General features: G+C 61.3%; 34 protein-coding genes, 1 tRNA gene and 1 pseudogene (2 of these 36 only partly in view). 12 read left to right on the top strand and 24 right to left on the bottom strand.

The features are described from left to right. From ACQRBT_RS25920 to ACQRBT_RS25935, 4 genes are all read right to left on the bottom strand, one after another. Positions 1-5,933, bottom strand: a 5,933-nt coding sequence (locus tag ACQRBT_RS25920) for an amino acid adenylation domain-containing protein (protein WP_427851690.1), incomplete at its 3' end; no start/stop codon positions are given. Next, positions 5,930-15,760 (bottom strand): amino acid adenylation domain-containing protein, encoded by a 9,831-nt coding sequence (locus tag ACQRBT_RS25925; protein WP_412046938.1) that lies wholly within the window; start codon positions 15,758-15,760, stop codon positions 5,930-5,932. The genes ACQRBT_RS25925 and ACQRBT_RS25920, both read right to left, overlap by 4 nt. Then, entirely contained in the window at positions 15,757-25,416 is a 9,660-nt protein-coding gene (locus ACQRBT_RS25930; protein ID WP_412046939.1) for a non-ribosomal peptide synthetase, read from the bottom strand. The genes ACQRBT_RS25925 and ACQRBT_RS25930 overlap by 4 nt, the downstream gene beginning before the upstream one ends. A gap of 461 nt (positions 25,417-25,877) precedes the next feature. After that, positions 25,878-27,575 carry a cyclic peptide export ABC transporter gene (locus ACQRBT_RS25935; protein ID WP_060756411.1) on the bottom strand — a complete coding sequence of 566 codons (1,698 nt, stop codon included), beginning with the start codon at positions 27,573-27,575 and terminating at the stop codon, positions 25,878-25,880. 319 nt (positions 27,576-27,894) lie between these two features. On the opposite strand from ACQRBT_RS25935, the gene ACQRBT_RS25940 reads away from it, so the two are divergent. The 4 genes from ACQRBT_RS25940 (at position 27,895) to ACQRBT_RS25955 (ending at position 31,972) form a co-directional block, all read left to right on the top strand. Continuing rightward, positions 27,895-28,710, top strand: coding sequence for a helix-turn-helix transcriptional regulator (locus ACQRBT_RS25940; protein WP_060756412.1), 816 nt, complete (start codon positions 27,895-27,897; stop codon positions 28,708-28,710). Between the two features lie 62 nt (positions 28,711-28,772). Then, positions 28,773-30,212, top strand: coding sequence for an efflux transporter outer membrane subunit (locus tag ACQRBT_RS25945; protein WP_412046940.1), 1,440 nt, complete (start codon positions 28,773-28,775; stop codon positions 30,210-30,212). Continuing rightward, complete coding sequence (locus ACQRBT_RS25950) at positions 30,209-30,415, top strand: hypothetical protein (RefSeq protein WP_104993277.1); 207 nt, start codon at positions 30,209-30,211, stop codon at positions 30,413-30,415. The genes ACQRBT_RS25945 and ACQRBT_RS25950 overlap by 4 nt, the downstream gene beginning before the upstream one ends. 93 nt (positions 30,416-30,508) lie before the next feature. Further along, positions 30,509-31,972 carry a carbohydrate-binding protein gene (locus ACQRBT_RS25955; RefSeq protein WP_412046941.1) on the top strand — a complete coding sequence of 488 codons (1,464 nt, stop codon included), beginning with the start codon at positions 30,509-30,511 and terminating at the stop codon, positions 31,970-31,972. A 102-nt stretch (positions 31,973-32,074) separates the two neighbouring features. Here the strand turns inward: ACQRBT_RS25955 and ACQRBT_RS25960 are convergent, their stop codons facing one another. The 3 genes from ACQRBT_RS25960 to ACQRBT_RS25970 all read right to left on the bottom strand — a co-directional run bounded on the left by ACQRBT_RS25960 (position 32,075) and on the right by ACQRBT_RS25970 (position 34,147). After that, positions 32,075-32,482: a DUF2000 family protein gene (locus ACQRBT_RS25960; protein WP_412046942.1), complete on the bottom strand. Its 408-nt coding sequence runs from the start codon at positions 32,480-32,482 to the stop codon at positions 32,075-32,077. A gap of 131 nt (positions 32,483-32,613) precedes the next feature. Then, on the bottom strand, positions 32,614-33,075 hold the full coding sequence (locus ACQRBT_RS25965; protein ID WP_104993274.1) for a transketolase: 462 nt from the start codon (positions 33,073-33,075) through the stop codon (positions 32,614-32,616). Between the two features lie 55 nt (positions 33,076-33,130). Beyond that, positions 33,131-34,147, bottom strand: coding sequence for a 1-aminocyclopropane-1-carboxylate deaminase (locus tag ACQRBT_RS25970; protein ID WP_090372028.1), 1,017 nt, complete (start codon positions 34,145-34,147; stop codon positions 33,131-33,133). 197 nt (positions 34,148-34,344) lie between these two features. On the opposite strand from ACQRBT_RS25970, the gene ACQRBT_RS25975 reads away from it, so the two are divergent. Next, on the top strand, positions 34,345-34,854 hold the full coding sequence (locus tag ACQRBT_RS25975; RefSeq protein ID WP_104993273.1) for an Lrp/AsnC family transcriptional regulator: 510 nt from the start codon (positions 34,345-34,347) through the stop codon (positions 34,852-34,854). Positions 34,855-34,985: 131 nt separating this feature from the next. Here the strand turns inward: ACQRBT_RS25975 and ACQRBT_RS25980 are convergent. The 6 genes from ACQRBT_RS25980 to ACQRBT_RS26005 all read right to left on the bottom strand — a co-directional run bounded on the left by ACQRBT_RS25980 (position 34,986) and on the right by ACQRBT_RS26005 (position 39,589). Next, positions 34,986-35,061: transfer RNA gene (locus tag ACQRBT_RS25980), tRNA-Gly, on the bottom strand. 59 nt (positions 35,062-35,120) lie between these two features. Continuing rightward, on the bottom strand, positions 35,121-35,681 hold the full coding sequence (gene pgsA / locus ACQRBT_RS25985; protein WP_060756420.1) for a CDP-diacylglycerol--glycerol-3-phosphate 3-phosphatidyltransferase: 561 nt from the start codon (positions 35,679-35,681) through the stop codon (positions 35,121-35,123). A gap of 32 nt (positions 35,682-35,713) precedes the next feature. Next, on the bottom strand, positions 35,714-37,537 hold the full coding sequence (gene uvrC, locus ACQRBT_RS25990; RefSeq protein WP_412046943.1) for an excinuclease ABC subunit UvrC: 1,824 nt from the start codon (positions 37,535-37,537) through the stop codon (positions 35,714-35,716). Between the two features lies 1 nt (position 37,538). Beyond that, positions 37,539-38,180: a response regulator transcription factor GacA gene (gene gacA / locus ACQRBT_RS25995; protein ID WP_003190387.1), complete on the bottom strand. Its 642-nt coding sequence runs from the start codon at positions 38,178-38,180 to the stop codon at positions 37,539-37,541. 205 nt (positions 38,181-38,385) lie between these two features. Further along, positions 38,386-38,820, bottom strand: coding sequence for a GNAT family N-acetyltransferase (locus ACQRBT_RS26000; protein ID WP_412046944.1), 435 nt, complete (start codon positions 38,818-38,820; stop codon positions 38,386-38,388). A 19-nt stretch (positions 38,821-38,839) separates the two neighbouring features. Next, on the bottom strand, positions 38,840-39,589 hold the full coding sequence (locus ACQRBT_RS26005; protein WP_412046945.1) for a carbon-nitrogen hydrolase family protein: 750 nt from the start codon (positions 39,587-39,589) through the stop codon (positions 38,840-38,842). 605 nt (positions 39,590-40,194) lie between these two features. On the opposite strand from ACQRBT_RS26005, the gene ACQRBT_RS26010 reads away from it, so the two are divergent. Together ACQRBT_RS26010 and dkgB are read left to right on the top strand one after the other, a co-directional pair. Further along, on the top strand, positions 40,195-41,274 hold the full coding sequence (locus ACQRBT_RS26010; RefSeq protein WP_104993270.1) for a 3-deoxy-7-phosphoheptulonate synthase: 1,080 nt from the start codon (positions 40,195-40,197) through the stop codon (positions 41,272-41,274). A gap of 169 nt (positions 41,275-41,443) precedes the next feature. Continuing rightward, positions 41,444-42,262, top strand: coding sequence for a 2,5-didehydrogluconate reductase DkgB (gene dkgB, locus ACQRBT_RS26015; protein WP_412046946.1), 819 nt, complete (start codon positions 41,444-41,446; stop codon positions 42,260-42,262). On the opposite strand, the gene ACQRBT_RS26020 is transcribed toward dkgB, so the two are convergent. The 7 genes from ACQRBT_RS26020 to ACQRBT_RS26050 form a co-directional block, all read right to left on the bottom strand. Next, a complete protein-coding gene (locus ACQRBT_RS26020) occupies positions 42,259-42,681 on the bottom strand; it encodes a hypothetical protein (protein WP_060756426.1) in 423 nt (140 codons plus the stop codon). The two genes, dkgB and ACQRBT_RS26020, sit on opposite strands and share 4 nt — an antisense overlap. Before the next feature lie 134 nt (positions 42,682-42,815). After that, positions 42,816-46,430, bottom strand: coding sequence for a transporter substrate-binding domain-containing protein (locus tag ACQRBT_RS26025; protein ID WP_412046947.1), 3,615 nt, complete (start codon positions 46,428-46,430; stop codon positions 42,816-42,818). A gap of 1 nt (position 46,431) precedes the next feature. Then, on the bottom strand, positions 46,432-47,058 hold the full coding sequence (locus tag ACQRBT_RS26030; protein ID WP_060756428.1) for a response regulator transcription factor: 627 nt from the start codon (positions 47,056-47,058) through the stop codon (positions 46,432-46,434). Positions 47,059-47,353: 295 nt separating this feature from the next. Then, positions 47,354-48,070 carry an MgtC/SapB family protein gene (locus tag ACQRBT_RS26035; protein ID WP_198762794.1) on the bottom strand — a complete coding sequence of 239 codons (717 nt, stop codon included), beginning with the start codon at positions 48,068-48,070 and terminating at the stop codon, positions 47,354-47,356. 32 nt (positions 48,071-48,102) lie between these two features. Next, complete coding sequence (locus ACQRBT_RS26040) at positions 48,103-48,231, bottom strand: hypothetical protein (RefSeq protein WP_275113256.1); 129 nt, start codon at positions 48,229-48,231, stop codon at positions 48,103-48,105. Between the two features lie 324 nt (positions 48,232-48,555). Further along, entirely contained in the window at positions 48,556-49,155 is a 600-nt protein-coding gene (locus ACQRBT_RS26045) for a GNAT family N-acetyltransferase (protein ID WP_104993267.1), read from the bottom strand. Positions 49,156-49,167: 12 nt separating this feature from the next. Beyond that, complete coding sequence (locus ACQRBT_RS26050; RefSeq protein WP_060756432.1) at positions 49,168-49,512, bottom strand: FKBP-type peptidyl-prolyl cis-trans isomerase; 345 nt, start codon at positions 49,510-49,512, stop codon at positions 49,168-49,170. 260 nt (positions 49,513-49,772) lie between these two features. On the opposite strand from ACQRBT_RS26050, the gene ACQRBT_RS26055 reads away from it, so the two are divergent. Then, complete coding sequence (locus ACQRBT_RS26055; protein WP_412046948.1) at positions 49,773-51,734, top strand: FAD-dependent oxidoreductase; 1,962 nt, start codon at positions 49,773-49,775, stop codon at positions 51,732-51,734. Between the two features lie 52 nt (positions 51,735-51,786). Here ACQRBT_RS26055 and ACQRBT_RS26060 read toward each other — a convergent pair whose 3' ends face one another. After that, positions 51,787-52,038, bottom strand: coding sequence for a hypothetical protein (locus tag ACQRBT_RS26060; RefSeq protein ID WP_411984744.1), 252 nt, complete (start codon positions 52,036-52,038; stop codon positions 51,787-51,789). On the opposite strand from ACQRBT_RS26060, the gene ACQRBT_RS26065 reads away from it, so the two are divergent. Together ACQRBT_RS26065 and ACQRBT_RS26070 are read left to right on the top strand one after the other, a co-directional pair. Further along, complete coding sequence (locus tag ACQRBT_RS26065; protein WP_411984740.1) at positions 51,919-52,725, top strand: nitrilase family protein; 807 nt, start codon at positions 51,919-51,921, stop codon at positions 52,723-52,725. The genes ACQRBT_RS26060 and ACQRBT_RS26065 overlap by 120 nt on opposite strands. Positions 52,726-52,739: 14 nt before the next feature. Further along, positions 52,740-53,906 (top strand): hypothetical protein, encoded by a 1,167-nt coding sequence (locus ACQRBT_RS26070; protein ID WP_412046949.1) that lies wholly within the window; start codon positions 52,740-52,742, stop codon positions 53,904-53,906. Positions 53,907-53,967: 61 nt separating this feature from the next. Here ACQRBT_RS26070 and ACQRBT_RS26075 read toward each other — a convergent pair. Both ACQRBT_RS26075 and ACQRBT_RS26080 read right to left on the bottom strand, forming a co-directional pair. Continuing rightward, positions 53,968-54,588: pseudogene (locus ACQRBT_RS26075) on the bottom strand (hypothetical protein). Between the two features lie 78 nt (positions 54,589-54,666). Then, positions 54,667-55,635, bottom strand: coding sequence for a hypothetical protein (locus tag ACQRBT_RS26080; RefSeq protein ID WP_412046950.1), 969 nt, complete (start codon positions 55,633-55,635; stop codon positions 54,667-54,669). Between the two features lie 175 nt (positions 55,636-55,810). On the opposite strand from ACQRBT_RS26080, the gene ACQRBT_RS26085 reads away from it, so the two are divergent. Next, on the top strand, positions 55,811-57,307 hold the full coding sequence (locus tag ACQRBT_RS26085) for a PAS domain S-box protein (protein WP_412046951.1): 1,497 nt from the start codon (positions 55,811-55,813) through the stop codon (positions 57,305-57,307). A 102-nt stretch (positions 57,308-57,409) separates the two neighbouring features. Continuing rightward, on the top strand, positions 57,410-57,671 hold the 5' portion of the coding sequence (locus ACQRBT_RS26090; RefSeq protein ID WP_090372055.1) for a DUF1652 domain-containing protein. 11 nt of this gene lie beyond the right edge of the window; only the first 262 of its 273 coding nucleotides appear in the window; its start codon is at positions 57,410-57,412; its stop codon lies off the right edge, out of view. After that, positions 57,645-57,671, bottom strand: the end of a protein-coding gene (locus tag ACQRBT_RS26095) for an MFS transporter (RefSeq protein ID WP_205345294.1). Its footprint extends 1,167 nt past the window's final position; only the last 27 of its 1,194 coding nucleotides appear in the window; its start codon lies beyond the right edge, outside the window — the gene reads right to left on this strand; the stop codon is at positions 57,645-57,647. The genes ACQRBT_RS26090 and ACQRBT_RS26095 overlap by 38 nt on opposite strands.

Here is a 57,671-nt window from a genome sequence, read left to right on the forward strand (position 1 = left end):
CGGTTCAGGTAGCCCAGGGCAACCCCCTGGCCACCGATGTACAACTCGCCGGTGACACCGACCGGCACCGGTTGTTGGCGAGCGTCGAGCACGTAGGCACGGCTGTTGCCCACCGGACGGCCAATCGGAATGCTGCCCTCGTCTGCACGAGTGATCTCATAGGTAGTCGAGAACGTCGTGGCTTCGGTCGGGCCGTAGCCGTTAAGCAGATGCTGGGGCGCGCCGTCCTTGAGGACCCGGGCAATCACGCTCGGATCGAGTACATCGCCACCGACAATCAGGTAACGCAGTTGCGGGAAAACCGGCAACAACCCTTCGGCGTACTGGTGGAACAAGCCGGCGGTCATCCACAACACGCTGACTGCTTGTTCCTGCAACAACGCCGCGAAATCAGTTTGGGACAACAATGTGTCCTGATCGACCACCACCACTGCCCCGCCATTGAGCAAAGGTGCCCAGACATCGAGGGTACTGGCGTCAAACGCCGGGTTCGAAGCAAACGCCACCCGATCCTGCTGATTGAAATCGGCATAGCCGTTGTTGATCACCAGGCGTGTGATCGCCCGATGCGGCACCAGCACGCCCTTCGGCGTACCGGTGGAGCCGGAGGTGTACATGATGTACGCCGCAGTCTCGGCGGATTGCTCCAGCGCCGGGTTGTGATCCGGCTCGAGAATCAGATCCAGGGTGTCCAGGTCCAGACGACGAGCCCCCTCCGGCACCTTGATCGAGGCTGCCGTCAGCAACAGAGCCGCCCCGCTGTCCGCAATCATGAAGCCTTGACGGTCCAACGGCGCGTTGACGTCCAACGGCACATACACCGCCGCACACTTGCTGATTGCCAGCTGGCTGACCAGCAGGTCCACGGAGCGTTCCAGCAGGATCGCCACGCTGGCACCCGGCGCCACACCCAGACCGATCAGGTGATGCGCCAGGCGGTTGGCCCGCAGATTCAGTTCGGCGTAGGTCGCCCGTTGCTCGGCATGCACGGCCGCCAATGCCGTCGGTTGTACGGCGGCAAGCGCTTCGAAAACCTCATGGACGGTGTGTGCCGCCGGGTATTCCCGTGCCGTGGTATTGAAGGTACTCAACACTTGCTCGCGTTCAGCCGCCGGCAGGATTGCCAGTGCCTGCAGCGCAGTCGTGGGGGCATGCTCCAGCGCGTGTACCAAGTGTTCCAGCGCCTGGTGCACAAAAGCGCACAGGCGTTGCGCACCGACTTGTGGCAGGGTCAACACCGTGAGACTGAAACCGTCGCCCCATTCATCAACGTTCAAAGTCAGCGGGTAGTTGGTGCGCTCCTCGCCGCCGAGCCCTACCATCCCTTGCCAGGCCTGGGCCTGCGCCACCCCGTCGCCGACACTGCTATGGCGATAGTTGAGCAGCGCACTGAACAACGGCAACGGCGCCAGCACCTGGCTGCAACGTTGCGCCAGGGCCAGCGCGGCATGTTCATGCCCCAACAGCGCGCTCAGGCGCGAGTGCGCCTGGCGCACACCGGCGCGAACGTCGCGACCATCCACATCGATGCGCAGCGGCAAGGTGTTGATGAAAATGCCCAGCGCCCGCTCCGCCCCTTCGCCACCGAGCATGCGCCCCATCAGCACCGTGCCGAAGACTACGTCTTGCTTACCGGTCACCCCGGCCAGCACTTGGGCCCAGGCCAGGTGAAACACGCTGGCGGCGCTGACCCCGAGGTGGCGCAACTGGCTACGCAGGCGCCGGTTCAACTCGGGGTCGATACGCAGGCTGGCCTCTTCGATCGCCTGGGCATCGCCTTGCACATCCTGCAAGCCGAAGGGCAACGTCGGCTCTTCGATGTCGCCCAACAGCTCGCGAAAGAACGCCTCATGCTCTTGTTCGCTGACACCCAGGCGGGCCTGGGCCACGTAATTACGATACGGCACCGGCACCGGCAGCTCGGCTGTCGGGTCCAGCAAGTAGGCCTGCATTTCCTGGCTGACGACCTCCAGCGCGGTATGGTCCAGGGCAATGTGGTGGAACAGCAAAATCGCCGCCACCCGCTGATTGAGCGGGTCTTGGGCATACACCAGTTGCATCAGTGGCGCGCGGGCCAGGTCCACGCGGTGGTGACGGGCACCAAAACGCTGCTCCAGCTGGGCCAGCACGTCCCCGTGGGCGGCGTCCACCGATACGCCTTGCACATCAAGCTCGGCCTTGCGCCAGACCACTTGCACCGGCGCTTGCAAACCCTCCAGCACGATGGCGGTACGCAGGATGTCATGACGATCGATCACCGCCTGCAGGGCCTGGACAAACGCTTGCAAACGCTGCGCGTCGGCAAAGCTGAAACGCGCCTGCAGCAAGTACGGGTCGCCCTGTTCGGCGCTGAGGTGATGGTAAAGGATGCCTTCCTGCAACGGTGCCAGCGGGTAGATATCCTGCACGTTGCCGACACCGCCCGGCACGCTGTCGACAATCCGATCAATGCTGCTCTGGTCCAACGTGATCAGCGGCAACAGGTCCGGGGTGATGCGTTGGCAATCCGCTTGAATACGGTTGGGCTCGACCGTCACTTCACGCCCCTGGCCAACGGCGGCGGCCAATGCCGCCAGGGTCGGCTGGCTGAACAGTACCCGTACATCGGCATTCAAACCGGCCTGGCGCATGCGACTGACCAAACCCACCGCGAGCAAAGAATGCCCGCCCAACTCGAAGAAGTGGTCATGCCGCCCCACGCGCTCGACCTTGAGCACCTCGGCCCAGATCTGCGCCAGGCTGCGTTCCACCTCGCCCTGCGGTGCCACATAGCTGCGGCTGAGCAGCGCGTCCTGGTCCGGTTCCGGCAGGGCCTTGCGGTCCAGCTTGCCGTTGGCGGTCAGCGGCATATGCTCCAGACGTACGTAGGCGGCCGGCACCATGTACTCCGGCAACTGCGCCTGCACAAAGCCGCGCAGGCTCTCGACGTCCAACGCGTCGTGCGCGGTGAAATAAGCGACCAGCCGTCCGTCACGGGCCAGCACCACCGCTTCACGGACCTGAGGATGGGTGGCCAGGCAGCTGTCGATCTCGCCCAGTTCGATACGTACACCGCGAATCTTCACCTGGTCGTCGTTACGCCCCAGGTATTCCAGGGTGCCGTCCGCCAGCCAACGCACCAGGTCGCCGGTGCGGTACATCCGCGCCTGCGGGTCGGCACTGAACGGGTCCTTGAGGAAGCGTTCGGCGGTCATTTGTGCACGGTTCAAGTAACCCCGCGCCACCCCGGCACCCCCCACGTACAGCTCACCGGTCACGCCCAGCGGCACCGGCTTGAGTTGTGCATCCAGCACGTACGCCTGGGCATTGGCCACCGGCTTGCCGATGTGCAACGCCTGTCCTGCCGTGATCACGCCGGAAGTCGCCACTACGGTGGCCTCGGTCGGGCCATAGTTGTTGACCAGGGTAAAGCGTTGCGCCTGGCTGAACTGACGCAGACGGTCGCCGCCGATCAGCAGGGTCTTGAGGGTCGGGTGTTGCAGGTTCTGGCTGAAGGCGTATTCGGCCACCGGCGTCGGCAGGAAGCTGACATCCAGCGGTTGCGCCTGCCACCAGGCCAGCAAGGCGTCGATGTCTTCGTTGCCCTGCGCCGCCGGCGGCAGATGCAGGGTCGCCCCTACGCACAGGGCCGGCCAGACTTCCCAGGCCATCGCATCGAAACCAAACCCGGCGACGCTGGAGGTATGGCTGCCGGCGTGCAGGTCGAACGCATCGCAATGCCAGTTGACCAGGTTTTCCACGGTCTGATGTTCGACCATTACGCCCTTGGGCAGACCGGTGGAACCGGAGGTATAAATCACATAGGCCAAGTGTGCCGGGGTCAGGCCGGCGACCTGTGGGTTGCCGCAGGCAGCACCGTGCAGCAGGCGGCTGTCGAGTTCCAGCACCGGCACCTGCAACGTCGGTAAACGCTGGGCCAGGTCCGGCTGCACCAGCACGGCAACCGGGGCACTGTCTTCGAGCAAGTAGCCGATGCGGTCCAGCGGGTGCGCCGGGTCGACGGGGACATACGCCGCACCGGCCTTGAGGATCGCCACCAGCCCGACCAGGGTGTCCAGGCTGCGCCGCGCGCAGATGGCCACACGGTCGTCAGGCTGCACGCCCAGTTCGATCAGTTGAAAAGCCAGGTGGTTGGCCTGCTGGTTCAGCTCGGCATAGGACAGCGCCTGTCCGTCATACACCGCGGCGATCGCCTGCGGGTTGCGCTGCACGTGCTGCTCAATACGCTGGTGGAGCGTCAACCCACGTGGGTACTCGACCTGGGTCTGGTTGAAGTCTTCAAGCACCTGTCGACGCTCAGCACTCGGCAGCACCGGCAGTTGATTGACCGCGAGCGTCGAGCCCTGCTCCAGCGCCTGCACCAGGTGTTCCAGGGCAACGTGCATGCGTTCGCAGAAACGTTGCGCGCCCAGCACCGGCAGCGCCTGCACGGTGAAAGAGAAGCCGTCCGCCAGTTCATCGACACTGAGCGTCAGCGGGTAATTGGTGCGCTTGCGCTCTTCAGTGTGGAAGAACTCGATGCCGCGCCAGGCCGTTTGGGCCTGTTCGGACGCGAGGTCATGCGCTTTGTGACGATAGTTGAGCAAGGCGCTGAACAACGGTTGCGGCGCGGCCACGCCGCTGCAGCGTTGGGCCAGCACCAGCGGCGCGTGCTCATGGCCAAGCAACGCCGTCAGCCGTGCATGGGTCGCCTTGAGCGCGGCCGGTGCGTCCTGCTCGCCGATGTCCACTCGCAGCGGCAAGGTATTGATCAGCATACCCAGCGCATGCTCGGCGCCTTCGCCGCTGTCCATACGCCCGAGGAATACCGTGCCGAAGACCACCCGCTCATTGCCGGTAACGGCCGCCAGCACCTGGCCCCACGCCAGATGACACAGGCTGGCCGTGCTGACCCCCTGCTGCCGCGCCTGGGCCCGCAGGCGCTGGCTCAACGTCGTCGGGATCGTCAGCGCGGCCTCTTGCAGCAAATGCCCATCACCTTGCACATCCGCCAGACCCAACGGCAGTGTCGGCGTGTCGACGTCGCCGAGCATCTCGTGGAAAAACGCTTCGTGCTGCTGCTCACTGACGCCCAGGCGCGCCTGCGCTACATAGTTGCGGTACGGCACCGGTTTGCCCAGTTGCGCAGCCTGGCCCAGCAAATATTGCTGGATTTCATGCTGCACCACCGCCAACGCGGCGTGGTCGGACACGATGTGATGCAACATCATCAGGGCGAGCCAGCGCCCCGTCGCCGGGTCCTCGGCACACGCGATACGGATCAGCGGCGCCTGACTGAGATCCAGCCGGTAATGCTGATTGTCAAAACGCTGCTCCAGTTGCTGGCGGATATCGCCGACGGTCGGGTCCAGGGCGACTTCTTCGACCTGCAGGCGCGCCTGGCGCAAGACCACTTGCACAGGTTCGTCGAGCCCTTCCCACAACACCGCCGTGCGGAAGCTGTCGTGCCGGTCGACCACGTGCTGCAGGGCCTGGTTGAAATCGTCCAGGCATTGGCGGTTGTCCAGGCCGATCAGGCATTGCAAGACGTAAGGATCGCCCTGTGGCTCGGACAGGTGATGGAACAGCAGGCCCGATTGCAGCGGTGCCAGCGGGTAGATGTCCTGGATGTTGGGCGCGCCGCCGGGGATGCACGCGACGATGTGCTCGATAGTCGCCTGATCCAGCGTCATGAGCGTCAGCATGTCCGGGGTAATGCGCGTGCATTCGGCGGGGATGCGATTGGCCGGAATGGTGACTTGCCCGGCACGCTCTGCGCGGTACTCGCCGGCGTTGATCAAGGCGATCAACGCGGCCTTGTGTTCACGCAGCGCAGCCAGCACGCTGGGTTCCTTCAGCGCTTGCTTGTTGCCCTGCACCACGAGTTGCTCACCCTTGACTGCAAGTTGAACGTCTTTTTCTTTTAATGTCGCCAACAGTTCGAGAACACTCACAGGACCATCTCCATTCTTTCTGTAATTTCGGCGTATTCCCAGAGCGTGGGTTGCTCGAACAGCGCCTTGACGTTCGCATCGATGCCTTCCTGGCGCAGTCGCCCAATGAGGCTGACGGCCAATAACGAATGGCCGCCCAATTCAAAAAAGTGGTCATGCCGACCGACTTGCTCAACGTTCAACAATTCGCCCCAGAGCCGGGCCAGGGCCATTTCCGTGTCGCTCACCGGCGCTTCATAGGCACGCACCCGCAGCGTCGCCAGGTCCGGCGCCGGCAGGGCCTTGCGGTCCAACTTGCCGTTGGGGCTCAGCGGCAATGCATCCAGATGCACGAACAGTTGCGGCACCATGTAGTCCGGCAATTGCGCCAGCAAATGCGTACGCAACGCCTCGGTCTCGGCCGGCGCGCCGGTGTAATAGGCCACCAGGCGCTTGTCGCCCGGCACGTCCTCACGGGCCAGCACCGTGGCTTCCTGGATATTCGGGAACTCGCCGAGGCGCGCCTGGATTTCCCCCAGTTCGATACGCAGGCCACGGATCTTCACCTGATCATCGTTACGCCCCAGGTACTCGATGTTGCCATCGGGCAGGAAGCGTCCAACGTCACCGGTGCGGTACATGCGTCCGGCGTTGAACGGGTCGTCGAGGAAGCGTTCGGCCGTCAGCTCCTGGCGGTTCAGGTAGCCACGGGCAACCTGCACGCCACCGATGAACAGCTCGCCACTGACACCCAGCGGCACCGGTTGCAGATGTTCGTCCAGCAGGTACATGCGGGTATTGGCGATCGGTTTGCCGATTGGCGTGTTATCCGGGGTGACCGGCCCTGCGCAATCCCACGCGGTGACGTCCACCGCCGCTTCGGTCGGCCCATAGAGGTTGAAGAGCGAGCTGGCCGGCAGTTGCTGCTTGAAGCGACGCACCACACTGCCAGGCAGTGCCTCACCGCTGCACATCACCCGCACCAGCCCGGCCGCCGGGCTGACATCGCCATGGGCGAGGAACACATCGAGCATCGAGGGCACGAAGTGCAGCGTGGTGACGCGCTCGGCCTGGATGATTTCGCATAGGTACTGCGGGTCCTTATGCCCACCCGGGCGGGCCATGACCAGGCGAGCGCCGGTGAACAATGGCCAGAAGAATTCCCACACCGACACATCGAAGCTGAACGGGGTTTTCTGCAGCACCGTGTCGCTGGCGTCGAGGCCGTACTCTTCCTGCATCCACAACAGGCGGTTGACCACCGCGCTGTGCTCGTTGATCACCCCCTTGGGTTTGCCGGTGGAGCCCGAGGTATAGATCACGTAAGCCTGGTGTTGCGGGGTCAACCCGGCAATCAGCGGGTTGCTCGCCGACGCCTGTTGCCAGGTCTCCTGCTCCAGGTCCACCACCGGTACGCTGATTTCACCGAGCAGACCACGAGTCGCCTCTTGCACCAGCACCACAGCCGGCGCGCTGTCGTCGAGCATGTAGGTCAGGCGCTCCTGCGGATAAGCCGGGTCCAGCGGCACATAACCGCCACCGGCCTTGAGGATCGCCAGCAGGCCGATGACCATTTCGAGGCTGCGCTCGACGCAGATCGCCACGCGCGAATCCGGCTGTACACCCAGCTCACGCAGGTGATGGGCCAGACGGTTGGCGCGCTCATTCAGCGTGCGATAGCTCAGCTGCCGGGTGTCAGACAGCAGTGCAATGGCATCTGGCGTGCGTTGCACCTGGGCTTCGAAGAGGCCGTGCAGGGTTTGTTGCAACGGGTAGTCGCGGGCCGTGTCGTTGAACGCCACCAGCAGCGTTTCGCGCTCCTCGGCCGGCAGCACCGACAATTGCTGCAAGGCCGTATGCGGTGCGGTCTCTAACGCTTGCACCAGGTTCTGCAAGGCGGTCTGCACATAATCCAGCACACGTTGGGCATCCACCGCGATGGCCTGTACGTTCAAGCGGAAACTGTCGCCTTGGTCATCGACGTTCAACGCCAACGGGTAGTTGGTGCGCTCCTCGCTGGCCAGGGTTTCGATGCCGACCCAGGCGTCACGGGTCTGGTGCATCACCCCATCGCTGGCACTGTGGCGATAGTTGAGCATCGCGCTGAACAACGGTGCCGGCGCGGCCACGCCACTGCAACGCTGGGCCAGGGACAGCGAGGCATGCTCGTGCCCCAGCAGCGCCGACAGCCGTGCATGGGTTGCACGCACGCCGTCTTGTGCGCTGTGCTGACCGAGGTCGACGCGCAGCGGCAAGGTGTTGATGAACATGCCCAATGCGCGGTCGGCGCCTTGGCCGCCCTGCATACGCCCAACCAGTACCGTGCCGAACACCACATCCTGCTTGCCCGAAACCGCACCCAGCACCTGGGCGTAGGCCAGGTGGAACAGGCTGGCGACACTGACTCCCAGGGTACGCGCCGCCGCACGCAGGCGCTGGCTGACATCTGCCGGCAGCACCTGCGTGACCTCGGCCACGGTGTTGCCGTCGCCCTGCACGTCCTGCATGCCGAAGGGCAAGGTCGGTTCGTCAACGTCACCGAGCATCTCGCGGAAGAAGCTTTCATGTTCCTGTTCAACGCCGCCCAAACGTGTCTGGGCCACGTAGTTGCGGTACGGCACCGGCGCGGCCAGCGGTTCGGTGGAACCCAACAGGCTGGCCGCCATTTCCCAACTGACCACCTCCAGCGCGGTGTGGTCCAATGCCGTGTGGTGGAACAACAGCACCGCCACTATCCGTTCGTTGAGTTCATCACGGGCATAGGCCAGGCGCATCAACGGCGCCTGGCTGACATCCAGGCGGTAATGCCGGGCATCAAAGCGTGCATGCAGCTGGCTCAGGATGTCGCCCTCGGCCGGGTCGAGCACCAGTTCCTGCACCGCCAGATCGGCCTTGCGCCACACCACTTGCGCGGGGGTGCTCAGGCCCTCCCAGACAATCCCGGTGCGCAGGATGTCGTGACGGTCAATCACGCCTTGCAAGGCGTGGGCAAAGCGCTGCAGACGCTCCACGCTGTCGAACGCCATTTGCGACTGCAACAGGTACGGGTCGCCCTGCTCCGCCGTGATGTGGTGGTACAGGATGCCTTCCTGCAACGGTGCCAGGGCGTAGATATCCTGCACGTTGGCCACGCCGCCCGGCACACTGGCGACGATGCGGTCGATCGCCACCTGGTCCAGGTTCGCCAGGGGCAGCAGGTCCGGGGTGATACGCACGCAATCGGGCGTGATCAGGTTGGCCGGTACGGCTACCTCACGCCCACTGCCCACCGCAGCGGCCAGCGCTGCCAAAGTCGGCTGGCTGAACAGCACGCGCACGTCGGCGCTGAGGTCGGCGCGGCGCATGCGTTCGATCAGGTTGACCGCCATCAGCGAGTGGCCGCCCAGTTCAAAGAAGTTATCGTGACGCCCGACTTGCTCGACCTTGAGCAGGTCGGCCCAGATCTGCGCCAGTGCGGTTTCCACTTCTCCTTGTGGCGCTTCGTAGCCACGGCTCAGCAGGGCTTCCTGGTCCGGTGCAGGCAGGGCCTTGCGGTCGACCTTGCCGTTGTTGGTCAGCGGCAGATGGTCCAGGCGCACGTAGGCGGCCGGCACCATGTAGTCCGGCAACTGCGCGTGCAGATGCTCACGCAAGGCTTGGATATCGACGTTTTCACGCTCGGTGAAATACGCCACCAGGCGCTTTTTCCCCGGTTCGTCCTCACGCGCGAGTACCACCGCGTCCTTGACCTGGGGGTGTTCACTCAGGCGCGTTTCGATCTCGCCCAGTTCGATACGGAAACCGCGGATCTTCACCTGCTGGTCGTTACGCCCCTGATACTGCAAGGTGCCGTCGGCACGCCAGGCCACCAAGTCGCCGGTGCGGTACATCAGCGCCCCGTCGCTGAACGGGTCGGCGAGGAATTTCTCCGCCGTCAGGTCAGCCCGGTTCAGGTAGCCCAGGGCAACCCCCTGGCCACCGATGTACAACTCGCCGGTGACACCGACCGGCACCGGTTGTTGGCGAGCGTCGAGCACGTAGGCACGGCTGTTGCCCACCGGACGGCCAATCGGAATGCTGCCCTCGTCTGCACGAGTGATCTCATAGGTAGTCGAGAACGTCGTGGCTTCGGTCGGGCCGTAGCCGTTGAGCAGATGCTGGGGGGCGCCGTCCTTGAGGACCCGGGCAATCACGCTCGGATCGAGTACATCACCGCCGACGATCAGGTAACGCAACTGCGGGAAAACCGGCAACAACCCTTCGGCGTACTGGTGGAACAAGCCGGCGGTCATCCACAACACGCTTACCGCTTGCTCTTGCAACAGCGCAGCAAAATCAGCTTGGGACAGCAGCGTGTCCTGATCGACCACCACCACTGCCCCGCCATTGAGCAACGGCGCCCACACGTCCAGAGTACTGGCGTCAAACGCCGGGTTCGAAGCAAACGCCACGCGGTCCTGCTGATTGAAATCGGCATAGCCGTTATTGATCACCAGACGCGTGATCGCCCGGTGCGGCACCAGCACGCCCTTCGGCGTACCGGTGGAGCCGGAGGTGTACATGATGTACGCCGCCGTCTCGGCCGATTGCTCCAACGCCGGGTTGTGATCCGGCTCGTGACTCAGATCCAGAGTGTCCAGGTCCAAGCGACGAACGCTTTCCGGCCCCTTGATCGAGGCCGCCGTCAACACCAGCGCCGCACCGCTGTCCTCAATCATGAAGCCTTGACGGTCCAACGGCGCGTTGACATCCAGCGGCACATACACCGCCGCACACTTGCTGATTGCCAGCTGGCTGACCAGCAGGTCCACGGAGCGTTCCAGCAGGATCGCCACGCTGGCACCCGGCGCCACACCCAGACCGATCAGGTGATGCGCCAGGCGGTTGGCCCGTCCGTTCAGTTCGGTATAGCTGAGCTGTTGCTCGCCATGCACCGCCGCCACCGCCTGGGGAGCCGCCACCGCATGGGCTTCGAACAGCGCGTGCAAGGTGCAGGTGTGCGGGTAATCCCTGGCGGTGCCATTGAACGCCTGCAGCACCTGATGACGCTCAGCCGGCGGCAGTATCGACACACCGTTGAGGGGCGCCGATGGCGTATGGTCCAGCGCATCGATCAACTGTTCGATGACGGTATTGAAGTAAACACCGATTTTTTCCGCGTCCAGCGTGGCAACCGCCAATATGCTCAGGCTGAACTGCTCGCCCAGGTCGTTGACACTCACGCTCAGCGGGTAGTTGGTGCGCTCATGCACATCCATCACCGCAATGCCGCGCCAGGCATGCTGGTACTCGGCCTGCTCGGCCGCCGACGGCAGCGCACTGTGCCGGTAGTTGAGCAAGGCACTGAACAACGGCACGCTCGCCGGCACCGCGCTGCAACGTTGCGCCAGCGCCAGTGCGGCGTGCTCATGGCCGAGCAAGCCGCTCAGGCGGGCATGGGTGGCCTTGACCGCCGCCTGCACCGGCTGGTCATCGATATCGACGCGCAGCGGCAAGGTGTTGATAAACATGCCCAGCGCCCGGTCGGCGCCGTCTCCGCCCTGCATGCGGCCCATCATCACCGTGCCGAACACCACGCGGTCGGTCTGCGCGATAACACTCAGCACCCGCGCCCAGGCCAGGTGAAACACGCTCGCCGGGCTGACGCCCAGTTGCCGGGCATGTACACGCAGCCGGCGGCTCAGGCACGCGTCGAGGGTCAGTTCGGCTTCGTCGATGTCCGCCCCGTCATCCTCGACGCTCTGCAGGCCAAACGGCAGGGTCGGTTCCTCGATGTCCGCCAACATTTCGCGAAAGAACGCTTCATGCTGCTGCTCACTGACGCCCAGACGCGCCTGGGCGACGTAGTTGCGATAGGGCACCGTCGCTCCCAGGCGGTCGGCGTGATCCAGCAGATACGCCTGCATTTCATGCTGCACCACCTCGACAGCGGTGTGATCGAGCACCAAGTGATGGAAGACAAAGAACGCGACGATTGTCCCGCGTGCCGCATCATGGGCGTAGACCAGGCGCATCAGCGGTGCCTGGTTCAGGTCGAGACGGGCGTAGCGCGCCCGTACTTCGGCACGCAGTTGCTCGGCGACTGGCGTTGCGCCAGGGGCCGGCGTGAACGGCTCCACCGGCAATGGCGCATGGCGCAACACCACTTGCATCGGCTGCTCCAACCCTTCCCAGAGCACGGCGGTGCGCAGGATGTCGTGGCGTTCGACCACCTGTTGCAGGGCTTGGCAAAACGCCTGAAACCGCGCGCTATCCGCCAATTCGAATTGCGACGTGAGGACGTACGGGTCACGGTGCTCGGCCGACAAATGCAGGTAGAGAATGCCCTCCTGCAACGGCGCCAAGGGATAGATGTCTTGCACATTGGCCGCACCACCGGGCACCGCGGCGACGATCCGGTCGATGCTCGCCTGATCCAGTGTGGCCAGGGGAAGCAGGTCCGGGGTGATCCGGGTGCAGCCGGCCTCGATGCGATTGGCCGGTACCGCCACTTCGTGGCCGGCGCCCACCGCCGCCGCCAGGGCCGCCAGGGTCGGCTGGCTGAACAGCACGCGCACATCGGCGCTCAGGCCCGCCTGACGCATGCGTTCCACCAGGTTGACGGCCAGCAACGAATGCCCGCCCAGCTCGAAGAAGTGGTCATGCCGCCCCACCCGCTCGACCTTGAGCACATCGGCCCAGAGCTGCGCGAGGGTGGTTTCCACCTCGCCCTCCGGGGCTTCATAGCCTCGGCTGAGCAATGCTTCCAGCCCGGGCTCCGGCAGGGCCTTGCGGTCGAGCTTGCCGTTGGCGGTCAGCGGCAGGCTATCGAGCTGCACGTAGGCCACCGGTACCATGTATTCCGGCAACTGCACCTGGACAAAGCCACGCAGGCTCTCGGCGTCCAGCGCATCGTCGGCGGTGAAATAGGCGACCAGCCGCCCGTCACGGACCAACACCACCGCTTCACGGACCTGGGGATGGGCGGCCAGGCAACTGTCGATTTCGCCCAGTTCGATGCGTACGCCACGGATTTTCACCTGGTCATCGTTACGCCCCAGGTACTCCAGTGTGCCGTCCTCACGCCAGCGCACCAGGTCTCCCGTGCGGTACATGCGCGCTTGCGGGTCGCGGCTGAACGGGTCCTGAAGGAAGCGTTCGGCGCTCATCTCAGGGCGGTTCAGGTAACCCCGCGCTACCCCGGCACCGGCCACATACAGCTCGCCGGCCACTCCTTGCGGCAACAGTTGCCGTTGCGCATCGAGTACGTACACCTGCGCGTTGGCCACCGGTTTGCCGATGTGCAGGGGCTTGCCCGCTTCGATCAAGCCGGAGGTGGCGACGACCGTAGCTTCAGTCGGGCCGTAGTTGTTGACCAGCTTGAAGCGCCGAGGCGTGTGGAACTGACGCAGACGGTCACCGCCAATCAGCAAGGTCTTGAGCGTCGGGTGTTCCAGGTGCTGGCTGAAGGCGTACTCGGCCACCGGCGTCGGCAGGAAGCTCACATCCAGCGGCTGGGCGACCCACCATTGCAGCAGTGCGTCGATGTCTTCATGGGCTTGCTGCGCAGGCGGCAGGTGCAGGGTCGCCCCCGCGCACAAGGCCGGCCAGACTTCCCAGGCCATGGCATCAAAACCGAAACCGGCAACGCTGGACGTCTGGCTGCCAGCGTGCAGGTCGAAGGCATCGCAATGCCAGTTCACCAGGTTCTCCAGGGTCTGGTGTTCGACCATCACCCCTTTGGGCTGGCCGGTGGAACCGGAGGTGTAGATCACATAGGCCAGGTGCGTCGGGGTCAGGCCGGCCACGTGCGGGTTGTCGGCCGGCGTGGTGTGCCAGGCAGCCGAACTCAGATCGATGACCGCAACCGGCAGCCCGGTGACCAGGCCGGCGGTCGCCGCCTGCACCAGAACGGCCACGGGTGCGCTGTCTTGCAACAGGTAGGCAATACGCTCCTGGGGGTGCGCCGGGTCGACCGGCACGTAGGCCGCGCCAGCCTTGAGGATCGCCACCAGGCCCACCAGGGTTTCGACGCTGCGTCGAGCGCAGATCGCGACGCGATCGTCAGGGCCCACGCCCCGTTCGATCAAATGGCGGGCCAGTTGGTTGGCCTGCTCGTTGAGCTGTTGATAGCTCAGTTGCTGCGCGCCCTGGCGCACGGCCACCGCCTGGGGCAACGCCCGTACACGCGCCTCGAACCTGGCGTGAAGGGTCTGCCCACGCGGGTAATCCCTGGCCGTGTGATTAAAACCGACCAACTGAAGGCGCCGCTCTTCGGCGGGCACGATCGGCAAAGCCTGCATCGGCGTGGCGTGGCCCTGCTCCAGCGCCTCGACCAGGCTGTGCAGCGCGGTGAGCAGATAACCGAGGATGCGCGCCAACGGCATGCTGGCGACGCCTTGCAGTGTCAGGTTGAAATCTTCACCGACATCATCCACCGACAGCACCAGCGGATAGTTGCTGCGCCCCTCGCCGCCCAGCAGCTCGATACCGTCCCATTGCGGCCCGCTCGATGCCGACGCGTGGCTCTGGCGATAGTTGATCAAGGCACTGAACAACGGCGTAGGAGCGGCCACGCCGCTGCAACGCTGAGCCAGCGCCAGCGGCGCGTGCTCATGCCCCAACAGGCGCGTCAGGCGCACATGGGCGGCCTTGGCCGCGGCCTGTACGTCCAGTGCGCCCACATCCAGACGCAGCGGCAAGGTATTGATAAACAGCCCCAGCCCGCGCTCACTGCCCTCGGCACCGCCCATGCGCCCCATCAGCACGGTGCCGAACACGACATCGTCACGCCCGGAAATACGCCCCAGCACCTGGGCCCAGGCCAAATGATGCAGGCTGGCGACGCTCACCACCTGCTGCCGGGCATGGGTGCGCAGGCGTCGACTCAACTCGGCGTCGAGTCGATGCACCTGTTCGCCGACCTGCTCGTCGCCCTGCACATCCTGATGACCGAAAGGCAGGGTCGGCTCATCCAGATCGCCAAGCATGTCGCGAAAGAACCCTTCATGCTCCTGCTCGGTCGTGCCCAGGCGTGCCTGGGCCACATAGTTGCGGTATGGCACCGCCGCGCCGAGCTGTTCGGCATTGCCGTACAGACAGGCATGGATCTCCTGATACACCACCTGCATGGCCACATGGTCAATGGCGATGTGATGGAACAGCAACATCGCCACCCACCGCTGGTTGGCCGGGTCTTCGGCGAACACCACACGCAACAGCGGCGCCTGGCCCAGAGGCATATGCATCGAGCGGGTGTCGAAGCGTCGGTACAACTGCTCGGTGATCGGCCCTTCAGCCGGGTCGAGCAGCACCTCGTCGATCATCAGTTGCGACTCGCGCCAGACCACTTGCACCGGCTCATCCAGCCCCTCCCAGACAATGCTGGTGCGCAGGATGTCGTGACGGTTGACCACCTGCTGCAGGGCCTGGGCAAAAGCCTCCAGGCGCGGCCGCGTGGTGATCGCGAACTGTGAGCGCATCAGGTAGAGGTCGCCTTGGCGCGCCGTGACGTGGTGGTAGAAAATCCCCTGCTGAAGCGCCGCCAGCGGGTAAATGTCCTGCACATTTGCGGTGCCGCCGGGCACCGTGGCGACGATACGGTCAATCGCCGGCTGGCTCAGGTTGACTAGCGGCAGCAGCGCCGGGGTGATCCGGGTGCAGTCGGGGCGGATGGCATTGGCCGGAACCTCGAGTTGCCCAGCGCGCTGCGCCGAGTAATCGCCGGCCTTGATCAAGGCGATCAGCGCGGCTTTATGCTCGCGCAGCGATGCCAGCACGCCCGGCTCGCTCAAGGCCAGCTTGTTGCCCTGCAACACGAGTTGATCGCCCTTGACGGACAGCTGCACATCCTTTTGCTTCAGTGTCGCCAACAGTTCGATAACACTCACAGGACCATCTCCATTCTTTCCGTAATTGCCGCGTACTCCCACAGCGTGGAGTGTTCGAACAGCGCCTTGACGTTGGCCTCGATGCCTTCCTGGCGTAAGCGCCCGATCAAGCTGACCGCCAGTAACGAATGCCCACCCAGCTCCAGGAAGTTGTCGTGGCGACCCACGCGCTCGACCTTCAACAACTCCGTCCAGAGCCGCGCCATGGCGGTTTCAATTTCGCCCTGAGGGGCTTCGTAGGCATGGGTGCGCAGCGCTCCCACGTCTGGCGCCGGCAGGGCCTTGCGATCAAGCTTGCCGTTGGGGCTCAGCGGCAGCGCGTCAAGGTGCACGAAGAGTTGCGGCACCATGTAGTCGGGCAATTGCTCCAACAGATGCGCACGCAGCGCCTCGGTGGCGGCCGGCACGCCGGTGTAATAGGCCACCAGGCGTTTGTCGCCCGGCACGTCCTCACGGGCCAGCACCGTGGCTTCCTGGAGATGCGGGAACTCGCCGAGGCGTGCCTGGATTTCCCCCAGTTCGATGCGTACGCCACGGATTTTCACCTGGTCATCGTTGCGGCCCAGGTACTCGATGTTGCCATCGGGCAAATACCGAGCAACGTCACCGGTACGGTAGATTCGCCCAGCACTGTAAGGGTCCTTGAGGAAACGCTCGGCGTTCAACTCGGGACGGTTCAGGTAGCCTCGGGCAACCTGCACACCACCGATGAACAGCTCGCCACTGACACCGAGCGGCACCGGCTGCAAGTGCGCGTCGAGCACGTACATACGCACGTTGCCAATCGGCTTGCCGATCGGGGTGTTGTCCGGGGTAACGGCGCCGTTGCAATCCCACGCCGTGACCTCTACCGCCGCTTCGGTGGGGCCATAGTGGTTGAACAAGGCGCTGCCCGGCAGTTGCGCCTTGAAACGGCGCACCAGGCTGCCCGGCAAGGCCTCGCCGCTGCACATCACCCGTACCAGCCCGGCCGCCTGGCTGACATCGCCATGGGCCAGGAACACATCGAGCATCGAGGGCACAAAATGCACCGTGGTGATCCGTTCGGCCTGGATCACCTCACACAGGTAGGCCGGGTCTTTGTGCCCACCGGGGCGAGCCATGACCAGGCGCGCACCGGTGAACAGCGGCCAGAAGAACTCCCACACCGACACGTCGAAGCTGAACGGGGTTTTCTGCAGGAGCGCATCCGAGCCGTCCAGGCGATAGGTGTCCTGCATGCACAGCAGGCGGTTGACCACCGGGCTGTGTTCGTTGATCACGCCCTTGGGCTTGCCTGTGGAACCTGAGGTGTAGATCACGTAGGCCTGATGCTGCGGGGACAATTGGGCAATCAGCGGGTCGTTTGCCGGTTGGTGCTGCCAAGTGACGTGCTCCAGGTCGACCACCGGCACGCCGACGTCACCGAGCAAGGCGCGGGTAGAGCCTTGTACCAGGACCACCGACGGCGCGCTGTCTTCCAGCATGTAGGCCAGGCGGTCCAGCGGATACGCCGGGTCCAGCGGCACGTACCCGCCGCCGGCCTTGAGGATCGCCAGCAGCCCGATGACCATCTCGACGCTGCGCTCAACACAGATGCCGACCCGCGACTCCAGTTCTACGCCCTGTTCGAGCAGATGATGGGCGAGACGGTTGGCATGTTGGTTCAGCTCGCGATAGCTCAGGCGCCGGCCGTCCGCCTGCAGCGCAATCGCGTCCGGCGTGCGTTGCACCTGGGCTTCGAACAAGCCGTGAATCGTCTGTTGTACCGCGTGGTCCCGGGCGGTGTCGTTGAAGCGCTCCAGCAGGGTCTCACGCTCGGTTGCCGGGATCACCGAGAGGTGCCGCACGGCAGTGTGCGGCGCCGTCTCCAGCGCCTCCACCAATTGCTGCAAAGCAGTCTGCATGTAGGCTGCTACGCGCTGGGCATCCACGCCGCTGGTCTGTACGCCGAGCAGGAAGCCTTCGCCTTGGTCATCCACCGACAGCATGCACGGGTAGTTGGTGCGTTCACGAACTTCCAGCACCTGCGCGCCGGACCAATACTGCGGCCCTTCGCGCTCCAGCAACGGGCTGTGTCGGTAGTTGAGAATTGAACTGAACAGCGGCGACGAAGCCGGCACGGCGCTGCAGCGCTGCGCCACCACCAACGGTGCATGTTCATGCCCCAAGAGTGCCGAGAGCCGGGCGTGTACAGCGCGCACCGCGGCGCGCACGCCTTGCTCATCGACGCTGACCCGCAGCGGCAAGGTATTGATGAACATGCCCAGCGCCCGGTCGGCGCCGTCGCCACTTTGCATGCGCCCCAGCAACACGGTGCCGAACACCACGTCATCCCGCCCGCTGACGCTGGCCAGCACCCGCGCCCAGGCCAGGTGGTGCAGGCTGGCCGCGCTGACACCCAAGTGGCGCGCCTGCGCCCGCAGGCGCCGGCACAGCCGAGCTTCGAGCTGGATCTTGGCTTCTTCAGCCGCGAGCCCGTCACCCTGCACTTCCTGTAGGCCGAACGGCAGCGTCGGCTCGTCGATGTCGCCAAGCATTTCGCGGAAGAACTGTTCGTGGTCGGCCTGACTGACGCCCAACAGCGCCTGCGCCACGTAATTGCGGTACGGCATTGCCGCGTCCAACTGCGCAAAACCGCCACTGCGGTAGGCAAGGACCTCCTCGCTGATCACATCCAACGCCGTGTGGTCCATGGCAATGTGGTGGAACAGCAACATCGCCAGCCAGCGCTGGTTGGCCTCATCGTGCACGTAGGCCAGGTGCAGCAGCGGCGCCTGGCTCAACTCCAGCCGCACCCGGTGCGGGTCGAAGTGCGCGTGCAATTGCTCCAGCATGGCGCCCCGGGCCGGATCGAAATGCAATTCTTCGAGGGGTAGCTCGGCGTGGCGCAGCACCACTTGCACCGGCTGTTGCAGGTCCTCCCAGTAGATCGCGGTACGCGTCATGTCATGCCGGTCAATCACGGCCTGCAGCGCCTGGATGAAGGTCTCGAGCTGCGCGCGACTGTCCAGGCTGAAGGTCGCCTGCAACAGGTAGGGGTCGCCCTGCTCGCTGGTGATGTGGTGGTACAAAATGCCCTGCTGCAACGGTGCCAGCGGGTAGATGTCCTGCACATTGCGCGCCCCGCCCGGCACCCGCGCGACGATACGGTCGAGGGTGTCCTGCCCGAGGTCGATCAGGCTCAGCATGTCGGCGCGGATGTGTGCGCAATCCGCAGGGATACCGTTGGCCGGCACCTGGATTTCACTGCCGCCCCCCACCGCTGCCGCGAGGGCCGCCAGTGTCGGCTGGCCGAACAGCACGCGCACGTCGGCGCTCAGGCCCTGTTGGCGCATGCGTTCGATGAGCTTGACCGCCAGCAGCGAGTGGCCACCCAGTTCGAAAAAGTTGTCTTGGCGCCCCACGCGGGCCACACCCAGCAGTTGGCTCCACAGTTCCGCCAGGGTGGTCTCGATGGCGGTATGCGGGGCTTCATAATCACGGCTGGCAAACGCCTCGACATCCGGTACCGGCAAGGCGCGGCGGTCGAGTTTGCCGTTGGGCGACAGCGGCAGCGCGTCCAGATGCACATAGGCCGCAGGAATCATGTAGTCGGGCAGCAGCGCCTGCAGATGCTCGCGCAGTACGTCGACACCCGCAGGCTGCGCCTCGGCGTTGGCCGTGAAATAGGCCACCAGGCGCTTGTCGCCGGGGCTGTCTTCGCGCACCAGCACCGCCGCATCGCGGATGCCCGGATGCTGGGCCAGGCGCGCTTCGATCTCGCCCAGTTCCACACGGAAACCGCGGATCTTGATCTGACCGTCGTTACGTCCCAGATAATCGATTTGACCGTCGGCCTGGTAGCGCCCCAAGTCACCGGTTTTATACAGGCGGCCGTGGGGCATGAAGGGGTCGGCCAGGAAGCGTTCGGCGGTCAGGTCATCGCGGTGCAAATAACCACGGGCCACGCAGGCGCCGCCAATATAGATTTCACCGGCAACTCCCAACGGCACCGGTTGCAGGTGTTCGTCGAGCAGGTAGATCCGCGTGTTGGCCACGGGCACGCCAATTGATGGCAGCACCGGCCAGGACCGCGCATCCCCCTCAAGGGTCAGGGCCGTGGTGACATGGGATTCGGTCGGCCCGTAGTGGTTGTGCAAGCGACAGCCAGGCAGGCGCTGGAACAGCTCGCGCATCGGTTCGCTGATACGCAGTTGTTCACCGGCGGTGATCACATCCTGCAGCGCACAGGGCAAGCGCCCCAGCTCAGGCGTCTCGGCCACGGCTTCGGCCAACGCCTGCAGGGCAATGCACGGCAGGTACAGGCGTTGCACGCGCTGCTCGCAGAGATGTCGGAACAGTGCGCGGAAATCCAGGCGCAAGTCACCCGGGATCAACGACAACTCACCGCCGGCGCACAGGGTGCTGAAGACCTCCTGGAAGGCCACGTCAAAGCCCAATGCGGCAAACTGCAGGGTGCGCTGGGCCGGACGGCCATCGGCCAGGGTTTGCGCAATCTGCCACTGCATCAAGTTGACCAACGGCCCGTGAGGCATGGCCACGCCCTTGGGCTGGCCGGTGGAGCCGGAGGTGTAGATCACGTAGGCCAGGGCGTCGGCATTCAGGCCCGCTACTTGCGGATTGTGCGCGGGCTGCGCAGCGAGGCCGTCAACCGCATCCAGCAACAAGGTCGGCACGCTGCACGGGTTGAAACGTTGCGCCAGGCGCTGCTGGGTCAGCAAGGCCCTGGGTGCGCTGTCTTGCAGCATGTACCCCAGGCGTTCGTCCGGGTACGCCGGGTCCAACGGCACATAACCCGCGCCGGCCTTGAGAATCGCCAGCAGGCCGGCGACCATTTCCAGGCTGCGCTCGGCGCAGATCGCCACGCGGTCGTTGGCGCCGATGCCGTCGGCGATCAGGCGGTGGGCAAGCCGGTTGGCCAGGGCGTTCAAATCGCCATAGCTGAGCGACTCGCCGGCATAGGTCACGGCGATTGCCTCCGGCTGGCGCTGCGCCTGTGCTTCGAACAGCGCGTGCACGGTTGCCGTGACCGGGTATTGGATATCGACGGCGTTGAAGTCGGCCAGCAGTACCTGACGTTCAGCGTCAGGCAGGATCGCGAGGCTATGCAACGCTTGATCCGGCTGGTGCTCCAGGGCGTCGGCGATGGCTTCGAGTACGCGGTGCATGTAGCCGCAGATGCGCTGCGGGTCGACGCCGGCCACGGCTTGCACGCTCAAGCCGAAGGCATCACCGAGGTCGTCCACCGACAACATCAGCGGGAAGTTGGTGCGTTCTTCGCCGCCGAGCATTTCCACCCCGCCCCAGACCAGGGCCTTGCCGGCATCTTCCGCCGATTGTGCGCCGACGGCGGCATGCCGGTAGTTGAGCAAGGCGCTGAACAGCGGTGTCGGTGCCGCCACGCCACTGCACCGTTGTGCCAGGGACAGCGGCGCATGTTCATGGCCGAGCAAGGCGGCCAGGCGCGCATGGGTGGTTTTCAGCGCACGTTCGACACCCTGGTCGCCCGCTTCAACGCGCAATGGCAAGGTATTGATGAACATACCGAAGGCACGGTCGGCGTCTTCGCCGCTGCTCAGGCGGCCCATCAACACGGTGCCGAACACCACGTCGCGGCGTGCGGCCAGATGCCCGACTACCTGGCCCCAGGCCAAGTGGTACAGGCTGGCATTGCTCACGCCCAGGCGCCGGGCCTGGGTGCGCAGGCGCTGCCCGAGCAGCTTGGCCACCGGCACGCTGGCTTGGGTCACCCCTTGGCCATCGCCCTGCACATCCTGCAAGCCGAACGGCAAGCTCGGCTCGTCGACGTCGCCCAGCATCTCGCGGAAAAACGCCTCGTGGGCGGCCTGGCTGGTGCCCAGGCGGGTCTGCGCCACATAGTTGCGATACGGCACCGACGGCGCCAACCGATCACCGCGACCTTGCATCACGGCCTCGATTTCCTGGCCCAGCAGCGCCAGCGAGGTCGCGTCATCGATCAGGTGATGGAATTGCAGGACCGCAACCCAGCCGCTACCCGGCAGGTCTTGGGCGATATGCAGGGCCATCATCGGCGCGCGGGTCAGGTCCATGCGCGTGTGACGTGGGTCAAAGCGCTCGGACAGTTGCGTGGCCACCGCTCCCTCTGCCGGATCGAACTGTACTTCCTGCACGGGCAGGCGTGCCTCGCGCCAGACCACTTGCACCGGCTCGTCGAGACCTTGCCAGGCCACCGAGGTGCGCAGGATATCGTGGCGATCGATGACCTGTTGCAGGGCCTCGACAAAGCTCTGCACCTGCTCGCGACCGGACATGCGCAACACCGCCTGCAACAGGTAGGGGTCGCCCTCAGTGCTGGCCTGGTGGTGGAACAGGATGCCTTCCTGCAACGGCACCAGCGCATAGATATCCTGTACGTTGGCGACACCGCCAGGGATGCCGGCGACCACGCGGTCGATCTGCTCCTGAGGCAAACGCGTCAGGGGCAACATGGCCGGAGTGATCCGCGTGCAATCGGCCGCAATCGCATTGGCCGGCACCTGTACCTGGTGTCGGCTGCCGGCGGCAGCGGCCAGCGCGACCAGGGTCGGCTGGCCGAACAGCACGCCCACATCAGCGTTCAGGCCGACCTGGCGCATGCGCTCGATCAGCTTGACCGCCAACAGCGAGTGGCCGCCCAGCTCAAAGAACTGATCATGCCGCCCTACCCGCTCGACGCCCAAGAGTTCGCTCCAGAGGCGCGCCAGGGTGGTTTCCAGCTCACCTTGCGGCGGCGCGTACTCGCGTCGCGCAAAGGCTTCGGTATCCGGCGCCGGCAAAGCCTTGCGGTCCAGCTTGCCGTTGGTGGTCAGCGGTAAACTCGTCAACATCACAAAGGCGCTGGGCACCATGTACTCGGCCAGGGACACGCGCAGCTGCGTGCGCAACTCGGCGGCCGATGGTTCAGCGCCGTCGGTGGCGATCACATAGGCCACCAGGCGCTGGTCTCCCGGCTCATCCTCGCGGGCGATCACCACCGCTTCGCGCACGCCTTCACAGGCGGCCAAGCGGGCCTCGATCTCACCCAGCTCGATACGGAAACCACGGATCTTCACCTGGTCGTCGTTACGCCCCAGGTAGTCGATGCTGCCGTCCGCCAGCCAACGACCCAGGTCGCCGGTACGGTACATACGTGCGCCCGCAGTGGTGGCAAACGGATCGTCAAGGAAGCGTTCGGCGTTCAATTGCGGCCGGTTCAAGTAACCACGGGCCACGCCCGCGCCACCCACGTACAACTCACCTTCCACGCCGTGCGGGACGGGCTGGCCCTGTGCATCGAGGATGTACAGGCGCAGGTCCGGTATGCGCCTGCCAATCGGGCTCGTGCCGACGCGCTCGGCGTCAGCGGCGGTCAGTGCGCGATAGGTCACATGCACGGTGGTTTCGGTGATGCCGTACATGTTCACCAGTTGCGTACCGGCGTTGCCTGGGCGTGCGTACCAGGGCTTGAGAATCCCCGGCTCCAGGGCTTCGCCGCCGAAGATCACCTGGCGCAGGGAGTGCTTGAGTTCGCTCTGGCCCTGGGCCGCAATCAATGAACGGAAGGCACTCGGCGTCTGGTTGAGGATGGTCACCCCGGCGTTGCACAACAGCGCATAGCAGGCGTCCGGCGAACGGCTGGTCAGCTGCGGCACCACCAGCAACTGCCCGCCATACATCAGCGCGCCCCAGATTTCCCAGACCGAGAAGTCAAACGCAAACGAGTGGAACAGTGCCCACACGTCTTGCTCGTTGAAGCGGAACCAGCCCTCGGTGGCGCTGAACAGGCGCGCCACGTTGCAGTGTTCGATCATCACCCCCTTGGGCAAGCCGGTGGAGCCGGAGGTGTAGATCACGTACGCCAGGTTGGCCGAAGTCAGGCCCGGGACGTGGGGATTCTGAGTGGACTCACCCTGGCAATCGCCGCCGTCCAGTTCGAGCACCGGCACCGACACCTCGGCCACCCGGGCACGGGTCGCCTGCTGCACCAGCACCGCTACCGGCGTACTGTCTTGCAGGGTGTAGCTGATGCGTTCCTGCGGGTACGCAGGGTCAATCGGCACGTAACCGGCCCCGGCCTTGAGGATGCCGAGCAGGCCGACGATCATGTCCAGCCCGCGCTCGACGCAGATCGCCACCCGATCATCCGGGCGCACGCCCAGGCTCAGCAAGCGATGCGCCACCTGGTTGGCGCGGCGGTTCAAGTCGCCATAGCTCAAGTGTTGGCCGTCGAAAATCAGCGCTGTCGCATGGGGCCGCGCTGCCGCCTGCGCCTCAAACTGCCCATGGAGAGTGGCATGGCTGGGGTACGTGCCGAAGTCGGCATTCCAATGCTGCATCAGCGCGCGGTCGGCTTCGGTGGTCAACGAAAACTCAGCCACGGCCAGATCGGCATTCTCCAGGGCCTGCTCGAGCACGTGGGTAAAGCGCTCGGCCAGGGTCTCGATATCATCGGCGTTGAAATACGCCTCGTTATAAACGTAGTGCGCCCACGCCTTGTCCTTGTGATTGCTCGCCCGCAGGTGAAACGCCAGAGGCATCTGCTCGTGGTTGTTGGTGACTTTGAGCAGGTGCCCGCCCTGCTCGGCGAACTGGTACAGGTGGTCGTCCTGTTCGTAAGACAAGGTCAGGTCGAACAGCTGGCCCCCTTCGGTCCGCAGGTTCATACCGCTCAGAGGGAAGCGTTGGTGGCGATAATCCTGCTTGAGTGCATCGCGTACCGCGCCGACCAGGGCGCTGAAGGTCAGCTCGCGACCGAGGCTGAAGCGCACGGCACTGACCTGGGTAAACAGACCCAGGGTGGTTTTGAACTTGGCCGAGCGGTTGAGCAACGGCAAGCCCACCACCCATTCATCGCGCTGGCTCACACGCGTGAAGTAGACATACATGGCCGCCAGCAACACGTGGTAGGTCGAGGCCTGGCAGGCTTGCGCCAGCTCCCCCATACGATCGTGCAACACCACCGGGAACGGCCGCACATAGTGCCGGCCAGGGGCTTTGCCCTTGGCATGCTGGTTCTGATAACGCGGGGTAAACAGCGCTTCGGGCAAGGTCTGATACTTGTGCTGCCAGTATTCGCGATCCTTTGCATAACGTGCCGACTCGCGGTAACGCAGGTCGTCGTCAATGAAGTCGAGATAGGAGCTGGCCTGCATGTCAGGCTGTCGCGCCTCGGCCAGGTCGCTGTAGATGCCGCCCAGCGACTGCAGCATTTCTCCGAAAGCCCAGCCGTCGAGAATGATGTGGTGGGCCTGGCTGGCGAAGTAGTAGTGCGCCTCCCCCAACTTGATCAGGAAAAAGCGAAACAGCGGCGCCTGGGTCAGCGAAAACGCGCGGGCCATATGCTCGCCCATCCATACCAACGCGGCGCTGGCAGGATCGGCGTGTTCGGAGAGGTCGAGCAGCGGAACCTCCACCGGCACAGTTGACGCGATACATTGCAGCGGCACGCCATCGGCATCGGTGGCATCCAGCAGCGTGAGGCGCAGCGCGTCGTGCTTGGCCACCAGCAACTCGGCGGCGTGTTGCATCCGTTCGGCGTTGATCGGGCCGTTGAGTTCCAGGTAAGAGCCGATGTTGTACAGCGGCGATTCAGCCTGCGTGATCTGGTCCAGCCAGATGGCTTTCTGCGCGGCGGTCAGCGGGAATGTCTGCGGCAACTGCACGGGCGAATTCATGCGATCACCTGCGCGGTAAACCCTGCCACGGCAAGGTTGCTTGATAGGACTTTTTTCGCGACAAGGTCGCCCATGGCCACTGCAGAAAAACGTTTCATAAAAGCCTTCTCAGAGTTTTGTCAGTGCCACCTGGGTCACAGCGCAGCAGCGAGGGAAATTGAGGCAAAAATCGTTAAAAACGTCAGACCAATGGGCAACTCAATCTGCCTATACGGCCTCGTACGCCGGATAAAAAAGCCGCCCACAGCGTGACCTGATAAGCGCATTGGCAAATTTAATCATCGGCGTTTTGGGCTGTATGTCACCCGAATCCCGGACAATCACGGGACACGGAAATATTTCGTAATTTCTCAATTATCTTTTTGATATTTAAGAATTTTTAACCACAAAAAAGCACGACACCTGCAGTTTTTAAACCTATAGGTGTCGTGCTTGGGGGAAAGGCGTCGGCATCGCCTGGATCAGGCGCGACGGTCCTCGGCGACAAGGCTTACATCGGAGACGATATGGCCGTCGACCAACTTGACGATGCGGTCAGCCAATTGGAAGTATTGATCATCATGCGTAATGATCAGCACGGTCTTTCCGCGACGCTTGAGCTCCGGCAGCAACTCTTCATAGAAGAAGCGCTTGAACGGAGGATCCTGGTCCGCCGCCCACTCATCGAGGACATACACCGGGCGATCTTCCAGGTAGGCACACACCAGGGCCAGGCGTTTTTGCTGGCCGTAGGACAGCTCTTTGGTGGTGGAATACCCCAGCCCTTCGATCTTGATTTTTTCGGCCAGGCCCAGTGCGGCCAGGTACTTCTGCGCCTGGGCCGGATTGACCTCCTCGCCTTCAGGACCGATCAGGCGGTTGAACAGATGGAAGTCGCTGAATACCGCGGAAAACAGGTCACGGTAGTCACTGCGGGTTTCATCGTTGACGGCGACGCCGTCGAGCAATATCTGCCCGGCCTGGGGCACGTACAACCCGCATAGCGCCTTGACCAGGGTACTTTTGCCGCAACCGTTGCCGCCGATGATGTAGATCAACTCACCGCTGTTGATGGTCAGGTCGACCGGCCCCAGCGCGAAACCGTTCTCCGCGTCGGCGCCACGATAGTTCATCACCACCCCCTTGAGCGTGATCTGGCGCCAGTGCTTCTTGTGCTCCAGGCGCAGGACATTGGTGTTATCCGGCTCGTCCTGTTCGGCGTGGTGTTCGTTGATCAGGAAACCAAATTCGGCGAGACGGCTGACCGCAATCCGCCCTTGCGCCACGACCGGCATTGCACCGATCAGCAACCCCAGCGGTCCCAGGATATACATCACCGTCAACACGCTGCCGGTCATCACTTGACTGTCAGCCACCATCAGCAACGGCAACGCGAACACCAGGCTGCCGATCAGCAGTGACTGGGTGACCAGCCCCATGTTTTCCGCACCGAGGTACCACATATGCTCGATGAAATTGAAGCGCGCCACCCGCGTGGACGACTCCTTGATGGCAGAGCGGCCAAACCAGCGACGGCGAATGCCGTTGAGCTTCAACTCCTTGAGGCCGAAGACCAGCCCGTGCGTGTGTTCGTTGAAAGCGGTGAACTCATCACGCACGCGGCCGGTGAACTTTACGCCGCCGAGAAACAGGAAGACGTACAGAATCGCACCCACTGCCAACAACGCCAGGGTTAACGCAAACACCGTCCACGACAGGTAAGCCAGGTAAGCCAGGCCGCACATGAACACCGTGCATTCCACCAGGACCACGGGCATCACCAGCAGCGTCGCATTGAGCTGCGGAATATCGGTGGTCAGCAGCGTCAGCACATTGGGCGGGCCGCGCCGATCCACTTCTTCGAGGGGCGAAGAAAGGATTTTCTGGCACAACGCTATGCGCAGGCGCGTCATCAATTTCATGTTGGCGTACGCGGGAAACAAGGTCGCGCCGTTGCGAAACGCCAGCGCCACCACACTCAAACCGACAAACCAGTACAGCAAGTGCAACCGCGATCCCTGCTCGTAGATCGCCTGGTTGATCACGTTCACCACCGCGATCGCCGCCACGCCGCTGACGATGCCGGTGACCACTGAAAAGAAGGCCAGCCAGGGATGATTTTGCCAAAGCAGGCGCAAGACCGAGCCCGGCTTGGGCGGCTTCTCATGCTCTTTATTCATGGATTAACTCCTCAAATACACTCAAGACCGGGCAAGGCCCGTCAGGCAAACCGCTGCGACTGGCCAGGGTGCCGGAGCCGCAAGTGTACGGATTGCCCGGAATTCGGCTGTCCCCGAAAGCCTGTACAAAGCGTTGAGTGAGGCAAATCCATGAGGGGCAAGCGGCTGAGACCTGAATGTCCCCGCTTTCTATTACAGACCGTCGCGCAATGAGTGGGCCTAATACGGAGCCGAGTTGAACCCTTCAGGAGTGAACGATGGCTGCACTGCTCGCTCACCAACAACTTATAAAAACGGCGCCATCAAGGATGATTGGACTATGGATCTGACCAGCAGTATTCGAAATGCGGACAGCCCACACTTCTATTTCATACTCGGCGAGTTGATCTCCAGTACTGACCAGGATCACTTCGCACTCAACATGCTCAAGCTGATCGACAAACTCTTGCCGGTCACGGCGTTGACGCTCAGCGAATGGACACTCGATAAGTCAAACGCTCAACTGACCGACATCAAGCCCTTGGGCAATGCCGGCGACCCCGCCGACTTCCCTGCACCCGACGCAAGCCTTCCTGCCCATAACCCTCAACTGCTCAAGGAAGTGCTGGAGATGGAGGGCTCGCTGTTGATCCGTATGAACACGCGCCCCAAAGGTGCAGCCGGCAAGGGCACGCGCCGTGCGGCGCACCAGTGCACGCTGGCGTCACGCGACGGCAACCGGCGCTGCGTGGTGACCTTGTATCGGTCGCCCACGCACAAGGATTTTTCCTTGAGCGAATTGTCGCTGCTCAAGAACCTCTCCGAAGCCCTGCTGCCGCTGATTGAAAATTATGCCCAGTTCAGCCGCCAGAGCTCACTGCGAAAAATGGGCAGCTGGATGGCGACCCTGGTCACCCATCAGGAACCGACGCACATTCATCGCGAATTTCAAAAGCGCCTGGCGTTGTGCGACATCACCTTATCGACCCGCGAACAGGAAGTTTGCCTGGGTTTGCTCAACGGCAAGACGGTGCCGGAAATAGCAGAAACGCTGCAGCTGAAAAATAGCTCTATCGAAACCTACCTCAAGCGTGCCACCGCAAAGCTTGGGGTCAGCGGCCGACATGGATTGACCCGATGGATGGTCGGCGCCTAGCGCAACTCAAGCAACGGGTCGCTACGCAGCCACCCGTGCCCCTTTTCAAATGAGGCTGGCTCATGAACAAGTTTGCTTTCTCTCTGGTAACGGTTGCAGTGGCACTGAGCGGCTGCTCGCTCATCCCCGATTACCAGCAACCGGCCGCACCCGTGGCGCCACAGTATCCCCAAGGTCCGGCATATGCCGCTGCCGCTGGGACGGTCAGCGAAGAAGCGGCCAGCCAGGGATGGCGCACACTGTTTCGCGACCCGGCCCTGCAGCAACTGATTCAGACCGCCCTGACCCAGAACCGCGACCTGCGTGTGGCCGCCCTGAATGTCGAAGCCTACCGCGCGCAGTACCAGATACAGCGCGCCGACCTGTTCCCGGCGATTTCCGCCGGCGTCGGCGGTACCCGCCAGCGTGTCCCGGCGAGCATTACCCGCACCGGCAAAGCGGCAATCACCTCCACCTATTCGGCGACGCTGGGGATGAGTGCGTACGAACTGGATTTCTTCGGTCGCGTCCGCAGCCTCAGCGAGCAGGCGATGCAGGCTTACCTGGCCACCGAGCAAGCGCGCCGCAGTGCGGAACTGAGCCTGGTCGCCAGCGTCGCCAACGCCTACCTGACTTGGCGCGCCGACCAGGAGTTACTGGTGCTGACCCGCCAGACCCTGGCCTCCTACGAGGAAAGCCTGCGCCTGACCACCCGCAGCCTGGCGGTGGGGACCGCGTCGTCACTGGACGCCGCACAGGCGCAAACCAGTGTCGAGAACGCCCGCGCCAACCTGGCCCGCTACGAGCGTCAAGTGGCGCAGGACCGCAACAGCCTGACGCTGTTGATCGGCGGCGCACTGCCGCCATCCTTGCCGGCTCGGCCGCTGGCCAGTGACTTGATCGCCCAGGTGCCTTCCGGCCTGCCGTCGGACCTGCTGCAGCGCCGGCCCGATATCCTGCAGGCCGAATACCAGCTCAAGTCCGCCAACGCCAATATCGGCGCGGCCCGTGCCGCTTTCTTCCCCAGCGTCAGCCTGACGGCGAATGCGGGCGCCTCCAGCTCCCAACTGTCCAGCCTGTTCAAGGGTGGCTCGGGCAGTTGGACGTTCCAGCCCCAGATCAACCTGCCGATCTTCAATGCCGGCAGCCTGCGCGCAAGCCTCGACTATTCCAAGCTGCAGAAAGACATTGGTATCGCGCAGTATGAAAAAACCATTCAGACGGCGTTCCAGGAAGTCTCCGATGGCTTGGCGGCTCGCCAGACCTATGACGATCAACTGAGCGCACAACGCGACCTGGTGCGGGCGAACCAGACCTATTACGACCTCGCGCAACGTCGCTATAAAATCGGCGTGGACAGCAACCTGGTCTTTCTCGATGCACAGCGCTCGCTGTTTTCCTCGCAACAGACGCTGATCACCGACCGGTTGGCGCAACTGGTCGCCGAGGTCAACCTGTACACCGCCCTGGGCGGCGCCTGGGGAGAACCGACCCGCCTGGCCGTTGCCGAGACGCGCCCATGAGCACCTTCGAGCCCGGGCAATATGTACGCCTGCGCTCGGGGGGCAAGAGAATGCTGGTCAAACCAGCGCAGGACAGCACGCACCTGCCCAACACCACGCTGGTGCCCTGTGAATATCAAGAGAAAAAACGCACGGTCTTAGGGTTTTACATCGCCGCCAACCTCAAGTTGGCGGACGCGCCGCCGAAGGCGTCACGCGAGTGAGCACGTCGGCGCTCTGCATCAGCCCAAGCTTGAGCTGACTTCAAATCACAACAGGACAGTTGTTGATTCATTCAAATTCTAAAGGATTGGAATATGAGCAAGATTGATTTTTCCTCAGTAAAGAAACTGGCGAACGATGCAGCGTCGTTGATGCCGTCAATCGCCGGCAAGAAAATCCTCATGGGGTTCTGGCACAACTGGCCGGCGGGTTCCAGTGACGGTTACCAGCAGGGGCAGTTCGCCAACCTCAACCTGGTGGACATTCCCAAGGAATACAACGTGGTGGCTGTGGCCTTCATGAAAGGCAACGGCATTCCCACGTTCAAGCCTTACAACCTGTCGGACGAAGAGTTTCGTCGCCAGGTCGGGGTGCTCAACAGTCAGGGCCGCGCCGTATTGATCTCCCTCGGCGGTGCCGATGCGCATATCGAGTTGCATGACGGTGACGAGCGACCGCTGGCCAGGGAAATCATCCGCCTGGTGGAAACTTATGGTTTTGATGGACTGGACATCGACCTTGAGCAGAAAGCCATTCACACCGCCAACAACAAGACCGTTTTGCCGGCTGCGCTGAAACTGGTGAAGGATCACTACGCGGGGGAAGGCAAACATTTCATTATCAGCATGGCACCGGAGTTCCCGTATCTCGTCACGACCGGGGCGTACGTCGCCTACATCCAGGCACTGGAGGGTTACTACGATTTCATCGCGCCGCAGTACTACAACCAAGGGGGCGACGGTGTGTGGGTCCAGGAAGTCAACGGCGGAAAGGGTGAGTGGATTGCCCAGAACAATGATGCGCTGAAAGAAGACTTCCTGTTTTATCTGACTGAAAGCCTGCTCACAGGCACTCGTGAATACATCAAGATTGCCGCCGACAAGTTCGTGATCGGCTTGCCTAGTAATGTCGATGCGGCGGCGACCGGGTACGTCATTGACCCGGCGGCGGTGAGCAATGCCTTCAAGCGCCTGGATGCGGCAGGGTTGTCGGTCAAGGGGCTGATGACCTGGTCGGTGAACTGGGATGACGGCCTCAACAAGCAGGGAGCCCACTACAACTGGGAGTTCCGCAACCGTTACGCATCACTGATCCATGGCGACAGCGGCAATGAGCGGCCGTCGGCACCGGGGAGCTTGTCTTCCCCAGCCCGGACGGAAGTCAGCGTGACCTTGAACTGGAGCGCTGCCAGCGGTGTGCGCCCGATCGAGTTTTATACCTTGTATCGCAATGGCAGCCCGGTAGGCCAGACCGCCGCGTTGACCTTTACGGACAATGGCCTGACAGCGGATACCCAGTACAGCTATTTCGTCACCGCCACCGATAGCCAAGGCAATCAGTCGTTGCCGGGTGTCAGCCTGAACGTCAAGACCGCAGGTGGAATGACTGACCCGCAATACCCGGAGTGGCAACTGAATCATCACTATCGCAAGGACGATGGGGTGACGTATGAAGGCAATCGCTACGCGTGTATTCAGGAGCACACCTCCAATAGCGGTTGGGCCCCGAATGTTGCCTTTACCCTTTGGTCCAGGGTGGCGATTCAACGGCGGGCGTGATCCGCCGCAGACGATAACCAAGAGGACGCATTGCCGGCCGCATAAACAAAATGCCCGTACCTTTCGATACGGGCATTTTTGTTTATGTGCCTGGGCTGATTATCACGTGTGAAGCAATAAACCCTTCGTGGCTTTTTCCACGGCTTTTTTGGGCCCTCGAATACCGATCCCAACCAGGTTCAGATGCTGGGGGTCTTCTGCCAGAAATGCCTCACGGTTCGCCTGATCGTGGCCGGTTGAAAACATCGCAAAGACGTAGGGCACTATCGTGATATCGCGTGCCAGAGCTACGCGATGGGCAGTCTGGAGGCCCACCAGATCGGCTTCGAATATCAGCATCGGCTGTCCCAGCATCTTTGCATAAAGGTGGCCATTCGCATCGGCATAGGCGTCGCCCATGGCTTCGGGAGCCGCCGACGCGATACCGGTTGCAAGAAATGCGACGACGTTCAAACGCTGCCAGATCTTCAAGTCGTTGCGCACGATGATCGCGACTTTGGTGTCGAACATTAGCGGCTCCAATACCGTTTTCATTGGGGGCGGGATTAGCCGGTATTATTCGCAGCAATGACGTCAGCGGCTAGAACGTTTGTGCATGCCCGCTGCGCGGCGCGCACCTCATAGGAGAAACCTGACGGTTGTTAGCTGAAACAACGTTCTTGCAACACGCTTTTCACCAGCGTGCGCGTCACCGACAAAACCTCTTCTACCTGCCTATCAAGCGCTGCTGGGGATGCTGCGTCTTCCAGTTTGAGGACGCGCAGCGGGTGACCGCAGACTGATCCCAGCCAGGTGAGACGGGGTATCGGGCTGACTTCGACATCCAGTAAAAAGCAGCCCTTGGATACACCGCGCAGCAGTTGGCTGGCCTGACAGGGGGTTGCCGGCGCCGAGGCTGTCGGGTTGGAGCCCGACTGCAGCCAGTCGAGCATAAATGCCCTCGATTGCCGGACCGCCAGGTAGGCGACCTGATCCCAGTCGTCAATCGCCATGTGCAACGCGTCAATCAGGTATTTGGGCAAAGCGGCGCTGGTCACGATGACCACCCCGGTATCCGCCAGGGGTTCTTTCACCCAGATTGCAGACTGTGATATCGCATGCATGGTGGTACTCCCGGCAGGATTCTGGACGCGAGCGTGACTCCAGGCAGCGTTACGTTTAACCGTTACGGAACAGGAAGCTGTAGGCGTTCAGCGCCGGCACCCCGCCCAGGTGTGCGTAAAGCACTTTCGAGCCTTCGGGGAATTCACCGCGACGCACCATTTCAATCATGCCGTGCATCGATTTACCTTCGTACACCGGGTCTGTCAACACCCCTTCAAGGCGGCCGCACAGGCGGATGGCCTCCAATGTGCCTTCGTTGGGCAAGCCATATTCGGGGTAGGCAAAACGCGTATCGAGCACCACATCCGCCTCGGTAATCTCTTGACCCAGCTCCACCAGCTCAGCGGTGTGACGAGCGATACGCAGGATCTGTGCCTTGGTCTGTTCCGGCTTGGCCGAAGCATCAATACCAATCACTTTCCTGGAACGACCGTCGGCAGCGAAACCGACAACCATGCCCGCCTGCGTACTGCCGGTCACCGAGCAGACCACGATGTAGTCAAACTGGAAGCCCAGTTCTTTTTCCTGCTGCCGCACTTCTTCGGCAAAACCGACGAAACCCAGGCCGCCGTAGGGGTGCTCGGAACAACCCGCCGGAATCGGAAAGGGTTTGCCACCCTGCTCCACGACATCACTCATGGCCTTTTCCCAACTTGGCCGAATGCCAATATCGAAGCCTGCAGCGTCAAGCCGCACGTCAGCGCCCATGATGCGCGACATCTCGATGTTGCCTACGCGGTCATACACTGCGTCGGAATAATTCACCCAGTTTTCCTGCACCAGCACGCACTTCATGCCCAAGTGAGCTGCGACTGCAGCGACCTGGCGGGTCTGGTTCGACTGAATGCCACCGATGGACACCAGCGTATCGCAGCCTTGCTCGATCGCCTCGGGGATGAGGTATTCGAGCTTGCGTGTCTTGTTCCCGCCAAAGGCAAGGCCGCTATTGCAGTCTTCACGTTTGGCATACAGCTCGACCTTGCCCCCCAGGTGTTCACTCAGGCGCTTCAAGGGCGTGATGGGAGAAGGACCGAAGGTCAACGGATAACGTTTAAAACGATTCAGGTTCATGACTGTGCTCCTTGATAGTGGATATCCAAGCGCCAGGCCGAGAGAAAGAGGCCACATTCCGGGCTCTTTCAGGAGGGCTTCGATGAGTTAAATACTAAGAAGAATTCAGAAAATATGTGTTGCAAGTTTTTTCCATTTGGAAAAACATAATTTCCAAAAATTCACATCACACACACTTTTAATGTGTAAAAAACGATATGAAAGCAACAAATAATCGCCACAAGCCGGGCGCTACAGCCCCAGAGCCGCAGCCACTGGATCGAACCGACCGCGCGATTCTCAAGGCCCTGCAACGAGATGCCTCCATCTCCAATGTGGCGCTTGCGGAGAAGGTGAAATTGAGTGCCCCGGCCTGCCTCAGGCGTGTCGAGCGGCTCAAGCAGGTCGGCCTGATCAAAGGCATCGTCGCACTGCTGGACAATGACGCGCTGGACGCGGGGATGGTGGTCTTGATCGGTGTCGTGCTGGACCGCTCCACACCGGAATCTTTCGCCGCCTTCGAGGCGGCCGCACAAAAAGTCTCCGGCTGCATGGAATGCCATGTGGTGACGGGAGAGTTCGACTACTTCATGTTGATACGGACGAAGGACAGCAACAGTTTCAACCGGCTCCACGCGGAGCAATTGCTTTACCTGCCCGGCGTTCGCCAGATTCGGTCATTCATGGGGCTGCGCCAGGTCCTGTCGACGACCCAGATTCCGTTTTGAGGCTTGAACCAGATTCGAAAGGCTGCGCGTATGTGGTTTTTTTCGGTGATCGACGAGTTCCCGCCAGAGTCTGCCTGGAATCTGACGAGCAAAAAAAAAGCCACTCGATTGAGTGGCTTTTTCTTTGTGTCTGGAGCGGGAAACGAGACTCGAACTCGCGACCCCGACCTTGGCAAGGTCGTGCTCTACCAACTGAGCTATTCCCGCTTGGTGTTGCGCATTCTATAGATTTATCAGAACCCGTCAACCTCTTGATTCAAAAAAGTTTATTTCTTTTCAACGGTAGTACGCAGATGAGGCCAGGCAGCGCGCAAATATTGGAGCATGGACCACAGGGTCAGGCCGGCCGCAATCAGCAGCAAGGCGTAGCCAATGAATACCCAGAACGAAAAGTCCGAAGGGTTGGCCAGCAGGATCACCAGGGCGAGCATTTGCGCGGCGGTTTTCCATTTACCTAGGTTCGATACTGCAACATGGGCGCGGGCGCCGATTTCGGCCATCCATTCGCGCAGGGCCGAAACGACGATCTCGCGACCGATGATCACCGCGGCCGGCAAGGTCAGCCACAGGTTACCGTGCTCCTGCACCAGCAGGACCAGGGCCACCGCGACCATGAGCTTGTCTGCCACCGGGTCGAGGAACGCGCCGAACGGCGTGCTCTGTTCCAGGCGGCGGGCCAGGTAGCCATCGAGCCAGTCGGTGGCGGCGGCAAAGGCAAATACCGAACTGGAGGCGGCATAGCTCCATTCGTAAGGTAAATAGAACAGCAAAATAAAAATCGGAATAAGCAGGACGCGTAGAACGGTGATCAGATTAGGGATATTCATCGGCACAACTGGCTACGAGGTGAGAAGGCATTCTATTCGCTGTGCAGATTTGCATAAATCAACTCAGCGAGCTTTTTACTGATACCGGGTGCTTTGGCTATTTCGTCAATGCTGGCACGGGACAGCTCCTGCAAGCCACCAAAATGTTTAAGCAGGTCGCGACGCCGTGTCGGGCCAACCCCCGCCACCCCTTCCAGGGTTGAGGTGCGCCGGGTTTTGCCACGCCGGGCGCGGTGACCGGTAATGGCAAAACGGTGGGCTTCGTCGCGAATCTGTTGAATCAGGTGCAGTGCAGGCGAGTCGCCCTTCAAAGTGAACTCATGGGCGGCATCATTCAAGTACAACGTTTCGAAACCGGCCTTTCGCGTGGTGCCCTTGGCCACACCGAGCAGGATCAGGTCGGGCACCGCCAGTTCGTTGAGCACGTCACGCGCCATGGACAACTGGCCCTTGCCGCCGTCCACCAGCAGAATGTCGGGCAGCTTGCCCTCGCCGTCCTTCAACTTGCTGAAGCGTCGTGTGAGGGCCTGATGCATGGCGGCGTAGTCATCGCCGGCGGTGACGCCTTCGATGTTGTAGCGCCGGTAATCGGATTTGATCGGCCCTTCCGGCCCGAATACCACACAGGAGGCCACGGTGGCCTCGCCGCTGGAGTGGCTGATGTCGTAGCACTCCAGGCGCTGCGGTGGCTCGTCCAGGTTCAGGACCTCCGCCAGGGCGTCAAAGCGCGCGGCAACGTACTGCCGATTCGCCAGACGTGCGCCCAGGGCCTGTTCGGCATTGGTAACGGCCAATTGTTGCCAGCGCGCCCGGGTGCCGCGTACCCGATGGCTGATGTCCAGCTCACGGCCGCGCAGCTCGTGGATGGCCTCGATCAGCGTGGGAAAGTCTTCATGCACCACGTTGACGATCAGCTCCGACGGCAAGTCGCGCTCCGGACTGCTGACATAGTACTGGCCCAGGAACGCGGCCATGACTTCGGCGACATCTTCGTCGATGCCGGTCTGCGGGAAGAAATTCTTGCTGCCCAGCACCCGCCCGCCCCGCACGCTGATCAGGTGCACACACGCGCCGCCCGGGTTGACGAAAGCCGCGATCACATCGACGTCCCCGCTACCCCCCTCCATGCTCTGCTGGTCCTGGACACGACGCAGCAGGGATATCTGGTCACGCAGCTCAGCGGCGCGTTCGAAATCCAGGGTATTGGCGGCTTGCTCCATGGAAACCGAGAGTTCATCGGTGAGTGCATTACTGCGCCCCTCCAGGAACATGACCGAATGGCGAACATCCTCGGCATACTCCGCCGGCTCCACCAGGCCCACGCAGGGCGCCTTGCAGCGCTTGATCTGGTACTGCAGGCACGGCCGCGTGCGGTTCTTGTAGAAACTGTCTTCACACTGACGCACAAAAAAGGTCTTTTGCAGCAAGCTCAGGCTTTCACGAATCGCACCGGCACTCGGGTACGGGCCGAAATACTTGCCCTTCTGCTTCTTCGCGCCCCGGTGAATACTCAGACGTGGGAAGGCGCCGTCAGATAAAAACACGTAGGGGTAGGATTTATCGTCACGCAGCAGGATGTTATAGGGCGGGCGCCATTCCTTGATCAGCGTCTGCTCAAGTAGCAGCGCTTCAGTCTCGTTGGCGGTAATGGTGGTTTCGACCTGGGCGATACGCGCCACCAGCGCAGCGGTTTTCGTCGCGAGACCGGTCTTGCGAAAGTAGCTCGCCAGGCGGTTCTTCAGGTTCTTGGCTTTGCCGACGTAAAGCAGCCGCGCCTCGCTGTCGAACATGCGGTATACGCCGGGGCGGCCACTGCAGGTCGAGAGAAAGGCGCTCGGATCAAACGGTGTGGTCATGTCAGGCGCTGGCGTCCACCATGCCGTGGCGCACCGCGAGCAAGGTCAATTCAACATCACTGCTGATGGCAAGCTTCTCGAAGATACGATAGCGGTAGGTGTTGACGGTTTTTGGCGACAGGCACAGCTTATCGGAGATGGTCTGCACCTTCTGGCAACCCACGATCATCAAGGCGATCTGGATTTCCCGTTCCGAAAGTGCATCAAACGGCGAGTCACTGGTGGGCTGAAACGATTTGATCGCCAACTGCTGGGCGATCTGCGGGCTGATATACCGCTGGCCGGCAAACACCAGGCGAATGGCTTGCACCATCTCCGCCAGGCCCGCGCCCTTGGTCAGGTAGCCCGCCGCGCCTGCTTGAAGCAGGCGTGTTGGAAACGGGTCTTCCTCGCACACGGTCACCACCACGACTTTGATGTCCGGATGGCTGCGCAACAATTTGGTAGTGGCACCAAGACCGCCGATCCCGGGCATCTTGACGTCCATCAAAACCACATCGGGTTTCAACTCCCGGGCCTTGATCAGGGATTCCTCCCCCGATTCGGCCTGGCCGACTACTTGCAGGCCATCGATGTCAGCCAGCATTCGTGTAATGCCTGTACGAACGAGATCATGGTCATCGACTACTAGCACCCTAATCAAGCAGACACCTCGCGATATGGTCTTATAGGTTGCTGAACACCTTAGCAAAAAACCAAGGCGCAGACCTAGCTGCAAGCGTCATATATATAGAGTTTGGATACATAGCGGCCACACAGCGCGACGCGATTAGCGCAGTTTGCTGTGAGAACGGTCAGGATTTACGGGGGTGCGACCTGTTTTTTTCCTGTTCAACCCAACTGAGCGGTCAGGAAGGTGAGCGACAGACCCTTTCCATCCGCCAGAAGCAGCCTTCGTCACCGACGATACTCAAGCCCATGCGCTGATAAAGCCGCCTGGCCGGGTTTGTCTTGAACACGGTCAGGCGCAGCAGACCCTGCTCGCGAGCCTTCAGCGCCATCTGCGCCAACACCCAACTGCCAGCACCTTGCCCGCGCGCACCGTCGAGCATATGCAACTCGCGGATGTACAACGCCGCGCTGTCACAACTCACGCTGATAAAACCCATGACATGCCTGTCGCGGCAAACCAGCCAGTTTTCCCGACAGGCCCAGGCGGTATCAAAGCCATTATCCGACCATGACAAACCATACTGCAGGTAATAGTGGTTCATCGCCTCGTAGGTCAGGGTCCGGGCAAACAAGCGGTCCTGAGAGGTCGCTTCGCGCAGGTGAAACCCCATGAGGTTGCGCTCCTTCAACTCAAAGGTCGACTGCGTAGCCACTCCAGCCGCCGTCGGTGCGTTGGGCAACCAGGAGTGCATCGCCAACACCCGGCGCGGCAGCCACCAGGCGCCCCTCGGCGTCCCAAATGGCACTGCGACCGGCGCAAGCCCAGCCGCCAGACGGGCCACCGTGGTTGGCCATTAACACCAGCAGGCCATGTTCAACAGCATAGCCCTGGAGCAAGGCACTGTCCGTCGCATAGCCGCCTTCGCTGATCAGCACGCCGGCGGCGTACACACTGGCGCCGGCTTGCGCGGCCTGGCGTGGATGGCTGGCGTGGGAGAAGTCAGCGCAAACCGCCAACGCAATCCGCTCGCTCCCGAACTCAAGCGCCCGGCCACCCTGCCCCGCGACAAATGCCACCTCTTCGCCTGGGTGCAGATGTTGCTTGGTGTAGACCGCCAATGAACCGTCTGCCGCCAAAACCAGTGCACCAATCGATACGCCCGCCTCTGGCGCCAGCCGGATCGGCATCCCGACCACCACCGTCAAGCGCAGTTCACGTGCGCTGTCGCGTAGCGGTGCCAGCACCCGATCGTGTGGATCAATCGCCAATGCCGCGGCCAAGGACGGCTCATACCCGGTCAACGACAACTCCGGAAATACCAGGCATTGCACACCACGCTCGGCTGCCGCCTGCATGAAGACCAGGTGCCGTTCGATATTGGCCGCGACATCACCCGCGATGGAAATCGATTGAGCCGCAGCAAGGGTCAAGGCATTCATGGTTACATCCAGGCAGTCATCAAGGTTCTGTGAGCATATCTCGGCCCATAGTCGTCAGTCCTCCCAGGCAATAGAAATTACTGATTGAATCCACCCGTGCGCCTCTAGTAAGCTCCTTCCATCTTTCGGAGACACACCATGTTGCAACTCACCCACACTCAGGTTTGCCCTGCTGCCAGTGCCCAGCGCTCGGTATCGGCTACCCGTGTGAGCGGTTCGAGCGCAGCTGCAAGCTTTTATTTTGGGTATTGGTTTAGCCACTGGCGCGCCTGATACCTGAAATCGGCGCCCACTACTCAAGGGGTCGCCTACCAGAGAAATCTAAACCCCCGGTCGGCTCCCCGATCGGGGGTTTTGTTTTTTCAGGCCCCACTTATTTTCGGAACACTCAAGGAAATCACCACATGAACTACGCCACCTATTACCGCTACGACACCTGCACTGCCTGGCGATTTAGCAAGCTCCGTTCGGGACAGCCTGCCGCCTCCGATCGGTCACCTATTGGTGGCAAGCCAACACACGCAGCCAATACGGCCAATTGTCGAACACCCCAGTAGGGCAGAGCGCGCGGGAACAACCCGCCGCTTGCCCAGGAAGCCTTGAATATGAACTCCTCCGTCGCCGCTCTGCCCGTTTCGAACCTGAACAGCGCCAATGAAGCCCTGACTCAGCGTCTGCCCAGTTCCCTGGATTTAAAGCACCAGCTGCCTCTCAGCCCGTTCCTCGTTGAACAGATCCACGCCCATCGCCAAGCCGTGCGCGCCATTCTCAATGGCGAAGATTCACGCTTGCTGGTGATTGTCGGCCCGTGTTCGATCCACGACCCGGAATCGGCCATGGAGTACGCACGCAATCTGCAAAAGCTCGCCCGGGACGTCAGCGACCAGATGCTGCTGGTGATCCGCGCCTACGTCGAAAAACCGCGCACCACCATCGGCTGGAAAGGCCTGGCCTACGACCCACACCTGGACGGCAGCGATGACATGGCCACCGGCCTCAGCCTGTCCCGCGAACTGATGCGCGAAATGCTGCGCCTGGGCCTGCCGGTCGCTACCGAACTGCTGCAACCCATGGCTGCGGGCTACTTCGATGACCTGCTCAGCTGGGTCGCCATCGGCGCACGTACCACTGAATCGCAGATCCACCGCGAAATGGCCAGCGGCCTGGGTATGCCCGTGGGCTTCAAGAACGGCACCGACGGCGGCGTCGCGATTGCCTGTGATGCAATGCGCTCGGCGTCTCACCCACACCGCCATTTCGGCGTCGACAGCCAGGGCCATCCGGCGATCATCCAGACCCCCGGCAACCCCGACACGCACCTGGTGCTGCGCGGCGGTCATCGTGGGCCGAACTACGATGCGCAAAGCGTGGCGCAGGTGAAGCACGACCTGGCCAAATCCAAGGTGGCGGCGCGGATCATGGTTGACTGCAGCCATGCCAACAGCGGTAAAGACCCGCTGCGTCAACCCGCCGTATTCAACGACGTGCTGGAGCAGCGCTTGCAGGGCGATACCTCGCTGATCGGCATGATGCTCGAGAGCCATTTGTTCGAAGGCTGCCAACCGCTGAGCCCGGCCATGAAATACGGTGTATCGGTGACGGATGGTTGCCTGGGTTGGGACGGCACCGAGCCGTTGTTGCGCAGCGCCGCCGAACGTCTGCGCCTGCATCGCAACGCCAACTGACGCCTGCAGGAGCGAGCAAGTCTCAGCCCCCTTTCACTCCCCCTGGACTCGGGCTGAGGCTGCGATTCGTGATTTGCAGTCAAGAGTCCTTTTCGGAGCAGGCGGTTTTTCCGAAGGAACGACGGGCGGATACTCGGCTTCGTTGTTTATCGCCCTTCAGGAGTTACCGATGTCTATTCCCCAACAACCTGTTCCGGCCTTCGGCCTCGGCACTTTCCGCCTGCAAGGCCAAGTGGTCATCGACTCCGTCAGCACCGGCCTGGAACTGGGTTACCGCGTCATCGATACCGCGCAGATCTACGAGAACGAAGCACAAGTCGGTCAAGCCATCACCGACAGTGGCGTGCCGCGTGATGAGCTGTTCATCACCAGCAAGATCTGGATCGCCAACTTCGCCGAAGGCCAGTTGATTCCAAGCCTCAAGGAAAGCCTGCGCAAACTGCAGACCGACTATCTGGACCTGACCCTGATTCATTGGCCATCGCCGGAAGACCAGGTGCCCGTCGCCCAATTCATGGAGCAGTTGCTGGAAGCCAAGCGCCTGGGCCTGACACGCCAGATCGGCATTTCCAACTTCACCATCGACCTGATGAAGCAGGCCATTGCCGCAGTGGGCGCAGAGAACATCGCGACCAACCAGATCGAACTCCACCCTTACCTGCAAAACCGCAAGGTGGTGGACTTCGCCACCGCCCATGGCATCCAGATCACCTCGTACATGACCCTGGCCTACGGCGAAGTGTTGAACGACCCGGTAATCCAACAGATTGCCGAACGCCATCAGGCCACCCCGGCGCAAGTCACCCTGGCCTGGGCCATGCAGCTGGGCTACGCGGTGATCCCGTCGTCGACCAAGCGTGCCAACCTGGCAAGCAACCTCAAGGCCCTGCAACTGACCTTGAGCCCGGCCGATATGGCGCAGATTGCCGGCCTCGAACGTGGCCACCGCTTGACCAGCCCCAAGGGCATCGCACCGAAGTGGGACTAAACCCCGGCCACGGGGCGGCGGGATAACTCCCGCAGCCATGGCAACACCCGCAGCCCCTGGGGGGACGCGGGTGGATCGATGATGTCCATGAAGTGTTCAAGATTGACGTTGTCCGGCACACCCGGCAGGCGTACCAGCACCGTCGGCGTTGCACCGGCGAGCGCTCCCATGTCGAGCTGGTCGTAGACCAGCACATGGCGCACCTGTGGGTTTGGCCCGTCAGCACAGGCCGCCAGCCCCGCATTGATGATCAGCACATCGAAGGGCTCGGCCGGGATGGCCGTCAGGATCTGGACCTCTTCGAAGGTTTGCACCGGCACAATCCGGTGATACCCCAACTGGTTGAGCATTTTTTCGATGTACAGCCGTTGCAGGTGCTGTTCATCGGCAATCAGGATAGTCAGTGCTTTGTTCGGCATGGCAAGCCCCTGGGCTGGCAGTACTCGTCAGTGAGTGCCGACCATTTTCCAGACATACCTCGACGACAAAATCAGGCATGTTCCCCCTTCGCGTAGGAGTTCTCCCAAATCCACCGAATGGCCATCAACTGCGGTCAAGGCCGCTTGCAATACATGCTCAGGCCACGCTGCAAATCATCGATCGCGTCATCCAGCGCTTCAACCACTGGCCCCAACGCTTCGCGGTCGCGGCGCTCACAGACGGTCGCCAACGCTTCACACCCCTGGATCAGCGTGTGCGCCTTGACCATCCGCGCCCCACCCTTGGCACGATGGGCCAGGTCGTGCAGCCCGGCGAAATCGGCTTTGCGCTGCAGCGTCGACAACAGCGTGCGATCCGCCGCCAGACTGTCGAGCAGTGGCATCAGTAATTCTTCAAGGACATGGGGATCTCCACCCGTCAATGCGGCCAAGGTGCTCAAATCGAACGCGGCCACTTCTGGTTCGCAAAGGCTGGCGGTGAGGGGAGCCAACGCGCTCCGCAGATCCTCGAGCCCCGTGGGCTTGAACAGGCACCCGTCCATGCCGGCCTGCCGGCAGCGCTCGGTCTCTTCGGGTTGCGCGTTGGCGGTGAACCCCAGCAGCAGGCACGGCGTCAGGCCCTGTGCGCGCTCCTGTGCACGAATGTCCTGCGCCAACAGGTAGCCGTTCTTGAGCGGCATATTGCAGTCCGTGATAACCCCGTCGAAGTGCCCGGCCTGCCACTGCGCCAGCCCTTGAATTCCGTCTTCGGCCGTGGTGATTTGATGCCCCAGGAAATTCAACTGCCGGGCCAGCAGCAGGCGATTGGCCGGGTAGTCGTCCACCACCAGAATGCGCAGCGCCCGGGCCGACGGGGTCTGTACGCCCGCCGGCAGCGCCTGGGCCGGCAATGCAGCGGCCCGCGCCAGACTCAACGTCACATCGACTCGAGTGCCCTGCCCCAGCACACTGCTCAGGTGCAACTGCCCCCCCATCATTTCACAGAGGCTGCGGCTGATGACCAGCCCGAGGCCAGACCCGCTGCGGGCCGACTGCTCACTGTTGCCGCCCTGGACAAAAGGGTTGAACAGCCGTTGTTGATCCTGGGCACTGATACCGACGCCCGTGTCCTGCACCCACAACTGCACGCTCAAATACTCGCCTTCATCAAGCACCTGGGCACCCAGCTTGACCTGGCCCTGCGGGGTGAACTTGATCGCGTTGCTCAGCAAATTGGAGATCACCTGTTTGAAGCGCAGCGGGTCGAGCATTACGATGCGCCCCTTCAGCGGGTCCAACTCAACCTGCAGCACCAACTCCTTGACCCGTGCCAGCCCCTCGAACACCCGCACCACCGAGGCCAGCAACTCATGCAGACTGGCCGGCTGCAATGCCAGTGACAAATGCCCCGACTCGATCCGCGCGATATCGAGGATATCGCCGATCAGCTCCAACATGCCGCGCGAAGCCACCGAGGCCACCTCCAGCGCATCACGGTCGGCCCGGCCCTGCTCGGCATTTTTCAGGGCCAGCTCGATCATGCCGATCACCGCGTTCATCGGCGTGCGGATTTCGTGGCTCATCGTCGCCAGAAATGTGGTCTTGGCCCGGTTGGCGGCGTCGGCATCATCCTTGGCCTCCTGCAATTGGCCCAGCAGCCGCTGACGCTCGCTCACATCCAGCCAGCCGGCGATCATGCCCACCACCTTCTCATCACGATCACGGTACGGCAGCATCCACTGGTAGATCGTCAGCACCTCTCCCGTGGGCACCTTGAGTATGCGGTCCTGAATCTGCGGCTCGCCGTCAGCCATCAACCGCAAGTAATCCTCATGGAAGGACCGGGCCTGCGGGGGATTGCCCGTGTCGGTTTCCACCACGGTCTTGCCGATCACGTCTTCGAGCTTGAAGCCAAACACATCCAGATAGGCGCTGTTGCAAGCCATCAAGCGCCCCTGCCGGTCACGCACATAAATCGGGTGCGGCGTACCGTCGATCAAGGCGCGCATGAAGATCATCTGATCACTCAACGCCCGCTCGGCCTGCACCCGCTTGCGGATCAAGCTGCGCAGATAAATGGCCCAGCCCAATGTGACCAGCAGCAACAGTGCCGCCAACCCGAAGCCTTGAATGATCGCGTTGCGGTGACGCAACCAGTAACTGTCCTCGATGATGATGTCGTTGCGCCAACGACCTATCAATTCATCCATTTCCTGAGGTGTGATACTCAGCAACGCCTTATCGAGGATCGAGTACAGCTCCAGCTGACTGCGATTGACGCCAAACGTGACGCGAGCCGGCTCGGAGCCAACCGTGCTGGATACCCGCAATCGGTCGCGGTAGTACCGTGCTATGAGGTAGCGCGCACTGATCAGCGAATTGACCGCGCCGTCCACTCCCCCATTGGCTACCAGCGCCATGGCTTGCTCCGGGTTCTCAACGTCGACAAATTCAACCCCCGGGAAATTCTGGGTGATCGCATCACGCAGGCCATTGCCGGGGATCAGCGCCAGGCGTTTGCCCACCATGTCTTCCAGGGTGAGCGGGCTGCGTTCGTCACTGCGCGTGACCAGCACAAAGGGATTGGTGAGATAGGGCCGACTGAACCGTATCTTCTCGGCACGCTCGACGCTGGGGGTGACCACCGCCAGCATGTCCGCCGCGCCCGTACTGACTTGATCGATCTGCTGCGGCATTGAAGTGCCCGAGACCACATCGAACTTCAAGCCGGTACGCAGGCTGATGCGCGACAACACTTCGGCGCTCAACCCTTCGAATTGCCCGTGCTCATCGAAAAACGACAATGGTACGAATTTGTCGAGCGTCGCGACCTTGACCCGGGGATGTTTCTGCAACCAGCGCTGTTCGCTGGCACTCAGGTGCAAGCGGCCGGTACCGACGATCCCGAGGTTGCCGGCGCTCCAACGACGCAGGATTTCCATCTGCTCGCTCGCCGGAATGACCGCCAGGGCGGTGTCCAGTATGGGCAGCAAACGGGTATTTTCACGGGTGACGGCAAAGGCAAAAGGGTTGACTTCCAGGGCAGAGAAGTCGGCCATGCGCACGTTATTCAGATGGTTGTGGTTGATCAGGTAACTGGTGCTGATGGCATCGCCCAGGTACACATCGGCGTTACCAAACGCCACCGCGCCGAGGGCTTCGACGGTCGAGGGAAACAGCTCCAACCGGGCACGGGGATAGAAGGCCTGCACCGCGGCGGGCTGCATATAGTGATAGAGCATCGCCACGCGTTTGCCGGCCAGGTCGTCACTCAGCGCCTGGCTGTCACCGGTGCGGGTCACCAACGTGGGCTGATCATTGGCATAGGAGCGGGACAGGCGCAACTGCGGGTCGGCCGCTTCATAACCATTGGCTGAGCCGAGGAAATCCACGCTGCCTTGTTTGAGCGCCTCAATGACCTCATCACGGGTATCGTAGCGCCGCACCTCAATGGGCATATTCAGGATCTGCCCGATCAAGGCGGCGTAATCGGCAGTGACCCCTTCAAGTTCGTCGTTGTTATTGGTCAAGTCAAAAGGCGCGTAATCCGGGGCGGACACGCCCATCACCAGGGTTCGCCGCTCGCGCAGCCAGCGCAGTTGAGCTTCATCCAGCACCACACTGGCTTGCTCCACCCGCGAATGCCCCAACAGCCGCAGCGTGCGCGGCTCATCGAGAGCGGCCGCGCACAGAGGCAACAGGCTCACCAGCCAGATCGCGGTAAACCTCAAAAACGTGGCGCGGGTCATTTCAGATCAGATGATTGCGTTGGGCAAACTTGGACAGATGCACCACCGATGACATATGCAACTTCTCTTTGAGTCGAGTCTTGTAGGTACTGACGGTCTTGTGGCTCAGCAACAGGTCTTCGGCGATATCCTTGTTGCCCAGGCCCTGGGCGAGTTTTTGCAGCACCATCAATTCGCGGTCTGACAGTGCCTCCACCATGGCCGCCTCCGTCACTTGCAAATCATCGCGACGCACCGAGCTGGTGGCGATACTGGGGAAGCAACTGTAACCGGACATGATCGCCTTGATCGCCTTTTGCAGTTCGTCCAGTTCACCGGTCTTGGCGACAAACCCCATGGCCCCGGCACGCATGCAGCGGGTGGAAAAAAACACCGCCAGGTACGACGTGAGCACCAGGATCTTGCACGGCAAGCCCAGCGACTTGATCCGGCTGATCACTTCCAGCCCACCCATCTTGGGCATTGCCAGGTCCATGATGATCAGGCTGGGACACTTCTCCCGCGCCAGTTGCATGGCATCCGCACCGTTGCCCGCCTCGTAGATCTCATCGAAACCTTCCAGCTTCAATAGATGCCTGACCGTGGCACGGATAAACGGGTGGTCTTCCGCGATTAACGCTGTGGCCATAAAACTCCCCTAAGTAGACACCCTTTCACATTACGTAGGGCCTCGGCACCTGTGAGAAATGACAGTCCCGACCAACGGTACTGCGCACATTCCAGGCAATCACCAGGCGCTGCCGGCCCCTTCAATTGAAAACACCACGAGCACGCGAAGCCGGACCAAAGGGCCCGTCAGCCGCAAGTGCGCAACCTTAACAACGTAATAACGCCCCATCTGAAAGGATAATCCTAATTGAGTGTAGGACTTTTCCGCGCACAACCCTGCCAATCCTTGGACCCGCCGGGTTTTCATAGGAGGCTCAGTCGGTGGTACTCGGGCTCCAAAAGGCCTGCACCACCAGAGTCGACATGGAAATACGCGCCACCAGCGCATCCAGTTCATCACCATCGACCGATGTCGCGACCAGGGTCGCCTCGATTTCCACTTCTTCGCTGCCGAACGGCCGCACGTCGACGTCACTGGCCGGGTAGTTGCACCGCGCCAACTCGGCTTCCAGCAACACCATCACCGCCTGTTGCTGGCTGCGCCGCGCAATCACATAGAGAATATTGGTGACCTCTGCCGACACCACATCCAACGGCTGGCGGTTGATGTTATTGACGATCGGCCGCAGCAGCGTGTTGGCCGCCAGTATAAACAGGGTGCCCAGCAGCGCTTCGAGAATCAGGTCGGCGCCGGCACAGGCCCCCACCGCCGCCGAGGCCCAGAGGGTAGCGGCGGTGTTGAGCCCACGCACATTGCCCTCTTCCCGCATGATCACGCCCGCCCCCAGAAAACCGATGCCCGACACCACGTACGCAACCACGCGCACCGCGCCTTCCGCACCTCCGAGGCGGTTGGCCATGTCGACGAAAATCGCCGCCCCCACGGCGACCAGCACGTTGGTACGCAGGCCTGCCGTACGCTGACGGTACTGGCGCTCAAAACCGATCAGGCCGCCCAGAATAAACGCCGCGGTGAGGCTGACCACAGTATCCACGAGGGAGTTGAGGTTGATGTTGTTGATTGCTTGCATAAGGATTCTTCCCTGCTCATTACCCGCCAGAATTACGGATGTGGAAACCCTTCACTACCGGGGCACGGCGTGTCGGCATCAACCCCATACCACAGGTGTGGCAACGGGGTGATGTCAAGGATCGAGCAGTACGCAGCGCCCATCATAAAAGGCAGGCGCATGCGTGGCATCCCGGCGTGAGCCAGGTGCTGATCAGCGTCATGAGAGGGATTCGGGCAGGTGCCAGGACTGGCCGCTGCCGGGATGCCGCATCTCGCAATCCAAGGCGAGACAACGGCATCGCAAGAACGCGCGTTATCTTGCCAAGTAGGTGCCGGTTACCGAAACCGGCCGACAACTGTCACTCGAACAAGTACCCACTGAGGGTCTCCGCTATTGATGAAAACGCGCGAAGCTTACGCCCCGTTTGCGCGGGAGTAAACCGTAGGAAAGTATCCGCATGGTGAATGAGACAATTCTTCAGGGTAAGTTCAGGCAGGCGATTTTCAGGGCGCGCCCGGACGATCCCTCGCCACCACCGCCAAGTAATCATCAACCTGCCCATTGGCCAACGCCTTGATCTGTATCGACACCCGGTTCACCCGGCGCCCCATCGCGATGCCCTCCCGGGTACGCACCTGCACATAACCCAGCCTGGGCCAGAAACGCTCGGCCTTGGTATTGCCGATGACTACCGTCAGCCGAAGCCATCGGGCCCCGCGCTTCACCGCCCATGCTTCAAGGTCTTCATGCAAGCGATGAGCGAAACCGGTGCCATGCATACGCTTATCGACCAACAGCAACCCGATATGCCACACACCGGCTGCCAGCAAGTCTGCGGCGATATTCACCACAGCGACCAGTTGGTCATCACTCCCCCGGTAACCCAGCCAGTACATCCGGCTGCAGCTCCAACCTGCGGGCAGACAGTCCTGCAACTCCTCGTGCGCCTCGGTCGGCGTCGCCGGTTCGCCATTCACGGCAATGAAGTAATCCGGCGCCCGCTCAAACAAGCGTTGCAACTGGGCTTCATCGCAACTGCCCAACTCACTTACCCGAACACCCTCGATAGAGCAGTCCGGTATCGCTTGAGCATCAACGTCCATGTCCACCCTCGTTCAATCATCCCGCGTGAGCACTTCCAGCAATTCAATTTCAAAGCGCAGATTGCTGTTGGGCTTGATATGCGCACCTATTGATCGCTCGCCATACGCCAGGTGCGCCGGCACGAACAACGTGCGCACACCCCCCACTTGCATGCCCATCAGGCCCTGGTCCCAGCCCTTGATCACCCGGCCCGTGCCGATCACACACTGGAACGGTTTGCCGCGCTCCCAGGACGAATCGAACACCGTGCCATCCTCCAGGGTGCCGGTGTATTGGGTGGTGATCAACGCGCCCTTGACGACGGCCTTGCCGGTGCCGGGGCGAATGTCGGTGATCTGCAGTTCGTCAGTGCTCATGGGGAATCTCGTTGTCGGCGCAAAGGTTGGGGGTTTTCCCAGAATTGGTGGGGTTTGGCAAGTGGGCGGAACGGCCGGCTCAACGAGCGGCTCGTGACCAGGAAACCTCAAAAAGGGTGCTGGGTCACGTTGGCGGTTTGCGGTTTCCCTACTAAAAAACACGATTTTCCCCAGCCAAAAATCACTCCCTGCTTATTCTCTTGTCCCAGTGACTGAAGACAACCTATGAACAGACAATCATCTGACCAGCGAACCTCACAATGACAATAGGCTCAAGCTTCAACTATCCGGCCGACATCGCCCATAAGCATCATCGAAAAAAGCGCTCTCCCAATGATAAATGGAGAGCCAGATTCCCTAACCCACCAGACTTGTGCTTTGACTATCGCGCACTGGTAGAGCAAAAAAACGGTATCGCACAGGCCACGCAAAACCATCATAAAATCTGCATTGTTGGGGCAGGCATTACAGGCTTAACAACCGCACGAGAACTACATCGGTGCGGCTTCACAAACATTACGCTCATTGAAAAGTCCCAGCGCATCGGCGGCAGGCATCTCACAGTCTTTGGGAGCAACAATAGCAATACCCTCGGCCGCCCGCCTTTTGAAATGGGCGCCATGAGAATGCCTTTTTTCAATACGTCCGATGAGCCCCCAAAAGACGGGCGCTCACTCATGGCTTATTATGCGAGCGTATTTGAATTGGTTCATTCAGACTTCCCTAACCCAGGCAGTCCTGCCGTTCGGTCAACTGGAATATACCTACGAGAAGGGAGCATAGATGGCCACATCGAGCCCACCCTGCTTATATGGAAAAACACCGATGGAAAAACAGCACCACCGGGTGAAACCCTAGGTGCTGTCTTCGCAAAATGGAAGATTTTCGCTGAACGCATGACCCTGCATGTATCGGAGCATTACGGCTGCGAACACTGGGATGATATGTGGGCTTCCATCGTCAAAAAATACGAAGGTATTTCATTTCGCGACCTGGTAAAAATGCCCGCTATTGATAGATGGCAGGCCAGCGATCCAGGCAATTTTGGCGGGCTGGGCATGACCGCACAGGAGTCAGCTGTTTTCTACTCTATTGGAATCGGTGATGGCAGTTGGGGAGCCTTCTATGACGTTTGCTCAATTTACCCCCTACGCACTGCGATATTTGGGTTCAGCAGCCATCTGCAATTGATCCATGGACGCGTAAGCGCAGATGGAACCCCGGTAGCCTCGCCTTATTTGGACGCTACAGAAACTGTGGACTCCAGCGGACTTCACTTTAACAAACCCAAGTACGTAGGATTAGGCGCTCTCGCAGAATCTCTCTTATTCATAAAATCAGACGAGACCCAGGAATCATTGTATGAACACCTGATGAAGAGTTCTTCCGGCTTGCTGACCAGCAGTTCAGTGACAAAACTGAAAAAACTTAAAAATGGTCAAATACGCGTTTACTATGACTGGAACGCCGCACATCCAGATGAGACGGAGAAGAAATTCATCGACGCTGACTCGGTTGTCATGACGCTCCCTTCGTGGCTGATAGAGACACAAATTCTTCTCGAAAACTTCGATCAGACAATGCTCCCATTCGAGATAGTAACGGCCTACAAAGCCGCTCACTGGGAAACCAGTTGCAAAGTGTACGCTCCGCTTAAAAAGTCTTTTCTCTCACATAACAAAACCATTCCCCAAACCATCGTTACCGATAGCTTGGTCCACGATGTCTATACCTACCGCTACAACAAAAACAACACCTACGACTGCATACTGCTCAGCTACACATGGGAAGATGACGCTACAAAACTTTCGATATTCAGCGACAAGGAGCTTGTGAACAAGTGCATAGAGGAACTGGACAGAATCCTTTTAAAATCAAGCAATATAAAACAAAAAATATCACCTTATATCGGCCGCGAACAAGCGGTAGTCCAACGCTGGATGAATAATAAAAACTCACTCGGTTGTGCAAAACTTTATCGTGCGGGCGCCTATTACGAGGCGGTGACCTTGATGAAATACAACAGAGAGTTTTCTTACACATCGGACCTTTATCTCTGCGGTGAATCCTTTTCTGTCGATGCCGGCTGGACTGAACCCTGTTTCAGAGGTGCGATTGATACGGTGATCCACATCTGCAACAAAACCCAAGCGCTTTTTAATGGAGGCTTTAGCATTCAAGACTATCCAGCGTATAAAACGCAACTCAATCAACAGAAATAGACTACTACGCAGTAGGAACCATCCGACTTTCATTTAAACAAGTTGTCACCTCTTATAAACGCCCAACCATTTCCTGGTTGTATAACAATAAGAGGTCATCTTCATGAGCGAACCAATAAGCCCCGCCCGCGTAGCGGTCATCCAGCTTGACCCTCAAGTCGGTATCGACAACCGCGCCAACAACCTGCACCAAAGTCTTGCATTGGCAACCGAAGCCGTGAACGGCGGCGCCAACTTGATCGTACTGCCCGAACTTTCCAATTGTGGGTACTTCTTCAGCAGTCGCCAGGATGCCTTTGATCATGCCGAAACGGTACCGGACGGCGCCAGTGTACGGGCGTGGATTGATTTTGCCTGCAGGCACCAGGTGTATCTGGTTGCGGGCTTGAGCGAAATTGACGACACGCGTTTGTTCAATACAGCCGTCCTGTTAGGGCCCGACGGGTTTATCGGAAAATATCGCAAAGCTCATTTGTGGAACCTTGAAAAGCTCTGGTTTTCCCCCGGAGATACAGGTTTTCCGGTGTTTGAAACGCCCATCGGCCGCATCGGTTTGCTGATCTGCTGGGACATCTGGTTTCCAGAAGTACCGCGCATTCTCAGCCAGCAAGGCGCCGATATCATTTGCAGTCTGAATAATTGGGTTTGGACACCACCGCCATTATTCGACGACGCAGGCAAATGCATGGCCTCGTACCTGACGATGACCGCGGCCCATGTGAACAACGTATTTATCGCGGCTGCCAGCCGCATTGGTGAAGAGCGCGATGCCCGTTATCTCGGTTGCTCGCTGATTGCAGGAACCAATGGCTGGCCTATCGGCGCTGTCGCTTCGCCCAATCGCCAGGAAATCCTGTTCGCAGACATCGATATCACCAGTGCCCGAAGCGCGCCAATCTGGAACAGCCTCAATGACCTGCAACGCGACCGACGCACTGACCTCTACGATCAAATGCTCGGGTATTGCCAACACCCTGCCCTGCCACGCTGATCGGAGGGGCACCCATGGAAACGTTATTTACCAAGGCAACACTCGTCCGATCGAGAGCCGATACCACGGTCTTCATCCTGGGTTTGATAAGCGTATTGCTGGTGTTCTGGGTCACCCTGAGTCATCAAGGGTCTTGGCCGGGCTATGGCGAAATGACCGAAAGCCTGCCCCATCCCGCTGCCTGGCTGCGCTGGATACTCGGGGACATCAGTGAAGTTGCCTTCTACAAGCACGAGCTTGCTTCGCTCGGTTTGCTGGGTGGCGCCTACCTGGCTTGGTGGGCAAGCAAGCGCGGGAAAACCTGGCAAGGTTTTTCCATTTCCTATGGTACTGGGCTATGGCCTTGGCTAGTCACCAGCTCACTGCTGGGGCTACTGCTGAGCAACTTGTTATGGGGGTGGAGCGTCAGTTCCGAGACATGGCAACCGACGTTTGCAGCCTTCGTCTCATTGCCGGCGGCGATGGTGCTGATGTTCGGTGGAGGCTGGAAGGTTACGTTCAATGGTGCGTTATCAGGGGCACTGCTGGTTACGCCGATGTGTCTCTTGATCGTGAACTTTGTATGCACGCCACTGGGCTTACCGGTGGTGATCGGCAATGTGCTGGGCATGGCGACTGGGAGTGTCATCGCGTTCCTGCTTTGCCATCGTCTGCCTGCACTGGTGCGGTCGGACTACATCGCGCCCATCAGACCCATGCCGGCCAAGCCACCCACCTATGGCGTAGTGTGGAGCCTGCGCCGGGTGTTGGCGGACTTCTCTGAAGCCCCCTTTTTCGGAAATGAGCTGGCCAGCCTTGGGCTGCTGGCCGGGGTGCTACTGGCATACGCCCTTAACCCGCTCAGTCCGGCTTATGGGTCGGGCCTGGTGTTGCACATGATCGGCGCGCAGGCCCTGACATCCGCGCTGGGTGTGGTGATCTGGCGGCAACAATGGATCAAACGGGGCTGGTATCCAACCTACGTTCCGCTGGTATCGGTGGTGCCTGCGGCAGTATTGGCACACGGTGGCAGTTGGACGGTGATCGGCTCAAGTGCCTTACTGGGCGCACTGATTGCACCGCCCCTGGCCTGCGCAATGGCTGGGCGAATGCCCCCGCACTTTCATCCGTATATCGGCAATGTAATAGCGATGGCGCTAAGCACGCTGCTGGTGGTGCCGCTGGTGGGCTGGGTAGCCTGAGTCACTGAGGTTTTCCCACGCTGTACATTGAACAGCGTGGGAGCAGACAAACATTTCGACCTCACAACCACCGCCAAAACCGACTCCAGAACCCCCGCCCCAAATCATCCTTGCACCCGGCATATTGCGCCGCATACATCTGCGAGCGTGCCTGCACCTTGCTCGCCACCGGTGGCAGCCAGGCTTTGGCGGCGTAGGTGCGTTGGCGGTAGCCGCCCCATCCTTCGTGGTAGTTCAGGTATTGACCGTAGGCGTCGTATTTGTAGACGCCATTGATGGTGTAGGTCTTGTCCATGTACCAGCCGACAAAGTCGATCGCGTCGTCGAAGTCCTGGCGGCTGGCGCCGCTGCGGCCGGTGCTTTTGCGGTAATCGTTCCACACCTCATCTTTGGCCTGCGCTTAGCCGGCGGCCGTGGAGACGCGGCCCCAGGGGATGATCCAGAGCAGATATTTACGCGGGGCCAAGGCGTCCTGCCGGAAGCCGGACTCCTGGTACATGATGGCGAACGGTACCTGGATCGGCACGCCCCAGCGCTTTTGCGTGACTTTGGCGGCGTCGTACCAGTCGTCCTTTTCGCGGAAGATGCCGCAGATATCATTGGGTGTGCGTGGCGGCGAGGTGCCGCAGGCCGCCAGCAGTGAGGTAAGTAACAACAGTCCGACGGCTTTGCCTGCGCTCAAGGGGCACCTTTGTGTGATACGCGTAAAAAGCCGGCATTTTACGCGTTCAGCGAAGCGGCGTCCTTGCCGCAAACAGCTTTACGCCAAAGGTACGCGACGCGTTGTCAGTGCCAGGCGCCCTACCAGGAAACTCAAGGCAGCACCCAGCAACAGCATCGCCAAGGTGCTCCACGCTGCGCGGGACACTTGCTTGGCCGCCACTTCACCGGCCTCACGAGCCTTCTGCTCGGCCTGTTGCTTGAGCTCATCGACCTTTTGCACGGCTTGTTGATACGCCTGAGCATAATTGTCGACGATCTGGGTGGCCTCAGCCTTGCTCTTGCCGGTACGGGCCGCGACGATGTTGATAAGCGCGTCTTTATCCGCGGCATTCAAGGCAGGCTCGCCGGAGGCTTTGACCCGATCGAACCACTGCTTCAACGCATCGCCGGCCTGGGTCGGGTCCGTAGCGGCAGCCGTCGCCGATTGCTTGCCGTCGGCCGTCGCCTGATCGGCTTTCTGCTCAACGTTGGCAGGGTCCAGTTCAGGTTTACCGCTTTGCTTGAGCAAAGTGTCGAGCTGACTTTGCAGGCTGTTCCAATCCAGGTGGATGCCCTGCTCGTCCAACTGCTGCTTGACGCTGTCGCTGATACCCGGCGCCACAGCGGCGATGCCACTGCCGACAGCGGACAGGCCCTTGCCCACCACATTGCCCGCCGTACCCACAACGCCGGAGGCCAATGCCGCCAACAGCCAAGTGGTGAACAAGGTGGTCAAGGTCCAGGTGAGTACGCCGTGCAAGCCCCCGCGATCCGGTGCGGTACGCCCCGCCACAAACGCGCCAGCGGCAATTGCCAGCAGCGTGGAGACAAACAACCAGATACCTGCGCCCGTACCAAAACCCCGCAACGGGTTACCCGCCTCCATCGGGTCGATGGCACTGGCGCCGATGGCGGTGCCCAACACACTGAGCACCAGGTAAGTCACCAGGGCAATTGCACTACCGGCCAGCACAGAGCTCCAGGACACGCGAAATGCAGAACGATGGGTTTCATAGACAGTGGTCATGTTCGATCCTTTGACAGTGATTGACCGTTTCAGTCTGGCGAGCGCGCTGTCCGGCGTCCTCGTTCAAATGCACCATGCCACCTGGTGCATTCGCACCCCCGCACGGGGAATTGCTCTGCACTATCCTGATGCCCGGATGTCGTACTTCCATGCGCCCAAAACCCAAGGAGATTCTATGACCCGGGACGTTCTTGCCAAAGAAACCAACCGTCGCCAACTGCAGCAGATCATTTCCGGGTTGTCCGACGGTGTGATTCTGGCCGAAGTCGACCAGACCATTCTCTGGGCCAACGAAGCCGCACTGCGCATGCACGGTGTGGAGTCAGTCGTAGCATTGGGCGCCAACACGCAGGAGTACGCGCAGCGCTTCGCCCTGCGTTATCGCAACAACCACCCGGTGCAACTGGAAAACTACCCCCTCGCTCGTGCAGCGGCGGGCGAAGAGTTCAGCGATGTGATGGTCGAAGTCACCCCCTGCGCAGAGGAGGACAAAACCTGGGTACACCGCCTGCGCAGCCTGGTCATCACCGACTCACACGATGAACCCGAACTGCTGGTGCTGATCCTCAGCGACGCCACCGAATGGGCCAGCGCCGAGCAGCGCTTCGAAAAAACCTTCAATGCCAACCCGGCACCGGCGGTGATCTGCCGCTTGAGCGACCTGCGCTACATCAAGGTCAACCAGGGCTTTTTGGAGATGACCGGCTACAACCGCGATCAGGTCATCGGCAAATCCGTCTATGAACTGGACGTACTGGAGCAGGCCGAGCGCAAGGACCTGGCCATCCAGCGTCTGGGTGAAGGCTCGACCATCCCGCAGATGCAGGCCGAACTGCGGCTGCCTGAAGGGGGTAGCAAACTGGTGATCGTCGCCGGCCAGCCGCTGGACATGAACGAAGAAGACTGCATGCTCTTTTCGTTCATGGACCTGGAGCCACGACGCAAGGCGGAAATTGCCTTGCGCCAGAGTGAAGAGCGCTTCGCCAAGTCGTTCCGACTGACGCCCGTACCCACCCTGATGTGCAGCGCGGACAACCGCCAGGTCGTGGATATCAATGAAGCCTTCATGGGTATCACCGGCTATACCAGTGAGGAATTGATTGGCAAAGCCATTGAGGAAATCGACTTTATCGACAACCCTCAGGCGAGTGAGCAACTGTTTGCCAACCTGGAAAAAGCCGGTCGGCTGGAAGGCCAGGACATCAAGGTGCGCAAGAAAGGCAATGAAGTGATCGACTGCGTGGCCTCCGCCGACACCGTGATCATCCAGGACGTGCCCTGCTACCTGCTGGTACTGATGAACATCACCGAACGCAAGCGCACCGAGCTTGAACTGGTCGCGGCGATCGAGGAAGTGATGCAAGACGCGTCCTGGTTCAGCCAAACCCTGATCGAAAAACTTGCGAACGCCAAGAGCGTCAAGAGCCCCAATTCGCCGAACGTGGCCTTTACCGACCTCACCGCTCGAGAGCGCGATGTGCTGGGTTTGATTTGCGAGGGGCTGGCCGACAAGGAGATCGCCTCACGCCTGAAACTGGCGCCCAATACCGTGCGTAACCATGTCGCCACGGTGTATTCCAAACTGGGGGTGCACAGCCGCAGTGGAGCCATCGTCTGGGCCCGTGAACGCGGGCTGTTCGCCGGTGAGTTGCGCCTGAAAAACAAACCATGAAAGTGCAAATGCACTAGTGCGACTAGTGCGAACTCACCTTATTGCGGCCCAGGCTAAGCCATAACCTTCAAGGCATCGTATTGATGCCATGAAGGAACCCGCATGTTTACCGTCTCTCAATTGCGAAACTGCATCGAAGAAGGCCTGTCGCCACTGACCTGCGAATTCACCCTGTGCCGGGACGCATCCCTGACTCTCAAGGTCTTCGACGCCGCAACGGGCCGGGTCGACCTGGTGGTCACCGGGATCAGCACCAACCGACTGCAGACCCCGCAAGAAGTCGCCAAGATGGTCGAAGAGCTGCGCTACGAGCTGGAAAGCAACAACGTGGGCAAGCTTACGCTGGATGATTTGCCTTCAACGA

Source organism: Pseudomonas sp. R19M, assembly GCF_050312585.1.
GTDB lineage: Bacteria > Pseudomonadota > Gammaproteobacteria > Pseudomonadales > Pseudomonadaceae > Aquipseudomonas > Aquipseudomonas palleroniana.

Excerpts from the sequence above, each read along its gene's own strand:
- ACQRBT_RS25930 (WP_412046939.1), bottom strand. The coding sequence starts at position 25,416 with ATGAATTCGCCCGTGCAGTTGCCGCAGACATTCCCGCTGACCGCCGCG.
- ACQRBT_RS25935 (WP_060756411.1), bottom strand. The coding sequence starts at position 27,575 with ATGAATAAAGAGCATGAGAAGCCGCCCAAGCCGGGCTCGGTCTTGCGC.
- ACQRBT_RS25940 (WP_060756412.1), top strand. The coding sequence starts at position 27,895 with ATGGATCTGACCAGCAGTATTCGAAATGCGGACAGCCCACACTTCTAT.
- ACQRBT_RS25945 (WP_412046940.1), top strand. The coding sequence starts at position 28,773 with ATGAACAAGTTTGCTTTCTCTCTGGTAACGGTTGCAGTGGCACTGAGC.
- ACQRBT_RS25950 (WP_104993277.1), top strand. The coding sequence starts at position 30,209 with ATGAGCACCTTCGAGCCCGGGCAATATGTACGCCTGCGCTCGGGGGGC.
- ACQRBT_RS25955 (WP_412046941.1), top strand. The coding sequence starts at position 30,509 with ATGAGCAAGATTGATTTTTCCTCAGTAAAGAAACTGGCGAACGATGCA.
- ACQRBT_RS25960 (WP_412046942.1), bottom strand. The coding sequence starts at position 32,482 with ATGTTCGACACCAAAGTCGCGATCATCGTGCGCAACGACTTGAAGATC.
- ACQRBT_RS25965 (WP_104993274.1), bottom strand. The coding sequence starts at position 33,075 with ATGCATGCGATATCACAGTCTGCAATCTGGGTGAAAGAACCCCTGGCG.
- ACQRBT_RS25970 (WP_090372028.1), bottom strand. The coding sequence starts at position 34,147 with ATGAACCTGAATCGTTTTAAACGTTATCCGTTGACCTTCGGTCCTTCT.
- ACQRBT_RS25975 (WP_104993273.1), top strand. The coding sequence starts at position 34,345 with ATGAAAGCAACAAATAATCGCCACAAGCCGGGCGCTACAGCCCCAGAG.
- pgsA (WP_060756420.1), bottom strand. The coding sequence starts at position 35,681 with ATGAATATCCCTAATCTGATCACCGTTCTACGCGTCCTGCTTATTCCG.
- uvrC (WP_412046943.1), bottom strand. The coding sequence starts at position 37,537 with ATGACCACACCGTTTGATCCGAGCGCCTTTCTCTCGACCTGCAGTGGC.
- ACQRBT_RS26000 (WP_412046944.1), bottom strand. The coding sequence starts at position 38,820 with ATGGGGTTTCACCTGCGCGAAGCGACCTCTCAGGACCGCTTGTTTGCC.
- ACQRBT_RS26005 (WP_412046945.1), bottom strand. The coding sequence starts at position 39,589 with ATGAATGCCTTGACCCTTGCTGCGGCTCAATCGATTTCCATCGCGGGT.
- ACQRBT_RS26010 (WP_104993270.1), top strand. The coding sequence starts at position 40,195 with ATGAACTCCTCCGTCGCCGCTCTGCCCGTTTCGAACCTGAACAGCGCC.
- dkgB (WP_412046946.1), top strand. The coding sequence starts at position 41,444 with ATGTCTATTCCCCAACAACCTGTTCCGGCCTTCGGCCTCGGCACTTTC.
- ACQRBT_RS26020 (WP_060756426.1), bottom strand. The coding sequence starts at position 42,681 with ATGCCGAACAAAGCACTGACTATCCTGATTGCCGATGAACAGCACCTG.
- ACQRBT_RS26025 (WP_412046947.1), bottom strand. The coding sequence starts at position 46,430 with ATGACCCGCGCCACGTTTTTGAGGTTTACCGCGATCTGGCTGGTGAGC.
- ACQRBT_RS26030 (WP_060756428.1), bottom strand. The coding sequence starts at position 47,058 with ATGGCCACAGCGTTAATCGCGGAAGACCACCCGTTTATCCGTGCCACG.
- ACQRBT_RS26035 (WP_198762794.1), bottom strand. The coding sequence starts at position 48,070 with ATGCAAGCAATCAACAACATCAACCTCAACTCCCTCGTGGATACTGTG.
- ACQRBT_RS26040 (WP_275113256.1), bottom strand. The coding sequence starts at position 48,231 with ATGCGCCTGCCTTTTATGATGGGCGCTGCGTACTGCTCGATCCTTGAC.
- ACQRBT_RS26045 (WP_104993267.1), bottom strand. The coding sequence starts at position 49,155 with ATGGACGTTGATGCTCAAGCGATACCGGACTGCTCTATCGAGGGTGTT.
- ACQRBT_RS26050 (WP_060756432.1), bottom strand. The coding sequence starts at position 49,512 with ATGAGCACTGACGAACTGCAGATCACCGACATTCGCCCCGGCACCGGC.
- ACQRBT_RS26055 (WP_412046948.1), top strand. The coding sequence starts at position 49,773 with ATGACAATAGGCTCAAGCTTCAACTATCCGGCCGACATCGCCCATAAG.
- ACQRBT_RS26060 (WP_411984744.1), bottom strand. The coding sequence starts at position 52,038 with ATGATCAAAGGCATCCTGGCGACTGCTGAAGAAGTACCCACAATTGGA.
- ACQRBT_RS26070 (WP_412046949.1), top strand. The coding sequence starts at position 52,740 with ATGGAAACGTTATTTACCAAGGCAACACTCGTCCGATCGAGAGCCGAT.
- ACQRBT_RS26080 (WP_412046950.1), bottom strand. The coding sequence starts at position 55,635 with ATGACCACTGTCTATGAAACCCATCGTTCTGCATTTCGCGTGTCCTGG.
- ACQRBT_RS26085 (WP_412046951.1), top strand. The coding sequence starts at position 55,811 with ATGACCCGGGACGTTCTTGCCAAAGAAACCAACCGTCGCCAACTGCAG.